Source organism: Chitinophaga oryzae, assembly GCF_012516375.2.
GTDB classification, from domain to species: Bacteria; Bacteroidota; Bacteroidia; order Chitinophagales; family Chitinophagaceae; genus Chitinophaga; species Chitinophaga oryzae.
The window spans coordinates 4,093,696-4,151,366 of record NZ_CP051204.2 but is presented as its reverse complement, the minus strand read 5'-3'; the positions used below and the strand labels follow the sequence as shown (position 1 = coordinate 4,151,366).

Annotated in this window: 55 protein-coding genes (2 of these 55 only partly in view); 20 read left to right on the top strand and 35 right to left on the bottom strand. The window is 51.1% G+C overall.

Annotation, left to right across the window (positions count from 1 at the left end):
• Positions 1-578: the 5' portion of a glucokinase gene (gene glk / locus HF324_RS17275; RefSeq protein WP_168860342.1), read on the bottom strand. It extends 475 nt beyond the left edge of the window; the window shows 578 of its 1,053 coding nt (coding positions 1-578); the start codon lies at positions 576-578; its stop codon lies off the left edge, out of view.
• A 103-nt stretch (positions 579-681) separates the two neighbouring features.
• Here glk and HF324_RS17270 point away from each other — a divergent pair, with 103 nt between their 5' ends.
• Positions 682-2,463 carry a glycoside hydrolase family 15 protein gene (locus HF324_RS17270; RefSeq protein ID WP_168803657.1) on the top strand — a complete coding sequence of 594 codons (1,782 nt, stop codon included), beginning with the start codon at positions 682-684 and terminating at the stop codon, positions 2,461-2,463.
• A 127-nt stretch (positions 2,464-2,590) separates the two neighbouring features.
• Here HF324_RS17270 and HF324_RS17265 read toward each other — a convergent pair whose 3' ends face one another.
• The 12 genes from HF324_RS17265 to HF324_RS17210 all read right to left on the bottom strand — a co-directional run bounded on the left by HF324_RS17265 (position 2,591) and on the right by HF324_RS17210 (position 16,950).
• Positions 2,591-4,774, bottom strand: a complete 2,184-nt coding sequence (locus HF324_RS17265; RefSeq protein ID WP_168803656.1) for a bifunctional alpha,alpha-trehalose-phosphate synthase (UDP-forming)/trehalose-phosphatase — start codon at positions 4,772-4,774, stop codon at positions 2,591-2,593.
• A gap of 283 nt (positions 4,775-5,057) precedes the next feature.
• Complete coding sequence (locus HF324_RS17260; RefSeq protein WP_168860341.1) at positions 5,058-6,017, bottom strand: Gfo/Idh/MocA family protein; 960 nt, start codon at positions 6,015-6,017, stop codon at positions 5,058-5,060.
• Positions 6,018-6,050: 33 nt separating this feature from the next.
• Complete coding sequence (locus tag HF324_RS17255) at positions 6,051-6,956, bottom strand: EamA family transporter (RefSeq protein WP_168860340.1); 906 nt, start codon at positions 6,954-6,956, stop codon at positions 6,051-6,053.
• Positions 6,953-7,573 carry a CGNR zinc finger domain-containing protein gene (locus tag HF324_RS17250; RefSeq protein WP_168803653.1) on the bottom strand — a complete coding sequence of 207 codons (621 nt, stop codon included), beginning with the start codon at positions 7,571-7,573 and terminating at the stop codon, positions 6,953-6,955. The genes HF324_RS17255 and HF324_RS17250 overlap by 4 nt, the downstream gene beginning before the upstream one ends.
• Positions 7,574-8,187: 614 nt before the next feature.
• On the bottom strand, positions 8,188-8,790 hold the full coding sequence (locus HF324_RS17245) for a short chain dehydrogenase (protein WP_168803652.1): 603 nt from the start codon (positions 8,788-8,790) through the stop codon (positions 8,188-8,190).
• Positions 8,791-8,944: 154 nt separating this feature from the next.
• Positions 8,945-10,636 (bottom strand): hypothetical protein, encoded by a 1,692-nt coding sequence (locus HF324_RS17240; RefSeq protein ID WP_168860339.1) that lies wholly within the window; start codon positions 10,634-10,636, stop codon positions 8,945-8,947.
• Positions 10,637-10,659: 23 nt separating this feature from the next.
• On the bottom strand, positions 10,660-11,259 hold the full coding sequence (locus HF324_RS17235) for an HAD-IB family hydrolase (protein WP_168803650.1): 600 nt from the start codon (positions 11,257-11,259) through the stop codon (positions 10,660-10,662).
• The gene (locus tag HF324_RS17230) at positions 11,256-11,987 is read right to left on the bottom strand and encodes an SDR family oxidoreductase (protein ID WP_168860338.1); all 732 of its coding nucleotides are present in this window, start codon (positions 11,985-11,987) and stop codon (positions 11,256-11,258) included. The genes HF324_RS17235 and HF324_RS17230 overlap by 4 nt, the downstream gene beginning before the upstream one ends.
• A gap of 98 nt (positions 11,988-12,085) precedes the next feature.
• Complete coding sequence (locus HF324_RS17225) at positions 12,086-13,414, bottom strand: FAD-binding oxidoreductase (RefSeq protein WP_168860337.1); 1,329 nt, start codon at positions 13,412-13,414, stop codon at positions 12,086-12,088.
• Entirely contained in the window at positions 13,414-14,301 is an 888-nt protein-coding gene (locus HF324_RS17220; protein ID WP_192023254.1) for a decaprenyl-phosphate phosphoribosyltransferase, read from the bottom strand. The genes HF324_RS17225 and HF324_RS17220 overlap by 1 nt, the downstream gene beginning before the upstream one ends.
• Before the next feature lie 129 nt (positions 14,302-14,430).
• Positions 14,431-15,204, bottom strand: a complete 774-nt coding sequence (locus HF324_RS17215) for an acyl-CoA desaturase (RefSeq protein WP_168803647.1) — start codon at positions 15,202-15,204, stop codon at positions 14,431-14,433.
• A 102-nt stretch (positions 15,205-15,306) separates the two neighbouring features.
• Complete coding sequence (locus HF324_RS17210) at positions 15,307-16,950, bottom strand: ABC transporter substrate-binding protein (protein WP_168860336.1); 1,644 nt, start codon at positions 16,948-16,950, stop codon at positions 15,307-15,309.
• 45 nt (positions 16,951-16,995) lie between these two features.
• Here HF324_RS17210 and HF324_RS17205 point away from each other — a divergent pair, with 45 nt between their 5' ends.
• Positions 16,996-18,645 (top strand): M1 family metallopeptidase, encoded by a 1,650-nt coding sequence (locus HF324_RS17205; protein ID WP_168860335.1) that lies wholly within the window; start codon positions 16,996-16,998, stop codon positions 18,643-18,645.
• Positions 18,646-18,727: 82 nt separating this feature from the next.
• Here the strand turns inward: HF324_RS17205 and HF324_RS17200 are convergent, their stop codons facing one another.
• Both HF324_RS17200 and HF324_RS17195 read right to left on the bottom strand, forming a co-directional pair.
• Entirely contained in the window at positions 18,728-19,387 is a 660-nt protein-coding gene (locus HF324_RS17200; protein ID WP_168803644.1) for an NADPH-dependent F420 reductase, read from the bottom strand.
• Between the two features lie 126 nt (positions 19,388-19,513).
• A complete protein-coding gene (locus tag HF324_RS17195; protein WP_246269645.1) occupies positions 19,514-20,227 on the bottom strand; it encodes a menaquinone biosynthetic enzyme MqnA/MqnD family protein in 714 nt (237 codons plus the stop codon).
• Positions 20,228-20,404: 177 nt separating this feature from the next.
• On the opposite strand from HF324_RS17195, the gene purB reads away from it, so the two are divergent.
• The gene (gene purB, locus HF324_RS17190; RefSeq protein ID WP_168860334.1) at positions 20,405-21,745 is read left to right on the top strand and encodes an adenylosuccinate lyase; all 1,341 of its coding nucleotides are present in this window, start codon (positions 20,405-20,407) and stop codon (positions 21,743-21,745) included.
• Between the two features lie 132 nt (positions 21,746-21,877).
• Here the strand turns inward: purB and HF324_RS17185 are convergent, their stop codons facing one another.
• On the bottom strand, positions 21,878-22,201 hold the full coding sequence (locus HF324_RS17185; RefSeq protein ID WP_168803641.1) for a hypothetical protein: 324 nt from the start codon (positions 22,199-22,201) through the stop codon (positions 21,878-21,880).
• Between the two features lie 382 nt (positions 22,202-22,583).
• Entirely contained in the window at positions 22,584-22,931 is a 348-nt protein-coding gene (locus HF324_RS17180) for a YraN family protein (RefSeq protein ID WP_168803640.1), read from the bottom strand.
• 214 nt (positions 22,932-23,145) lie between these two features.
• Between HF324_RS17180 and manA the strand changes: the two genes are divergently transcribed.
• Entirely contained in the window at positions 23,146-24,351 is a 1,206-nt protein-coding gene (gene manA, locus HF324_RS17175) for a mannose-6-phosphate isomerase, class I (protein WP_246269579.1), read from the top strand.
• A 75-nt stretch (positions 24,352-24,426) separates the two neighbouring features.
• On the opposite strand, the gene HF324_RS17170 is transcribed toward manA, so the two are convergent.
• From HF324_RS17170 to HF324_RS17155, 4 genes are read right to left on the bottom strand one after another with little or no spacing between them, the layout of a single operon-like run.
• A complete protein-coding gene (locus tag HF324_RS17170) occupies positions 24,427-25,377 on the bottom strand; it encodes an NADP-dependent oxidoreductase (RefSeq protein ID WP_168803639.1) in 951 nt (316 codons plus the stop codon).
• 31 nt (positions 25,378-25,408) lie between these two features.
• A complete protein-coding gene (locus tag HF324_RS17165) occupies positions 25,409-28,009 on the bottom strand; it encodes a polynucleotide kinase-phosphatase (protein ID WP_168803638.1) in 2,601 nt (866 codons plus the stop codon).
• Positions 27,993-29,072 carry a DNA polymerase beta superfamily protein gene (locus tag HF324_RS17160; protein WP_246269577.1) on the bottom strand — a complete coding sequence of 360 codons (1,080 nt, stop codon included), beginning with the start codon at positions 29,070-29,072 and terminating at the stop codon, positions 27,993-27,995. Before HF324_RS17160 ends, HF324_RS17165 begins: the two co-directional genes overlap by 17 nt.
• On the bottom strand, positions 29,069-30,457 hold the full coding sequence (locus HF324_RS17155) for a 3' terminal RNA ribose 2'-O-methyltransferase Hen1 (protein WP_168860333.1): 1,389 nt from the start codon (positions 30,455-30,457) through the stop codon (positions 29,069-29,071). The genes HF324_RS17160 and HF324_RS17155 overlap by 4 nt, the downstream gene beginning before the upstream one ends.
• A gap of 151 nt (positions 30,458-30,608) precedes the next feature.
• On the opposite strand from HF324_RS17155, the gene HF324_RS17150 reads away from it, so the two are divergent.
• The gene (locus HF324_RS17150) at positions 30,609-31,904 is read left to right on the top strand and encodes an O-acetylhomoserine aminocarboxypropyltransferase/cysteine synthase family protein (RefSeq protein WP_168803636.1); all 1,296 of its coding nucleotides are present in this window, start codon (positions 30,609-30,611) and stop codon (positions 31,902-31,904) included.
• On the opposite strand, the gene HF324_RS17145 is transcribed toward HF324_RS17150, so the two are convergent.
• Positions 31,901-34,324 (bottom strand): AsmA family protein, encoded by a 2,424-nt coding sequence (locus HF324_RS17145; protein ID WP_168803635.1) that lies wholly within the window; start codon positions 34,322-34,324, stop codon positions 31,901-31,903. The two genes, HF324_RS17150 and HF324_RS17145, sit on opposite strands and share 4 nt — an antisense overlap.
• 145 nt (positions 34,325-34,469) lie before the next feature.
• Complete coding sequence (gene lepA, locus HF324_RS17140; RefSeq protein WP_168860332.1) at positions 34,470-36,263, bottom strand: translation elongation factor 4; 1,794 nt, start codon at positions 36,261-36,263, stop codon at positions 34,470-34,472.
• Between the two features lie 198 nt (positions 36,264-36,461).
• Here lepA and HF324_RS17135 point away from each other — a divergent pair, with 198 nt between their 5' ends.
• Positions 36,462-36,719: an acyl-CoA-binding protein gene (locus tag HF324_RS17135; protein WP_168803634.1), complete on the top strand. Its 258-nt coding sequence runs from the start codon at positions 36,462-36,464 to the stop codon at positions 36,717-36,719.
• Between the two features lie 54 nt (positions 36,720-36,773).
• Here the strand turns inward: HF324_RS17135 and HF324_RS17130 are convergent, their stop codons facing one another.
• The gene (locus tag HF324_RS17130) at positions 36,774-38,618 is read right to left on the bottom strand and encodes a M1 family metallopeptidase (protein WP_246269576.1); all 1,845 of its coding nucleotides are present in this window, start codon (positions 38,616-38,618) and stop codon (positions 36,774-36,776) included.
• A gap of 149 nt (positions 38,619-38,767) precedes the next feature.
• Positions 38,768-39,148 carry a hypothetical protein gene (locus tag HF324_RS17125; protein WP_168803632.1) on the bottom strand — a complete coding sequence of 127 codons (381 nt, stop codon included), beginning with the start codon at positions 39,146-39,148 and terminating at the stop codon, positions 38,768-38,770.
• Between the two features lie 242 nt (positions 39,149-39,390).
• Between HF324_RS17125 and HF324_RS17120 the strand changes: the two genes are divergently transcribed.
• Together HF324_RS17120 and HF324_RS17115 are read left to right on the top strand one after the other, a co-directional pair.
• A complete protein-coding gene (locus HF324_RS17120; protein WP_078672611.1) occupies positions 39,391-40,455 on the top strand; it encodes a ParM/StbA family protein in 1,065 nt (354 codons plus the stop codon).
• A gap of 18 nt (positions 40,456-40,473) precedes the next feature.
• On the top strand, positions 40,474-40,950 hold the full coding sequence (locus tag HF324_RS17115) for a bactofilin family protein (protein ID WP_168860331.1): 477 nt from the start codon (positions 40,474-40,476) through the stop codon (positions 40,948-40,950).
• 105 nt (positions 40,951-41,055) lie between these two features.
• Here HF324_RS17115 and HF324_RS17110 read toward each other — a convergent pair whose 3' ends face one another.
• Positions 41,056-41,280, bottom strand: coding sequence for a DUF3820 family protein (locus HF324_RS17110; protein ID WP_220101327.1), 225 nt, complete (start codon positions 41,278-41,280; stop codon positions 41,056-41,058).
• A gap of 81 nt (positions 41,281-41,361) precedes the next feature.
• Between HF324_RS17110 and HF324_RS17105 the strand changes: the two genes are divergently transcribed.
• Entirely contained in the window at positions 41,362-41,802 is a 441-nt protein-coding gene (locus tag HF324_RS17105; protein ID WP_168860330.1) for a nuclear transport factor 2 family protein, read from the top strand.
• Here HF324_RS17105 and HF324_RS17100 read toward each other — a convergent pair.
• On the bottom strand, positions 41,799-42,470 hold the full coding sequence (locus HF324_RS17100) for a DUF4136 domain-containing protein (protein WP_168803629.1): 672 nt from the start codon (positions 42,468-42,470) through the stop codon (positions 41,799-41,801). The genes HF324_RS17105 and HF324_RS17100 overlap by 4 nt on opposite strands.
• Before the next feature lie 182 nt (positions 42,471-42,652).
• Here HF324_RS17100 and HF324_RS17095 point away from each other — a divergent pair, with 182 nt between their 5' ends.
• A complete protein-coding gene (locus tag HF324_RS17095) occupies positions 42,653-43,072 on the top strand; it encodes a response regulator (protein WP_168803628.1) in 420 nt (139 codons plus the stop codon).
• On the opposite strand, the gene HF324_RS17090 is transcribed toward HF324_RS17095, so the two are convergent.
• Entirely contained in the window at positions 43,069-43,908 is an 840-nt protein-coding gene (locus tag HF324_RS17090; protein ID WP_258539544.1) for a class I SAM-dependent methyltransferase, read from the bottom strand. The two genes, HF324_RS17095 and HF324_RS17090, sit on opposite strands and share 4 nt — an antisense overlap.
• 318 nt (positions 43,909-44,226) lie before the next feature.
• Here HF324_RS17090 and HF324_RS17085 point away from each other — a divergent pair, with 318 nt between their 5' ends.
• Positions 44,227-44,700 (top strand): Lrp/AsnC ligand binding domain-containing protein, encoded by a 474-nt coding sequence (locus tag HF324_RS17085; RefSeq protein WP_168803626.1) that lies wholly within the window; start codon positions 44,227-44,229, stop codon positions 44,698-44,700.
• 199 nt (positions 44,701-44,899) lie between these two features.
• Here HF324_RS17085 and HF324_RS17080 read toward each other — a convergent pair whose 3' ends face one another.
• The 6 genes from HF324_RS17080 to HF324_RS17055 form a co-directional block, all read right to left on the bottom strand.
• The gene (locus HF324_RS17080) at positions 44,900-46,084 is read right to left on the bottom strand and encodes a THUMP domain-containing class I SAM-dependent RNA methyltransferase (RefSeq protein WP_246269573.1); all 1,185 of its coding nucleotides are present in this window, start codon (positions 46,082-46,084) and stop codon (positions 44,900-44,902) included.
• A 90-nt stretch (positions 46,085-46,174) separates the two neighbouring features.
• On the bottom strand, positions 46,175-46,933 hold the full coding sequence (gene map / locus HF324_RS17075; RefSeq protein WP_168803625.1) for a type I methionyl aminopeptidase: 759 nt from the start codon (positions 46,931-46,933) through the stop codon (positions 46,175-46,177).
• Between the two features lie 77 nt (positions 46,934-47,010).
• On the bottom strand, positions 47,011-47,553 hold the full coding sequence (locus HF324_RS17070; RefSeq protein WP_168803624.1) for an RNA 2'-phosphotransferase: 543 nt from the start codon (positions 47,551-47,553) through the stop codon (positions 47,011-47,013).
• A gap of 5 nt (positions 47,554-47,558) precedes the next feature.
• Positions 47,559-48,101 (bottom strand): riboflavin biosynthesis intermediates N-glycosidase, encoded by a 543-nt coding sequence (gene ybiA / locus HF324_RS17065; RefSeq protein WP_168860328.1) that lies wholly within the window; start codon positions 48,099-48,101, stop codon positions 47,559-47,561.
• The gene (locus HF324_RS17060; protein ID WP_168860327.1) at positions 48,091-48,942 is read right to left on the bottom strand and encodes a TIGR02452 family protein; all 852 of its coding nucleotides are present in this window, start codon (positions 48,940-48,942) and stop codon (positions 48,091-48,093) included. Before HF324_RS17060 ends, ybiA begins: the two co-directional genes overlap by 11 nt.
• A gap of 270 nt (positions 48,943-49,212) precedes the next feature.
• Positions 49,213-50,634, bottom strand: a complete 1,422-nt coding sequence (locus tag HF324_RS17055; RefSeq protein ID WP_168860326.1) for a c-type cytochrome — start codon at positions 50,632-50,634, stop codon at positions 49,213-49,215.
• A gap of 108 nt (positions 50,635-50,742) precedes the next feature.
• Here HF324_RS17055 and HF324_RS17050 point away from each other — a divergent pair, with 108 nt between their 5' ends.
• From HF324_RS17050 to HF324_RS17010, 9 genes are all read left to right on the top strand, one after another.
• Entirely contained in the window at positions 50,743-51,168 is a 426-nt protein-coding gene (locus HF324_RS17050; RefSeq protein WP_168803620.1) for an organic hydroperoxide resistance protein, read from the top strand.
• Between the two features lie 11 nt (positions 51,169-51,179).
• Positions 51,180-51,857: a type 1 glutamine amidotransferase domain-containing protein gene (locus tag HF324_RS17045; RefSeq protein WP_168860325.1), complete on the top strand. Its 678-nt coding sequence runs from the start codon at positions 51,180-51,182 to the stop codon at positions 51,855-51,857.
• A 24-nt stretch (positions 51,858-51,881) separates the two neighbouring features.
• Positions 51,882-52,319, top strand: coding sequence for a MarR family winged helix-turn-helix transcriptional regulator (locus HF324_RS17040; protein ID WP_246269572.1), 438 nt, complete (start codon positions 51,882-51,884; stop codon positions 52,317-52,319).
• A gap of 168 nt (positions 52,320-52,487) precedes the next feature.
• Positions 52,488-53,261 carry a hypothetical protein gene (locus HF324_RS17035; RefSeq protein ID WP_168803617.1) on the top strand — a complete coding sequence of 258 codons (774 nt, stop codon included), beginning with the start codon at positions 52,488-52,490 and terminating at the stop codon, positions 53,259-53,261.
• 23 nt (positions 53,262-53,284) lie between these two features.
• On the top strand, positions 53,285-53,776 hold the full coding sequence (locus HF324_RS17030) for a MarR family winged helix-turn-helix transcriptional regulator (RefSeq protein ID WP_246269570.1): 492 nt from the start codon (positions 53,285-53,287) through the stop codon (positions 53,774-53,776).
• 92 nt (positions 53,777-53,868) lie between these two features.
• Positions 53,869-54,354 (top strand): GNAT family N-acetyltransferase, encoded by a 486-nt coding sequence (locus HF324_RS17025; protein ID WP_168803616.1) that lies wholly within the window; start codon positions 53,869-53,871, stop codon positions 54,352-54,354.
• Positions 54,355-54,609: 255 nt separating this feature from the next.
• Complete coding sequence (locus HF324_RS17020; protein ID WP_168803615.1) at positions 54,610-55,404, top strand: MlaE family ABC transporter permease; 795 nt, start codon at positions 54,610-54,612, stop codon at positions 55,402-55,404.
• A gap of 1 nt (position 55,405) precedes the next feature.
• Positions 55,406-56,179, top strand: a complete 774-nt coding sequence (locus HF324_RS17015) for an ABC transporter ATP-binding protein (protein WP_168803614.1) — start codon at positions 55,406-55,408, stop codon at positions 56,177-56,179.
• Positions 56,180-56,182: 3 nt separating this feature from the next.
• Positions 56,183-57,211, top strand: a complete 1,029-nt coding sequence (locus HF324_RS17010) for an MlaD family protein (protein ID WP_168803613.1) — start codon at positions 56,183-56,185, stop codon at positions 57,209-57,211.
• A 14-nt stretch (positions 57,212-57,225) separates the two neighbouring features.
• Here HF324_RS17010 and HF324_RS17005 read toward each other — a convergent pair whose 3' ends face one another.
• Positions 57,226-57,671 carry the 3' portion of a YiiX family permuted papain-like enzyme gene (locus HF324_RS17005; RefSeq protein WP_168860324.1) on the bottom strand. 214 nt of this gene lie beyond the right edge of the window, so only the last 446 of its 660 coding nucleotides appear in the window; the start codon falls outside the window, past its right edge; it ends in the stop codon at positions 57,226-57,228.

Here is a 57,671-nt window from a genome sequence, read left to right as displayed (position 1 = left end):
TCCAGCTCTGTACGGGGCGCAAAGTCGCCATGCCCCCCCTCTGTAGGAAACGGATGATGATACTGCCCGTCCCAGTATAGCCCCGCCATGCCCAAACCCGTACCTGGCGCAATAATCGCCATATTACCACTATTGTCGGCGGCACCGCGGTGCAACGTAGTCAGTTGCCCGGGAGATAAAGTAGCAAGACCGTAAGCAGTAGCTTCGAGATCATTGATCAGCGCTACCGCACGAATACCCGTAGCCTGACGGATCTCCTCTTCACTCAGCTCGCGCGCCAAATTGGTCAGTTCCACTTTTCCCTTCACCACCGGTCCGGCTACGCCAATGCATATACGTTGCGGCTGCCGGTCGCCCTGACTGATAAAATGCTGAATAATCTCCGAGAAACTGGCATAGTCACGGGAAGCATATTTATCTTCACGCACCACATCCAGATCGCCATCGGCCAGCCGGAACAACGCCAGGTTGGTTTTGGTGCCTCCCAGATCACCTGCCAGCAGATACAGGTCTACCCCCTCCTCATATACAGGTGCTACAAACTTCGGCAAATAGTGCTGCTTTTTGATCGTCTGCATAACATCGTAAACTTATCTCCTAAAAATAGTCAAATTGGAACAGCATTTGCCCCTCGTTGAACAATTTTCTGAAAAAAATGTAAAACCAATAAATTGATTTTTAATGGAAAGACATACCTATCAGACTGGACTTATTGGTAACTGCGCCTTCCTGGCGCATATCAACAAAGACACGAATGTAGACTGGCTCTGCTGGCCGCGGATGGACAGCTCCTTCATTTTTGGCGGGCTGCTCGACCGTAAAAAAGGAGGTACGTTTTCCATCCTTCCCAACGGTGATTTCGACTCCCATCAATATTATATGGAGAACACCAACGTGCTCTGTACCGAAATCACCACACATGAGGGCAGCTACCGGGTGACGGACTTCGCCCCCCGCTTCCTGCAATACGAACGCTTTTTTAAGCCGCTGATGCTGATCCGGAAGGTAGAACCCCTCGAAGGCTCTCCCCGCGTCAGGGTGAAATGCACGCCCACCTGCGACTATGGCGCAGCTCAGCTGCACCCGGTACGAGGCAGCAACCACATTGAGTTTGCCGGATGTGAAGATAAAATCAGACTGACTACCAATATCGCTGTCAGTTATGTTTTTGAAGAAGAATATTTTGTGCTGAACGAAACCAAGTACCTGATACTCACCTACGGGCAACCGCTGGAAGCGGCGCTGACCAGCACAGCCGAACGGTTCCTCCGGGAAACCATCACCTATTGGCACACCTGGATCAAACACTCTTCCATCGCCAATTACCATCAGCCATATGTGATCAGGGCCGCGCTGGCACTTAAAATCCACCAGAACGAAGACACCGGCGCCATCATTGCCGCCAGTACCACCAGTCTCCCCGAATTTCCGGACAGCGGCCGCAACTGGGATTACCGCTACTGCTGGATGCGTGACACCTATTATGTTATTACCGCGCTGAACCATATCGGGCACTTCGAGGAAATGGAAAAGTACTTCAGCTACATTACTGATATCTCCTTCTCCGGCGACTTCCGCTATCAGCCCCTGTATGGCATTACGGGCAAAAAGGAACTGGTGGAAACCATTCTCCCCCACCTCGACGGCTATATGGGCAACCAGCCCGTCAGGGTCGGCAACCAGGCCTACGAACATATCCAGAATGATATATATGGACAGGTGCTGATTTCTATGCTGCCCCTGTATACAGACCACCGCTTCATCTTCTCTGAGCGAAAAGACTCTGACCGCTGGATCAATCTCCTGCTGAAGAAAATAGAGCGTACCATCGATGAAAAAGACGCAGGTATCTGGGAGTTCCGCAACATGGCTAACGTACACTGTTATACGAACCTGTTTCAGTGGGCCGGCTGCAACGCCGCAGAGAAAATGGCGCGCACCATCGGCAATGAAGAACTGATTGAAAGGGCAATTGCATTGAAAAACCGCGCCGCCGCCCACATCGAAAGCTGCTACGACCCTGTCCGGAAAGTATACACCAACGCCGCCGGCAGCCAGCATCTCGATGCCAGCACCCTGCAGCTGATCATGATGAACTACCTCGATCCCGCCTCCGAAAAAGCGCGGGACCACCTGGCAGGCCTGGAAAAAGAACTGAAAACACCGGAAGGACTGTTTTACCGCTACCGTCACTCAGACGATTTCGGACTCCCCAGGACTACCTTCCTCGTGTGTGCATTCTGGTATGTAGAGGCGCTCGCCTGTGTAGGACGTGTGGATGATGCGCAACGCGAATTCAGTAAGCTGCTGCAGTACTCCAATCACCTCCTGCTCTTTAGTGAAGACGTGGAATCCGCTACCGGCAGCCAATGGGGTAATTTCCCACAAGCATACAGCCATGTAGGCCTGATGAACGCCGCCTATCGTATCGCCATGAAACTGGACAAACCAATATTCCTTTAAACATTTAGAGATTTAGGGATTTAGATATTTAGATATTTTATTGGTGTTTTGCTGTATTTTATATAAAAATATTTATTTATATAACAGGACACCAATAAAATATCTAAATATCTAAATCCCTAAATCTCTAAATCTCTAAATGTTTGAGTGTGCGTAAGAGATGTCGCACCTCGTGATGGCTGCGCAGGTAATATTGCGCCGCGGATACCTGGCTTCCTACCTTGATGGTAATTGCCTTTGGAGGCAGGGCTTTGAAAATATCCTCGTCCGTCACATCATCGCCCATGGCCATAATGAAATCGTATTTCTTATGGTTCAGCCAGCTCAGCGCGGCCTTCCCTTTATTGATCTCTATATTTTTCACCTCGATGACCTTGTCGCCGGGCAACACCTGCAGTCCTTTCTCCTGTGTGTAATAACGAAGGGTATTCATCAGTTCATTGGCGCGCAGTTCACCCAAACCGGATTCTACTTTACGGTAGTGCCATACCAGCGAGTAACTTTTTTCTTCCACGAAAGAACCGGGCGTGCGATCGGTGGCTTGTTCCAGCATGGGCAGTATTTCCTGCTTCCATTTGTCGGTCAGCCCCGGAAGCTGGTACCACTCCCCTTCTTTTGTCTTCTGCCAGGCTCCGTGTTCCGCGATCAGGTCGAGCGGCAGATGGCCGAACCACTCTCCCAGCGTTTCATGTTTTCTGCCGCTGATCATGACAATATCATTGCCCGGATAAGCGGCCAGTTCCCGCAGCAGCTGGTACAGGTCGGGGTCCGGCGCGGCCATATCGACATTGGTCTGAAAGCCTACCAGCGTGCCGTCATAGTCCAGGAAGATGATGCGCCTTTTGGTTTTCCTGTATTGCTGGCGGATCATTACGGCGGTCTCCTGGTTCACCCTGCGGGCCAGCATATTCTGCTGCATTTCATTCACCTCTTCCAGACGGGTCATAAATAACTTCACCCAATGATTAATGTTGAACTTGGACACCAGCTGCCGCATCTGTTTCATGCGTCGCTGCTGTTCCGGTAGAGGCATATTCAGCGCGTCCACGATGGCCCGGGTGATAGCCCCGATGTTATTGGGATTGACGATAATAGCGTCAATCAGTTCTTTAGACGCCCCGGCCATTTCACTGAGAATCAGCACGCCATCATTATTATTACGGCTGGCCACGTACTCTTTGCTGACAAGGTTCATCCCGTCGCGCATAGGCGTCACCAGGCAGATATCGGCATAATTATATAATGCTGCCAGCACCTCTACCGGGAAAGAACGGTAAAAGTACTGCACCGGATGCCAGGCAAGGGTCCGGAAACGGGCGTTGATATTACCCACCAGTTTATCGATTTCATCACGCAGCTCCTTGTATTGCGGAACAGTGTCCCGGGAAGGTACTACGATCATGTACAGGACAACTTTGCCCACATACTCCGGATGCAGTTGCAGCAACAACTCAAAGGCCTGCAGGCGTTGCAGGATACCCTTGCTGTAATCCAGGCGGTCGATGGAAAGCACCATCCGCTCCTGCTGGAAATTTTCCCGCAGGTTTTGCAACTGGTGTTTTACCTCCGTGTCATTTCCAAGGGCGGAAAATTTATTGAAATCGATGCCCATCGGGAAAGTCTCTACCACTACGGCGCGGTCGTTATAGGAAACAACGTTGGCACTGGTATTGACCGGCAGGATACGGCTGGCGGCATTGAGAAAGTGACGGGTATCGTCGAATGTATGAAAGCCCATCAGGTCGGCCCCCAGCATTCCTTCTATCAGTTCCGCACGCCACGGAATAAGTCTGAATAACTCGTAGGACGGGAAAGGAATATGGTTAAAAAAGCCGATGGATATCTCCGGCATCTCCGCCCGCAGCATGCCGGGCAACAGTAACAGCTGATAATCGTGTATCCAGATAATATCGCCCTGTTCGGCGACCTGCATCACGATGTCACGGAACTTTTTGTTCACCTGGTAATAAGCATCCCAATAGCCCTGGTCGTAACGGGCATACACGGCCATGTAATGGAATACCGGCCATAAGGTTTCGTTGGAAAATCCTTCATAGAAGTTGTTGATTTCTTCCTGTGTGAGAAAAACGGGCATCAGGTTCATCTGCCTGAGCTGTTTGGTAATTTTCTCCTGTTGTTTCGGATCGCTGATTTCCTGTCCCGGCCATCCCAGCCAGATGTTATTGCCTTCTCTGTAAATAGATCCTAAACCGGTTGCCAATCCTCCTTCGCTGGCCTGCAGTGAAAATTCACCGTCTTTCTCTGTAATTTTTACCGGTAGCCTGTTCGAAACAATAATAGTCTTTCTCATAGTCAGTTTATATCTCTAATTATCAATTACGTGATCTGTGCGCAGTAACAAAACAAATAGCACACCCAAAAGAGCGGAACCGATACATATAAATAAATATAATGCTGCTAAAGCGGCTGTGGTTCATCAACAGGGACTGTCCGGAGTTGGACAGTGGGTTTTCCTGCAAAGTGTGATTCTCGCAATATAGTGATTTTCAAGAGGAAAAGAAAGGGAAATATCTCCCCTTCCTGCGAAATACTTGCTACGCAGGGGTTTCAACACCTATAAAAATAATGGGTATCTATTGGCCGAGCAACTGTTCTATCATCTGCATTCCTTTAACGGCATCTTCCACAGAAGAGGGGTTGACTCCCCGGCCGCGGAAATACTGCGCCACTTCGGCAATGAGGGGCGCCTGCACGTTAGCGGGCATATCAAAACTGAAATGCTCTGTTCCGGCGGCTGTCTCCAGCTCCGCCAGATGGAAATCGCTGAAGAAATGAAACCGGATGGTACCCGCATCTCCGGTGAGTACGCAGATGTCCTCTTCTTTTCCGGCGGGCGCGGTAAAGTTCCAGCTGCCATTAAAGAGTACCCCGCCAGGAAACAGTATCTCTCCCCTCACCTGGTCGGCTATACGCGGGTCCCTCCCGGTACTGGTACCGGTCACCCTGACAGGCTCGCCGAAATAATACAGGAGGATGTCCAGCTGGTGTGGCGCCAGGTCATGGAAGTGGCCGCCGCCTGACAAGGCGGGATCGAGGCGCCAACCGGCGTTCTCTTTGGGGGCGTCTTTCCAGAGGCGCAGTTCGGCATGACGCACCCGGCCAATACGGCCTTCGGTCAACCATTGTTTTACGGCTACAAAAGCGGGCAGACGACGCCGGTAGTGCGCCACGCATGCACGAACACCGGCTGCACTCACAGCGGCGGCTATACGACGGGCGGCTGCCAGATCGATGCCTACCGGTTTTTCTATATATACCGGCAAGCCCCGCGCGATGGCAGCAAGCGCGTATTCTTCGTGACTTCCGGGCGGCGTGGCAATATAAACAGCGTTCACATGGGGGTCCTGCAACAGATCGTAAGCATCATCGTAATAACGGTCCACCTGGTGGCGCTTCGCGTAATCCTGCGCCAGTGCCCTGTTCCGGCGCATGACAGCTACCACATCGCTGTTGGTCGCCAGCCGGAAGCCTGGCCCGCTTTTTACTTCTGTCACATTACCGCATCCGATGATGCCCCAGTTAATCCTGTCCATAATAACAATACGATTGTCCAGACAAAATACAAATTACTTCTTTAACGTCATCAGCACTACGCCGGCGATCACGATGGCGGCCGACACGCCTACCATGCTGTCGATGACTTCATGACCGATGGCCCATCCCAGGAACATGGCCACCACCGGGTTTACATAAGCATAGGTGGAGGTGAGCCGTGGCGGCGCGTTCCTGGTAAGCCAGCTGTAAGAGGTATAGCCTACCAGTGAGCCGATCATGACAAGATAAACATAAGCCAGCCAACTACGTTGAGACATGCCCGGTAGTGTACCCCATGCGCCGGGTTCCAGCAAAGCACTGGCCAGCAAGGAGAAAGCGCCACCTGCCAGCATCTGTATCGCCGTGCTGGTCATCTGGGCTGGCATGGATAACCGCTGCACGAACAACGAACCGGTAGCCCAGCAAATATTCCCTGCTACCACTACCAGGATAGGCCATAACGGAAAGCTCCGCGTGGTATGGGCGGCCGAGAACGGATTAAACAGTAAAAACAACCCTACAAATCCCAGCACAATTCCCAGGGCCGTGAGCAACGACGGACGTTTCCTGCTGAAAAAGGCCCAGTCCAGCCCCATAAACCAGGCCGGCATGGCGGCCACCAGCAGGGCCACCAAACCCGACGGCATATAATGCACCGCCAGCGCCACGGTGGTATTACCGATGCCTATCAGTAACACACCTACGAAAATGGCTGACCATAGCTGCCGTTGGGTAGGAATACTCCGCTCCCTGGAGTACCCGATCACCAAGAGGATACCGCCGGCCGCAAAAAAGCGGAGCGCGGACAACAAAAAGGGAGGCACCGTTTCTGTGGCGATCTTCATTCCCAGGTAGGTAGATCCCCATATAATATATACTGCCAGCAGATACAGGAATGTCTTTGAACTATAGCTGGCAGGTGTGGATGACGCGGTCATTTTGTTTTCTTTTTGTTACGCTGATGGAATTGCTGTACTTTATTAATGTCCCCACAGCTGCTCATACTGCACCATTTACGGGAGCCGTTACGGCTTTTGTCGAGAAACAACCATCCGCAGGCCGGGCATTGACGGACCTGCTGCAAACTTTTTCCGGTGTACAATTCAAGGGCCGATTTTACCAGCCACCAGGTCAACTGTTCCAGCGCCGGAGCGTTGAACAAAAGTTCCCCCTGCCGTTGCGCCGGCTTCCAGGCAACTTCGATGTTGGCGTAGGCATCAGCCACATAACTGTTGAATAAAACGATGTCTGAAGGGTCAGGTGCTTTCCGATGGATAGCAGCGGTAAAGAGCCTTAATAATAACTCACGGAGCGCGATGCTTCTGTCAAAAACAACCGCCGCTTTCTGCGGGTAACCCCTGGCCAGCCGTTCCAAAGTTTGGGACACTTTGGCAGTAATTACGCCCGTACGGCCATACCACGCTAATAACTCCCTGAAACCGGAAAGGTAATCAAAGGGAGCAGACTTGTTGCGGTTACTGATCGTGTTCACAAAATCGAGGCATAGTATTCCGCCGTCAAACCGTAAAGTGGCAATGCTTTTTTCTGTAGACATAACCCGTTGTTTGAAATGGTCTTCTGCACAAATGTAAGGCATTATATTAACCAGTAAAATTAATTTTAGTGGTTAATAAAACCCAGCTGTTTTTGAGCGATTTCCAAGACTTAAACTTCCACTTCACAGTTTTTATAACAAACAATTTAAAATCAATTAATTATAAAGTTAAAAACAACCACACGGAGTGGTTGTTTTCAGGCAGCAATGATAGTATTTTAAGGCAGATTTCGTTTAAGGGAAAGCATGTTTTGTGTGGTGCCTGTCACCTCACATACGGAATAGCGGGCGGCAGCAATATTACATCAAAAAATGGAAGTATTTGTAGAAATTTATAAATACAAAATATAATTATATTATTAAATATACAAATATTTCTTTAAAATAATTAGATGGTGAAAAATATCGTAGTACACGTTTGAGGGCAGCCAAATTTAATCTGTCAGAATGACCGATTACTCTTTGTAATCGAGCAGACATTTGTCGCCATTCTTTCAGAAAATTGACAACAGCGGAAATAAAAAAAGGACGACAGATGTCGTCCGGTAGTTACCAATACGTAACTCCTGAATATAATGAAGTCGGTAATTTTGAGGGTGGATATCTTCGGTTTGTCACCCATGCACCCTGACCACCTGCCCTGTAATCACCCCTTCGATGCACCTCCGATATGCTGTGACCAGCCTGCTCATGGGCACCGGGTGAAAGCCGGGGAACAGGTGGCCGATGGCATCGGCAGAATCTGCCGCCAATCCCGGGCTTACGGCATTGATACGGATGCCCCGCCGTAACTCAGTCGCCGCAGCCATTACGAAACTATTGACCGCCCCGCTGACAATGGCGCCTGCGACTGTATCGCGGGCGGGTTCATCAGCCAATATACCGGAGGTCAGCGTAAAAGACCCATTGTCATTCAGGTGATGCTGCCCTTTCAGGACGACATTCACCTGCCCCATCAGCTTGGATTGGACCGCCGTCATCACATCTGCCGCCTGCAGCCGCTGGAAACTTTCCATTCCGGAAGAACCGGCGGTCACCACCACAGCATCTATGTTGCCTACGGTTTTATACAGCTGTTCAATCGAAGCCTCATCGGTAATGTCTACACGAACATCACCGCTGTTACGGCCGGCAGCAATCACTTCATGCCGTTCCGTAAGCGCTTGCCGCACCCTGGCGCCAATGGCGCCGGTAGTGCCTATCATCAGGATTTTCATATGTACAGTTGATTTGTTTTTCTTCCGCCGAAGGCATCATGATAAGATATCTTCCTGGTATAGCTGCTACCGGGAACACAACAAGATAAAACAAAAAGCGGCACCTTCCCCGGCGCCGCTTTTATAATATTTCAATACAAGGAAAATATAGTCATTATCTTAATGTATCTGCCCTCTGCGGCAGCACGTTCAGCTCAGGGGGCTGAACGCCGTCTGCCACATACACTTCAATCATGGCATTGGTCGGCCGGCGCGGCGCCAGGAAGGAATCCACCAGCTGATAGTGCTGCTTCAGTTCCCCTCTCAGGGCAAACGGGAAAAAGTTGTTTAACGTTGGCGCATACTCGTAAAGCACGATATCATAATGATGACCGCGTACTTTCTCCTTAAACGCCGCCAGCTGACGGTTGAACATCCCCACTCCCAGGTGATACCACAGCGGATAGTCCTGCCCTGTTTCCAGTCTGAAAGGCATTGCCGCTGCCAGCGGCGTCAGCTCAGTCATGTTCAGTACCCGGATACTGTCTTTTTTCTGCTGCACTACCGGTAACGCCAGTACGCGGTCTATGCCCGCCACCGTTTGTGCCGGCATATAGATCTTATGGAACACCGGCAGCCTGGAAAACGTCCACTGCGACACCGGTACGTCCGTCGTATCGGTATTCACCATATAGTTACGGCGCGACACCACATTTTCATGCGTGGAATCACCAGGCGCATAGGCAGCTTCCTTTACGGGGAACAACCGGTCGGTATACCGGCCGATGTACTTCCACCAGGTGCCGGACCACCAGAATAAAATCAGCGCCGTAGCCACTGCTAAAGAGCTGCCCGTGCTGAGCGGAACTGACAATAACCGGCACAACCAACTGGCAATGAATGCAAAAGCGAAACTATGGAAGAATATATTATTATCCGGCGGCGTGTAGCTGGTCACCTGGAAGATGGCCGCCTCTCCTAAAATCCCCAGCGTCAGCAGCGCGAACAGCACTTCCCTGCGCTCATGTATAAAGGCGCCCCATTGTTTGACACCGGCAAACAGGCAAAGCGCCGCCAGCAATACATAGATCTTGATCCAGTTGGACCCGCCCATGATCTCATCGGTAAAATCGTTCAGCGCCAGCCGGGAGCTGTGAGGCGCCTGCCCATGATTAAACCAGTAGGCAAATCCCGACATCAGCGGAACGATAAACAACAAGGCGATCACCACGAAAAAACCGAGAAACACCGGGATATCCAACCAGCGGCGGGTTTCCAGCGAGTTATAAGCCAGCAACGCAAGGCATAGCATGAGCGCCATACCACCGCCATCCTGTTTGGTGAAAAGCGATAAAAAGACAAACAAGGCCGCCAGCGCCAGCAACAGGTAACGGCCGCCCTTACCTTCTGCAAAAAAGGAGCGCAGCAAAAAGCTGATAGCCACCAGCTCATACACGATCACCGTATGATTGTACCAGGGCCAGAAGTTAAAGAACGAATAAGACATCACAAATACCAGCACCGACAGCAGCCGTACTCCCGGCGTCACGTTCAGCGTTTTCAGTATAGAGCGGAATGACAGGCCCGCGATAATATTAATGAACACCTGCGCTTTCACCAGGGTGATCATTTGCGGCCCGAACAATTTGAAAAAGAAGGCGGGAATGATCCAGAAACCATATCCCAGCGGTGAGCCGTAGTCTTTAAAAGGTACCTGTCCCTGAGACAGCCGGTAGGCGCCCTCCCATGACAGAAAGATATTAACGCGATAGGGAAAGGTGGTAAACAATGGCACCAGCGCCAGCAACACAATGATCAGGATTTCTAAAACCGCCCATTTGCGGGCATTGGGAAACGAATTGGACATACTGTATCTGTTATAAGGAGATGTTATCCTTTATTTCTGAAAGGTTTATATACGGGGTATTGCGCCAGCGCCAGCATTGGCCGGTCGCCGTTGGTGTCGCCATAGGCATAGATGTCCGTATAGTCGTAAAGGTTAAACTGCTGCCGGATGCGGACCACCTTCTCCTGGCCGTTGCAGTTAACACCGGAGATCCTGCCGGTGATACGGCCATCGGCTATTTCCAGCTGGCTGGCTATACAGCCGATCCCCAACGTGTCGCACCAGGGCGCCACCCAGTCACGGGCGGAAGCCGTCACCACCACCACCTGCCGGCCCTGCTGCTGATGTTTCCGGATGGCCGTCAATGCCGCTTCCCTTACCAACGCGGGTAACCGCTCGCGGCAGAAGCGCTGACAGTTCTCCGTAAACTGCTCCTCCGGCATGCCGCCAAAGAAATACCGCAGCACCTGTTCCTTGCTCTCCTGCGCCGTCTGTCTCCCTAACTTAAAACGGACCAGTCCCGGCAGCAGGCTGGCCATACCGGTATACAATGCGGCGCTCCCCTTTTGAAAACGGATGATCTCCCATAGGGTATCCCTGTAGGTGATCGTACCGTCAAAATCGAAGAATGCAATGCCCGTCACAGTCTTAATTTTTTAAAGATAAACTCAGGTATCAGCTTAATAATCAGCATAATATATTTCCAGGGCCATTTTACGAACAGCACATTTTTTTTCCGCTGCACTGCTTTAAACACCGCGTTGGCTACCAGCTCCGGCTGCGCGGTCAGCAGTGGCGGCAAAGTCAGATGCTGTGTCATAGCGGTGTTTACAAACCCCGGCAGCACGCTCATTACGTGCACGCCGCTACGAAAAAGACGGTTGCGCAACCCGCTGAGGTAAGCCGTGAAACCCGCCTTGGCGCTGCCGTATATATAATTGCTTTGCCGCCCTCTTTCACCGGCCACGGAACTAATGCCCACAATTGTACCCGCTTTTCCCGCTTCATACGCATTGGCCACCACATTTAATATAGACACCGCGCCCGTGAAGTTGGCATCCAGGATACGGGCCGTTTCTGCCCAGTTCTCCTGCGCCTGTTCCTGGTCTCCCAGGTAACCGAAAGCACAAACAGTAATATCCGGTTGCACCGGAAGCGCGGCATAAAAAGCGGCATGGGTATCGTAGGCAGTAGCGTCGAAGGCATGAACGGTGGCGGTTATCCCGTACCGTACCTGGAGGTCCTGCTGCAACGGTTGCAGGGCAGCAGGCTGACGGCCAGCCAGTTGTACGTTATATTGAGTAGCGGCAAACCGGCGTGCAATGGCTACTGCCATGTCCGAACCTGCGCCTAAAAGAAGAACCGTAGGCATTTATTTATTTGGATATTTTGTTATTTAGATATTTTGTCACTGCGCTATTTAATTGTGGGGGAACGTTAAAATGACCAAATAACTAAATAACTAAATGACTAAATGATATGCAGTCTTTCTGATTGCAGCGACTCAAACCGCTTACCGGGATTGTAGGTGTTTACGATCTCCGCAAATCGCCTGGCGTTGGGGTAACTCTTCCAGAAAACTTCCTGCTTCATGCGGGCGTCTTTTGAAAGATACAGGCGGCCACCGTACTGCAACACGATCTCGTCCAACTCGTCCAGGAATGCAAACAGCCCTTTCCGTACCGGGAAATCCAACGCCAGCGTATACCCCTCCATCGGGAAAGAAATCAGGGAGTCCTGCTGCCCGAAGACTTTTAACACCGCCAGGAAAGATCCCCATCCTTTTTCGCTGATACGCCGGAGAATAGCCACCAGCCCTTCTTTTTGCTCCAACGGCAACACAAACTGGTATTGTATGAAACCAGCCTTCCCGTAGCCGCGGTTCCAGTGCAGAATAGCATCCAGCGGGTAGAAGAACGGTTCATAAGGCACCACATTGTTGATCTCCTTTTTGAAGTTCTTACCGTAGTACAACCAGTTGAAAGCCTTTACTGTAAAAGTATTCAGTATAAAAGAAGGCAGATTGAACGGTACCGTCAGCCGGGGTTTGGCCGGCAGCTGCAGCGGGGCCTGGCCTTGTTTGGGATTCAGCTCCGCTTTGGTGGCGTGCTCTCCCACGATCAGGATACTGCGGCCAAAGGAGTCTCCTTTCTGCAGGCAGTCGATCCACGCCATGGAATAGGTGTAGTGTTTATATTCGTCAAACAGCCGTATCACCTCTTCGAGGTTCCGGGCCTTGATCTGTTTCTGTTTGATGTAAGCCGTCTCTATCTTTTTGAGCCCGAACTTCACACGGGTGATCACCCCGGTAAGTCCCATCCCTCCGCAGGTAGCCCAGTACAGGTCAGTATGCAGTGAGGGGGAACAGGTGATGGTGGCGCCATCACCGGTGATCACGTCCATCTCGGTAATGTGGCCCGAGAATGCGCCTTCCATGTGATGGTTCTTCCCATGCACGTCGGAGGCTACCGCTCCGCCGACGGTAATAAACTTGGTACCTGGTGTTACCGGCAGGAACCATCCTTTGGGAACGATAATGTCCAGTATCTGGTCCAGTGTAACGCCGGCCTGGGTTTCCAGTACGCCGGCAACGGTATCGAAAGAGAGGATCTTGTCGTATTTGAGCATCGAAAGGCTGTGCTTTCCCAGGGAAGCATCTCCGTAACAACGGCCATTGCCGCGGGCTATAAACCCATGATGCGCCACTACGAACGACCGTAGCTGCTCTTCCTGCGTATACGCACTTTCTTCTGATATGATGGCGGGGTAATTACCCCAGTTAGCTAACCGCTTTTGCATTATTCAAAAAAAACTTTATTAGTGGGCCAATAAATCAGCACATAAAAACTCAGTACCCACAGGAGTATGGTTAATTGAATAAAACGGTCTTTATATAGGATCTTGGTGGGAGAACCAGTGTTGTTCTCCACGTAGGTTATTTGCAAATATCGTAATAATCCGCCAATTACAAAAAGGGTTGTGTAATACAGACGGTAAGTATGAAAACGGACCTGCGTTTCCGGGGCCATCGTATACATCAGGTAGCACACGATAATTACGGCCGACACAAGCGACAGCATCACGTTCAGGAAATCCGGATTATAGCCCCTGGCGGCCTTGCGCATCTCCTGCCCTGACTGCAGGCGGATCAGCACGTCGTCGCGCCGTTTGGCGATCGCCATGAACAGTGCCAGCAGGAAGATCATCACCATCAGCCATTCAGAGATGGCGATGCCGCCGGCAATACCGCCGGCCTTTACCCTCAATACAAAACCGATGGCCAGGATAATGATGTCCAGGATGGAGATATTCTTCAGCCCGAAGCTGTAAAACAGGTTCATGAGGAAATAGATGCCCAGCACAAAGGCAAACTTGGCGCCCACCATCCATGCCAGCGCTCCGCCTACGGCAAGGCAGCCTATAAATATTATCAGTCCCGCCGGCCGGGATATTTCTCCGGATGCCAGGGGTCGCTTACATTTCACCGGATGTTGCCGGTCAGCCTCAATGTCCTGGTAGTCATTGATAACATAGATACTGCTGGCAGTGATGCTAAACGCCATAAAAGCCAGCAGCAGTTCCAGTACTTTGGCGACATTGAAGATCTCTCCGGCAAAAAACAGCGGAATAAACAGGAAGGTGTTCTTTGCCCAGTGTGCGGGCCGGAGTAATTTGATGTACTTCATGATGGGGACCAGGGTATGTCGACGTGCCAAATTACAATTTTATTCTTTTATACCCTGCCTGTAAAAAAAATGTCCCACCCTTGCGGTGAGACATTTTTCTATTGTAACAGATTGATTGTACGCTGTTGATCAGGCGGCTTTTTTCATGGCAGCCGGTGTAACCATCGCAGGTTTCAGTTTGATGATGCCCAATACGTTGAACAGTTTCATCACCTGGTAGCTAGGGTCCAGCTCATACCATTTTTTGGCGAAGTTAGGACTGTCTTTGAATTTGTGGTGGTTGTTCTGGAACAGTTCGCCCAGCAGGATGATACCCCAGGGAGACGTGTTTTTGGATTTATCACCGTTATCAAAGTTGCTGTAGCCATATTTATGACCGCACCAGTTTACGATAGCACCCTGTACAGGGCCCATCAGAAAGTGGATCGGGAGCAGCAGGTACAGATACCACATGCCGGCAGGCACGAACGCAACGTAAAATGCTACGTAGATGGCCATCCATGCAAAGCGGGTGATGTTGCTGTCGCCAAATCTATCCATCGCTTCCCATTCAGGCAGCGGCTCTTCGAGAAATACAGCGTCCACAGTGCTGGTACGTGTCACGAAGCCATTATAGATCTTACGGGTCTGTACCATCATGGTCCATACGTCCTTAAAGAAATGCGGAGAGTGCGGATCTTTCTCTGTATCGCTGTACTCGTGGTGCATCCGGTGCATCACCCCGTAAGCACGTGGGATGAGATAGGAAGACCCCTGGAAAAACCAGGTACAGAAATAAAAGAAACGTTCCCAGAATTTATTGGTGGTATACATCTGATGAGATGCATAACGGTGCAGATAAAACGTGTGGAAGAACAGTGAAAAGAACCAGTGCACACAGAAGAATATCAGGATCGCCGTCATTAGAATGCTTTAAAAATTGACAAATAATCTCCAAAGGTATACTTAAATACCGGGCTTTCATGCAGTTTTACAAATTCGTATAGTGAATGAAATGTTAAAAAACTATTTCTTGCGTACGAACCGCAGCTCCAGCAGGTTCATACCGTTATTATATAAACCGGACACATGAGGCTGTACCAGCCGCATGGCCTGATCATAGAACAACGGTACCACCGGCGCGTCCGCGATGATCCGGCGGTCCATCTCCTGGTAAAGCAGATATCGCAGGCTGTCATTGTTTTCCTCCAGCGCCTGTTCATACAGCTTGTCAAAAGCCGGGTTGGCGTAGCGGGTATAGTTCGGCGGCGCAGGATTACGGCTGTAGAACATCGCCAGGTAGCTTTCCGCGTCGGGATAGTCGGCGATCCAGCTGCCGCGGAAAAAGAGCGCCTGCGATTTGGCCGTCTGCTCCAGCAGCAGGCTTTTCTGTACTACCTCCACCTGTAAACGGATGCCGATCTCCTGCAACTGGTTGGCTACATAATCGGCCATGTCCGCATAGATGGGAATCGATAATAATTTAATGACGGGCAGTCCCTTGCCACCGGGGAAACCGGCTTCGGCGAGCAGCTGCCGGGCTTTGCCCGGATCGTAGGTATACCCCTTCACTTTGGCGGTATCGAATGACGGCAACCCGGCCGGCACAAAACCGGCCGATGCCGGCGTTCCTTTTCCGTTACGCAGGTAGGTGATCATTTTCGTACGGTCGAAACCGTAGTTGATGGCCTGTCGTATCTTCCTTATCCTTACCGGCGCATTTTTCACCAGCGCATTGTTGCTGTCTACCAGGAAGCCCAGGTATTCCGTATTCAGGAAGGGCTTTTTGTCGAGCACCATCTTATCGCTCCACTCCTGCTTCAGTGTTCCCTGCTTGGTGAGTATTTCATCTTTAAAGGACGCGTCGATATCATTGATAAAATCCAGCTGCCCCTGGCGGAACAGCAGGAATTCGGACGCTTTGCTGTCGAGGAAACTGATCTGCACCGCATCGAGATAAGGCAGGCGGTGCCCCTTTGCATCGCGCTCAAAATATTTCGGGTTACGGTGGAAGACCAGCCCCTGCCCTTCATCCCAGAAAAAGAACTTAAACGGCCCGGTACCGCAGGGATGGCTCCGGAAGTCTTTCCCGTATTTTTCCACCGCCTCATGTGGCACTACCGAACAATACTGCATGCTCAGGATACCCAGTATCGGATGGAAAGGTCTTACCAGCGTCAGTTGAAAAGTGGAGTCGTTCAGCGCGCGGAAGCCGCTGTCTGCCGCAATACGCCCATTGAAGATCCAGGCGCCCGGGGAGGCCGTGGCCGGATCGGTGATGCGTTGCAGGCTGTATACCACGTCCCGCGCGGTCATCCGCCGCCCTTTGCCGCCGGGGAAAATATCGCTGTCATGAAAATAAACGTCCGTCCGCAGATCGAAGGTATAAGTGCGGTGATCGTCCGATACCTGCCACCCTTTGGCCAGGGAAGGACGGATGGCCAGGTTCGTATCCGGCGCTACCAATGTATTATATAACTGGCTTACCGCCCAGATAACCGCCTGGCTTTTCGCAAAGGCAGGGTCCAGGCTGCTGATCCCCTCTGTCTGATTATACCGGAATACCTGCTGATGGTGGCTTTCCGCCTGTCCGCAGGAACCGAGCAGCAGGCTGCACAGCCCCAACAGGCAAAGAACAGATATAACCACCTGACAATAACAACTTTTCATTTGGCAGTAAATTAATATCTTTCCGCATAAAATAGCTCATTAATTATGCGCGGCATTACCATGTTTTGTATGGCGCTGCTGACAGCCGGTACTGTCAGCGCCCAGCAACAATTCACCCAAGCAGACACGTTAAGGGGTTCTATCACAAAAGAGAGAGCCTGGTGGGACGTGACCTCCTATGACCTTCATGTACAGGTCCACCTGGAAGACAGCACCTTCAGCGGATTCAATACCATTGCCTATAAAGTACTGAAACCCGATACGGTAATGCAGATAGACCTGCAGGTGCCGATGGTGATCGACAGTATCTTACAGGACAGGCAGTCGCTGGCCTTTACCCGCAACGGCAACGCCTGGCTGGTAAGAATGAAATCGCCCCAGGTAAAGGACAAAACCAAACATCTCACTGTATTCTATAGCGGCAAACCGCATAAGGCTAAAAACGCCCCCTGGGATGGCGGCGTGGTGTGGGCGCGGGATGAACAGCAACGCCCCTGGGTGGCTACCGCCGTTCAGCACTTCGGAGCCAGCGCGTGGTGGCCCAATAAAGACCATCAGAGCGACGAGCCGGAAAACATGAGTATCCATGTGACCGTGCCGGCTGAAATGACCGACGTGTCCAACGGGCGGCTGAAGAAAAAAACGGATAACCCCGATGGTACCGTCACCTATACCTGGTATGTCAGCAACCCCATTAACAACTACGATGTGGCTATCAACGTAGGGCACTACAGCGAGATAAAAGACACCTATTCCGGCGAAGGCGGTAAACTGGACCTGAGCTACTGGGTGCTGGATTACAACGTGGACAAAGCGAAAGAACATTTCAAAGTGGTGAAGCCCATGCTCAAATGTTTTGAATACTGGTTCGGCAAGTATCCCTTCTATAAAGACTCCTACAAGCTCGTGGAAACGCCGTTCCTCGGCATGGAACACCAGAGCGCTGTAGCTTATGGCAACAAATTCAAGATGGGCTACATGGGCAGGGACCTCTCCGGCACCGGATGGGGCCTTAAATGGGACTTCCTCATAATCCATGAAAGCGGCCATGAATGGTTTGGCAACAGCATCACCAGCAAAGACATCGCCGACATGTGGATACATGAGTCTTTCACCAACTACTCCGAAACACTGTTCACCCAATGCCAGTACGGTATTAAAGCTGGTGAAGAATATGTGGCCGGCATCCGCCAGATCATTAAAAATGATGTGCCGATCATCGGGCCTTATGGTGTTAATACAGAAGGCAGTAGCGACATGTACCCCAAAGGCGCCAATATGATCCACAACATCCGGCTCATCATGAACAACGATGAAGCTTTCCGCCAGATGCTGAGAGGCCTGAACAAAACATTCTATCACAAAACAGTGACTACGCAGGAAGTGGAGCGGTTTATGAGCAACGCTGCCGGCTTCGACCTGGGCCGCGTTTTCGACCAGTACCTGCGGGATACCGTTATCCCTACGCTGGAGTACCGGATCATCGGTCAACAGGTACAGTATCGCTGGACCAACTGCGTGAAGGATTTTAATATGCCCGTGCGCGTTAAGCTGAGCGAGAACGGATATAAACTGATCTATCCAGCTACCAGCTGGCGCACCGCCAGCATCACCCTGCCCGACCCGAATCAGTTTGAGGTGGACAAAGGGTTTTATATCCATGTAAAGAAAAGAGAGGCGACAGATAATAAATAGGGGGAGAAATACGCTGTCTGTAATATAAAGCAAAGCGGGTAACATAGTATGTTACCCGCTTTGCTTTAGGTAGATGTATACCTTACTTCTTTAATAATTTAAACGCGTGTCCGCTGCTGTTATGCAGATACCCGTAGGCGGTCCACAACACGGCCAGTGGTTCTATGCTGCGGCTCATTTCTATATGCCCCATGTCGGCCACATCTTTCCAGCCGAATTCGTTAAGCAGGTCTACCACTGTTTGTTTCGCTTCGGCGTTGTTGCCGGCGATAAACATGGTGGGAGAACCTTCGGCAAAATCAGGGGAAAGCATGTGCTGGTATCCGATACAGCTGAGGGCTTTAACTACTTTGGCATCCGGGGGAAGCCAGGCCTGGATCTGTTCACCGGCGGAGTTGGTATGCCCGATCAGGAGGTTAAGGCGGCCATGTTCATCAGGGCCTTTACCATCTACGGGGTTGGTCACATCTACTACGGTTTTGCCTTTGAAGTTCCATATACCGGCGGCTTCGATGGCCTTTTTGGTGCCGGGCCAGCTGGTGCAGATGATGATCAGCTCTCCGAATTCGGCAGCCTGGCGGAAAGTACCGGCGGCAGCTTGTTGCCCCTGTTGCCGGATCCATTGCTGCACGCCCTCCCTGGCCGGGTTGCGGGTACCAATGGTTATCTGGTGGCCCGTCTGGATAAGGCCCTTTCCAAGTGTCAGTCCAACAGGACCACTGCCGAGAATACCGATTCTCATGACCGCGGGAGAATTTGTTGAACTATGAATTTAGCTATTTTTTCATTTGGTTATTTGATTATTTAAATCCAGCGAAGTCTTACCTCTGCCGCATTTAAATACCCCAATACCCCAATAACCAAATAATCAAATGCCCAAATCTCTGATATAGGACAGGAATTTCTGCATGCCCTGGCGCTTGGCCGGGGTGATCGGATAGCTCAGGTTATGTACGTAGTAAGTGGTGAGGTCGTACAGGTCGTACGGATTTTCCGCTACTACGGCAGGAATATTTTTGATGCCGATGCTGGTGGCGTCGTTGAACTGCTGAATGAAGGCCTCCGGCAGCTGTTTATTGCTGATCCATGCCGCAAAGAGAAAAGGCAGGCTGGTAAAGCGCATCCAGTGCTCGGCGAGGTCAAAGATGAAGGGAGACACTTTCCGTTGTGCCAGGGCGCGGTCGCCGATAACGAGCCCGGCGTCGGTACCTTTGATTTTGTCCTCATAGTCGCCGGTGGTGGGTACCAATTCTACCTCCAGCTTCCAGTGTTCTTTTACCAGTATTTTCAGCAGGGCCACAGACGTACGGCTCTGGTAGTCCAGGTAGATTCTTTTAATTTCGTTCAGGGGCACGTCGCTGTAGAGGCATACGGAGGCTACCGGGCCTTCTGCGCCAATGCCATAATCCGCTATAATATGGTGTTCTTTCAGTTTAGGGATAATAGCCACCGGCACAAGGGCCACATCTACCTCACCATCTATCAGCTGCTGGGCGATCTTAGCAGGATAATCCACTGACAATTCCATCTGTTCCATGACCGGATGATTCCTGAATCCGTATAATAAAGGCTTCGTATTCAAATAACTTACAGCCGCAACTTTTACTTTCCGTTCCAATTTCAGTAATTTTGAAGCTGCAAAAGTAACTAAATCCCGGATAACAAGTTCCAAATCCCGAAGTCCCCCTGAAAACAGGTGGTAAAGGCGGACTTGTTTTTCCCGCAGGCTTTTTTGTAAAAACTGGAATACATATATATTATGCAACTACAACCATTAACTGCCATTTCCCCGCTGGATGGGCGCTATCGCAAGCAACTGGACGAGCTTGCGGGCTATTTTTCCGAATTTGCGTTGATCCGTTACCGTGTGATGGTAGAGGTGGAATATTTTATTGCGCTGTCTGAACAGAAGCTGTTTACCTTACCCAAGGCCAAATTCGCTTCCCTGCGCAAAATCTACCAGGAGTTTACCATTGAGCATGCGCAGCTGATCAAAGACACCGAGAAAATCACCAACCACGACGTGAAGGCAGTGGAGTACTTCCTGAAAAATGAGCTGAAGAACCTCGGCCTGGAAGACAAGCTGGAGTGGGTACACTTTGGTCTGACCTCTCAGGACGTGAACAACACCGCTACCCCGCTGTTGTGGAAAGATGCTGTTGAACATGTGTACATGCCTGCACTGGCCAACCTGGTACTGGCCCTCAGAAAGCTGGGCGAATCCTGGATGAAAGTGCCCATGCTGGCCCGCACCCACGGTCAACCCGCATCTCCCACCATCCTGGGAAAGGAAATACTGGTGTTTGTAGAACGCCTCGAAGGACAAATCAAACTGCTGGGCGAAATTCCGTTCGCTGCCAAATTCGGCGGCGCTACCGGTAACTTCAACGCTCACACTGTAGCTTTCCCTAAAATCAACTGGGAAAAATTCGGGGAGAAATTTGTAAACAATACCCTCGGCCTGCAAAGGATGAAGTATACCACCCAGATTGAACATTACGATAACATCGCCGCCCAGTTTGATGCCCTCAAACGGGTGAACAATATCCTGATCGACTTCTGCCGCGACGTGTGGACTTACATCTCCATGGATTACTTCAAACAGAAAATAAAAAAGAATGAAGTAGGGTCCTCCGCGATGCCCCACAAAGTAAACCCGATCGATTTTGAGAACGCTGAAGGTAACCTCGGTATCGCCAACGCTGTGTTTGAGCACCTGAGCGCTAAACTGCCGATTTCCCGCCTACAGCGCGATCTCACCGACTCCACCGTGCTCCGTAACGTGGGCGTGCCTTTCGGCCATACGCTGCTGGCCACGAAGTCCATTCAGAAAGGACTGGATAAACTGATCCTCAATGAAGCGAAGCTGAAAGAAGACCTGGAAAACAACTGGGCCGTGGTAGCAGAAGCTATTCAGACCGTATTGCGCCGCGAGAACTACCCGCAGCCATATGAAGCGCTGAAAGAGCTGACCCGTGGCGGTGAACACATCACCCAGAAGAGCATGCATAAATTCATTGATGGCCTGAAAATCAGCGCAGCGCTGAAAAAGGAACTGAAAGCCATTACGCCGCATAACTACACCGGCCTGTGGCAGTAAAATAATTTAGGGATTTTTTGATTTACGGATTTTTTGATTTCGGGTAAGAAAAATTAAACTCCCCAAAATCAAAAAATCCGTAAATCAAAAAATCCCTAAATCCATATGACTCCCGAAAGCATTAAGACAGCTTTACTGTCTTATTTCGATTTTTTTCTCTGCGACCCTTCCGGCCACGGTTACACGGGCAATATATTCTCCGGCTGATAATCCGGTCAGACATACCAGTTGCCCCGCTGGCAGACTGTTTGGCGCAATAGGGATCATGCGCACAGGTGAGTGATGATTGTCTGAAATTGTCAGTAACAGGTTCTCTTCTCCTTCCACTGCTTCCATCTGCACAAAGAGGCGCCTGCTATACGGCTGTTCCTGAATGATCCTGCATGGTAAGCTGCTGTTGATCGCTACCGCTCCTACTGTCTGTTGAATAAATACTATCAGGCTCCATAAGTTCATAATAATAATTTTTTATGATGAACAATACCATCAAAGGTGTTGTACGGAGTTTTTCCAGGGAGATGATTATGATAGCTGACCCGGTTTTAAACGGGTTTGTGATTACATCACAGGGGTCATTTTTTTTGCACGGCAAAGATATAAAATATCTTTTTATTAAACATAGATTATAAGTGTTTATTTTGTTAAGTATTAGTTAACGCAATACGTTGCTAAAACACGCCCAATGGGGTTGCACAGCCGGTCAGCCATCCGGAACTCAGGTCCGTATTTTCATGCAATCGATGTAAACCAACCGATCCATCCAACGGAATCCGGGATTGTAACATCATGCAATCGATGTAAACCGAACCCTGCATCAACATATCCCTCCATCTGTATATCAGAACACATCCCGCAGATGCAACAGCTCATGCCCTGCTGCAGTAAACGTAACAGCAATAATATCAAAGCGGACCGCCTCCGGGTAAAGATGGAAATGCTCGAGGTAGGCCGCGGCCACCAGCTGTATATGCGCCTGCTTCCTGCGGTCTACCGCCTCCTCCGGCCAACCGAAACGGTCACCGTTCCTGGCTTTGACTTCAATAAAAAAGACGGTACCGCCGTTTTCGGCAATAATATCAATCTCTTTTCGGCCGCATTTCCAATTGGTATGGCGGATGGTACAAAAGCGGCGCACATATTCCTGCGCAATCCTTTCACCTTCCCGCCCTGTTTCCTGTGGGTGCATCGGGGAAATGATTTAACAAACAACTTCCTCCAAGATACTTAATTTCCTGTGTCAGTCGTTTGTTTTTCAACTATTTAGCGATGCAGGACTTAAAAATCTGGAGAATTTGACAGTAATTTGCACTTGGTTGCCACCGCCCGCTGTCGTAATATCCATACTACGCATGCGAACGGCGCATACCACCGTCAAAACCATAAACCCGTAAATCGTCTTTATGAAATTATTCAGACTGGATGGAAAGATTCAGCATTATGCCTGGGGCGGATCTACCTACATCCCTGCTTTGCTGGGAATAGCCCCATCAGAAAAACCCAGTGCAGAATACTGGATGGGCGCACATCCAAGCGCACCTTCCGCTATTACCACCAGCAATGGCCCGGTGCCCATGAATGAACTGATACAGCAGGACCCGGCAGGCATCGTAGGACCGCAGGTATGGCAACAGTTCCGGGAACTACCCTACCTCTTTAAAATACTGGACGTAAAAGATATGCTGTCTATCCAGGTGCACCCTACCAAGGAAGAGGCAGAAAAAGGATTCGCCCGCGAAAACGCTGCCGGCATTCCGCTCAACGCACCTCACCGTAATTATAAAGACGCCAACCACAAACCGGAAATCATGGTGGCCCTCAGCGAATTCTGGCTGCTGCACGGTTTCCTGCCGGAAGACAAACTGCAACAGGTACTGCTGGACACTCCCGAGTTTACCTCACTGGTAGGCATATACGAAAAAGAAGGCTACTATGGTCTGTATAAAAGCGTAATGGAAATGCCGCAGGCGCTGGCCAACATTATCCTGCGCCCGCTGACAGACCGCCTCATACCGGACTATAGAGCCGGCAAACTATCTAAATCGGATCCCGCGTTCTGGGCAGCCCGCGCGGTGCTCAACGATCCGAATGGCGCCGATAACCTCGACAGGGGCATCTTCTCCATTTACTTCTTCAACATCATGCATGTGCAACCCGGACAAGCCGTGTTCCAGGACGCAGGCATCCCGCACGCGTACCTCGAAGGTCAGAACGTGGAACTGATGGCCAATTCAGACAACGTACTGCGCGGCGGCCTCACCCCCAAACACATTGATGTGCCGGAACTGCTGAAGCATACCCGCTTTGAAGCGGTACATCCGAAAGTGCTCACCGGTGACAGCATTTCCGGCGGACTGGAAAAAATCTATCCTACGCCCGCTCCCGACTTCGTCGTAAGCAAAATCAATATCAGCGCAGGACAAGTGTACACGTACACCACCAAAGCTGCCGAAATCATGATCGTCATGAGCGGCGCGGCCACCATCAAAGGCTCCGACACGCTGGACCTTCACAAAGGCCAGTGCGTAATGGCCGCCTACGGCGAAAGTTATGAGATCACTACCTCCGGCAACGTGGAAATATTTAAAGCGACAGTGCCGGTGAAATAACCATCACCCTGGTATACAAAAAAAGCAGTGTAGCATCCCTACACTGCTTTTTCTTTTATGGTAACCAGTCAGTCATTACATAATGATCACAGTCTTGCCGCTGGCCCTTCCTTCCCGGCTGGCAGCAATAGCGGCTGGCACATCTTCCAGTCTGATCCTGTTCTCCACCGGCACTTTGATCTGGCCCTGGTCTATCAGGCGGGACAGCTGGTCCAGTGCTGCCGGGCCTCCTTCTGTTTCAAAATTGCCGCCATGCAGGTTCCGCGCTTTCAGCGCTTCGTCGTCCGCCACAAACAATGTGGTAAACGCCCCGCCCCCTTCTTTTACCAGCTGCAGGTTGTTTTCAAACCCGGCTTTATCACTCACCATATCAATCAGCCCATCGATGCCCTGCGGGAACTTCGCCTTCACCTGGTCGGCCAGCGGCGCCTTTTTATAGTTGACGGTAACGGCCGCTCCCAGCTGATGCATCCTTTTGGCGTCCGCTTCATCCCCTACGGTGGCGATCACCTTCAGGCCCTTTGCAGCGGCTATCTGCGTGGCAAAGGAACCCACGCCGCCGGTAGCGCCGTTGATCAGCACCACATCGCCTTTCTGCAGTTTCAGTTTGTCTATCAACTGCAGGGCTGTCATACCGGAGGTAGGCACTGCCGCCGCTTCCTCAGGACTGATTCTCATCGGCGCCATGGTAAGCCCGGCTTTCTCCGGGACAATGGCGTATTCCGCATAAGAGCCTTCGCCTATCGGCATATGTATGAACTGCCCATATACAAGGTCTCCTTTCTTAAAATGCGTCACCCCTTCTCCTACTTCTTCTATCACGCCGGCGCCGTCTACTCCCATGATCAGCGGAAACTGATGCGGTGTTTTTCCATTATTCATGATCCCGTCAATCATTTTCCAGTCGAAGGGATTGATACCCGCTGCCTGTACCTTCACAAGTACTGTACCGGGCCTTACGGCGGGTTTGGGCAAATCCATCAAAGTTGGGATACCTTTAAATTCAGATACGGCTATGGCTTTCATATACTTCTTTGTTTAATGTAATAGTAACGGATTACAACCGGGGGTCTACCGGTTCACTTTCGAGCGCTAAGATACCGAAAACGCACTGATGCACCATTTGCAGTGGCTCCTTGCCTACAAATCTTTCCAGCCCTTCCAGGCCCAGTGCAAATTCTCTCAGCGCCAGCGAACGTTTGGCCCCCAGCCCGCGGGAACGCAGTCTTGCCAGGTTCTCCGGCGCATCGTATTCCGGACCATAAATAATACGGAGATAATTTTTGCCGCGCACCTTTACAGCCGGCTGTACCAATCCCCGCGCATCTTTGGTCAGGAAGCTATAAGGCTTCATCACCATTCCCTCGCCTCCGGCGGCGGTGAGTTGCTCCCACCACTGTACCGCGGCCAGCTCACTTTCCGGATCTCCGATCTGCACCACCCGGTAAGCGGTGGCCAGCAACAGTTCCGGCTCCGCCTCACAGATTTTGCGGATATGCGTCATATGCCACTCGTGGTCTTTGTCGAAAAAGGTCTTCCCCTCTGTGGCCATAATATGGAACGGCGCCAGCTTATAGTCTTCCAGCCGGTGAACCGGCCAGCAATACTGACGGTAGGCGGCCACATAATCCGATACCTGCTGCTGGCGGCTGCGGTACTTCTCCAATAACAGCTGAGCAGGAACATTGTTGCGGACGGCCTGTTCCAGGGCGGCTGTCACGGCCGGCAACGCGTGACCGGCAGCCGCTCCCACGGCGGCGTACTGTTGCTGCAGCAACGCCTGTGCTTTGGCGCTCCAGGGCATCAGCTCACAGTCCAGGCATACCCAGTCGGACTGGAAATCGTTGTAGAAACCTGAACTTTCCAGCGCTGTATTTACCCGCGCAAGGAAAGCCTGCTCCAGCCCTTTGTCCGCAAAGAAACTGCGGCCGGTACGGGTATACACTACCCCGATGCCTTCCCCGTCTACCCCAAAACGGTCACGGGCCACGTCCTCATTACGGCATACCACCACGATGGCACGCGATCCCATGTGTTTCTCTTCACACACCACTTTGTCCACGCCCGTATCCCGGAAATACTGCAGCCCTCCTTCGGGATGTTCCAGCAAACCGGGTAAAGTGGAAGTCTCCACCGGCGACATGGTCGGCGGCAGGTAAATCATCCAGCGGGGATTGATCGCAAAGCGGCTCATCACCTCCAGCGCCGCGATACTGTTTTCCTCGCGGATAGTGATACTATGGCTGTAACGGGTGTTGACTATTTTTTTACCGATGAAGTCCGCAATGTCCAGCACGCCATCGTACTGCTGCTGTACACTCAGGCTGCTGTCGGCGTTATAGCCGATGGGACGCGCCGGTACAGCGTACTGCTGCAGCGCCGGCACTGATACCAGTTCTTTCTCCGGGTAACGCAACGCGGTAAGGCTGCCGCCGAAAACGCAGCCGGTGTCTATATCTATGGTACGGTTCAGCCACTGCGCCTGCGGCACCGGCGTATGCCCGTATACTACCATAGCTTTGCCTTTATATTCCAGTGCCCAGTTATAGCGTACCGGCAGGCCGAACTCGTCGATCTCTCCCGTTGTTTCGCCATACATACAGAACTCCCGTACAGCGCCGGAACCGCGGCCCTGCATACTTTCTTTCAGGCCGGCATGGGCCACCACCAGCTTACCGTCGTCCAGTACATAGTGACTGATTAATCCGTCGATAAACGTTTTGATGCTTTCCAGGAACTCCGGCGGCTCTGCGCCCAGTTGCTCCACAGTCTTTTCCAGTCCGTGTTTCAGCTGCACCTGTTTGCCGTTGAGCCATTTAAGCAGCTTGGCATCATGGTTACCAGGCACACACAATGCCGCGCCGTTGTTCACCATATTCATCACCAGGCGCAATACCTGCGGCGAGGCCGGACCTCTGTCTACCAGGTCGCCCACAAACACCGGTTTGCGTGTACGCGTGTAACCGTCTTCGTTAGTCGTCTGCGGAGCGCTTATCAGTTCGGCATGTTCACGGTCGATGCCATAGCCCAGTTGCTCCAGCAGCATGCACAGTTCATCGTAGCAACCGTGTACGTCGCCGATGATATCAAACGGTCCGTGCTCTTCTCTTTTATTGTTATATAAAGGTGTACGGGAGATGGTTTCCAGCATGGTCACGTCTTCTTCTGAGCGCAGCTCATATACCTGGCGGAAGCCTTCTTCCTTCAGATGACGCAGGTTGCGCTTCAGCTGACTGATCTGCTGCGGGATCACATGTCCGCCGAAGTTGCGGTCCGGGCGGTCCCTGTTTCTTTTACTGCACACTTCTTCCGGCAGGTTCAGTACGATGGCCACCGGCAGCACATGATATTCCCGGGCCAGCCTGATCCAGTCCCTACGGCTTTCGGATTGTACGTTGGTAGCGTCAATAACGGTGAGCAGTCCGTGTTTGAGGCGTTTGGCCGCTATAAAACGGGCCAGCTCAAATGCGTCTGCCGATACCGCCTGGTTGTTTTCATCATCACTGATCAAACCACGGCATACATCAGAAGAGATGATCTCCGTAGGTTTGAAGTATTTCCGGGCAAAGGTGGACTTGCCGGCGCCTGACGGCCCTACCAGCAGTACCAGTGACAATTCCGGAATGGATATATGGGAGAGGTTATTTCTTCTTGCCATAAAATTCTTCTCTTATCTTGATGAGCAGTCGCTGTGTCAATGCCGGATCGGGCCGCTCCGGCAGGTCTGACTGAGCATACAGCTCCTGTATATTGGTTAATTTTTCCGCTGCCATCTGCAGCAGGGTGTCGTAAGTAAATTCCCCGGTACGGATACGCAGCAGGAAATCGCGGTCTTTCCGGAACACCCGCACTTCGCGGTAACGGGCTATCTCTTCTGCCATGGTAAGCAGGCGGAAAGTGTGCATCATGTGTTTGCTGTCGTAGTCGGCCCCCAGTGCCTGGTTATGCTGATACCGCGCTTCATTGCGATGCTCCACCCAGTCCCAGTAAGCGGCAAACTCCTTACAATACACCGTATAGCCGTCCTTGTTAAAATGCATGATCGCCGCCGGCACCACGCCTTGGGGGATGGCGCTCAACTGCACGTCGTTGGCGTCTGCACCGGAGAACAGGCCTTTCAGTTTAACAGGGCGGGGAAACTGGTAGCGGTGAAAAAGCGCATAAGCATCCCGGAAATGATCGATCCGGGAAATACCGCAATCTTCCTGCTGCAACTGATGCGCTTCCAGCCATTGTTTCAGCGGAACGCTCTGGCTGCCCTGTACCACATAACAAAACTCGAGGATGTCTTTTCGTGTTTCCGGGAAGGATTGGTTAATCTTTTTATTGAGGCCACGCGCTCTTTTGATCTGGGTTTGAGCGTATCCCGCAAAAGTGTCCATGCAGAGGCGCGACAGGAAATCTTCCGGTTTGACCAGGTCCATCAGCGGATGACGGAACAGACAGTTCTCCTGCTGCGTACTCAGCAACTCCAGGATATTCGGGTTGTTTTTCTCCAGCAGTTCCAGGAAACGTTTAATCTCAAAGTACACCTCATCGTTGCTTTCATTGGCCACCTGGTCTGTAAAGCTCATGCCGTACACTTCCCGCTGCGGCAGTATGAAAACGCCTTTCAGGTCCGTGTCTGACGAAGGCACCTGCAGGTTATAGGCTTTGCTGCCGCTGATACACTCCAGCAGCAGGTATTCCCGTTGTTCTTTTAAAGTAGTATACGTCATCATGCGGCAGCGATTGTAAACAGTGCCAGTTGGCTGGGAGCGCCCACAGCGTCGTCCCATTCGCCCAATGGCCTGAAGGTAACGGTATACCCGAAGCGTTCGGCCACTGTTGCGGCCCATGCTTCAAATTCGGGTCTGGTCCACTCAAAACGGTGGTCGTTATGCCGGAAAGTTCCCGCGGCGAGCGATTCATATTTAATGTTATACTCCGCATTTACCGTCGTGATAATCACGAGCGACGGGCGGGCGTATTCAAATACTACTTTCTCCAGCGCCGCCAGCCGCGGCAGGTCCAGGTGTTCTATCACCTCCACCAGGGTGGCGGCATCGAAACCGGATAGCCTTTTATCTTTATACAACAGGGAGCCCTGTATCAATTCCAGCCGTTTCCGTTGTTTGTCGGACATGCGGTCCAGCTTTAGTTTTTCGCCCGCAATTTCCAGTGAGCGGTAACTGACGTCCATTCCGAGAATACGGGTAAAAGCGGACTTCTCTGTCAGCAGCCGGAGCAGCTTGCCCTCACCACAACCCAGGTCCGCCACGGAACTTGCCTGGTGTTCCAGCAGCAGGTCGCGCACCGTTTGCAGGCGAAGGTCATGCAGGCGTACCTTCTCTACTGGTTCAGGCATATCTTCCACCTCCTCTGGCGCAGCTTCGTCTTTCATGATAAGATTGAGCGCCTGCCGGGTAAGTGGTCCCAGGTGTTTCATGTAACGGCGAACGATCAGTTCTTTGGCCGGATGGTCTTCCAGCCAGCCGCGGCCTTTTTCCATGAGTTTTTCTATCTCATGGCTGCCCACGAAATAATGTTTATCGTTATCGCATACCGGGATCAGCACATATAACTGGGACAGCAACATCCATACAGGCAGCGTGTTCTTCAGGGTTACCTGGTAGTACCGGCTTTGTCCCCATTCAGGGTGCCGGGAATCTAACGGGAAAGACTGTACGTTCACTTCGTAGCCGAGCGGTTCAAAGAGGCTGCGCAGCAGCGGTTCGCCACCGTTGACAGGCAGCACCGATAAGCCCACCTCCAGCGGGAAGGCGACGTCTACCAGTTCAGGCTTGTCTTTGCACCGGCCGTTCATGGCCGACGAATACGCCTGTGAAATAGCGGCACTCATAAAGGAAGAGGCCACATAGGGCCGGTCGTTGACATACGCCTCCAGCGCAAAGTCATTACCGCCGGGGCCGGATTTACGGGTAAGCCGCACCGGGTCCAGGTCCAGCAACAGCGCTGCTGTACATTTCTCTGCGGTGGCTTCCGGATAAAAAACATGTACATCACCGGCTGTCAGCGGAAAAGTCTGCACCTTAGCCGGATGTTTGTGCAACAGATAACCGAGGTCTGTAGCGGGGTTACGTGTAGTGGTAATCGTTAATAACATAGGTTCACTAAAACAATCGTCAAATGATCCCCCGAAGATAACTGATTATTTTATATCCGCTTTTTATATCCCCCAGGCATTTGGAAATCAAAATTAGTCTACTATATTTGTAGACTATAATATCTACCTTCATTATTAAACGCCAAAAATTATGTCCAGGAAGTTACATTTTGAGACCCTGCAGGTACATGCCGGGTATAACCCCGACCCTACCACCAAATCGGCTGCAGTTCCCATTTACCAGACAACGTCTTATACGTTCGACAGTGCGGAACACGCCTCCGATTTATTTGAGCTGAAGCAATTCGGGAACATTTACACCCGTATCATGAACCCCACCACCGACGTATTTGAAAAGAGAGTGGCAGCGCTGGAAGGCGGCGTGGGCGCACTGGCGGTGGCATCCGGACAGGCGGCGCAATTCATCGCGCTGCACAACATCCTGCTGCCGGGTGATAACTTTGTGACTTCTTCCTATCTCTATGGCGGTACCTATAACCAGTTTAAAGTAAGCTTTAAAAGAATCGGTGTGGAAGCCCGTTTTGCAGACCTGGATAACCCTGAGAGCTTCGAAAAACAGATCGATGAAAACACAAAAGCGATTTATGTGGAGACCATCGGTAACCCGGGCTTCGCCATTCCCGACTTTGAAAAGCTCAGCGCCATTGCCCGTAAACACGACCTGCCGCTGGTGGTAGACAATACTTTCGGCGCAGCCGGTTATCTCTGCCGCCCCCTGGAGCATGGCGCCAACGTAGTGGTGGAAGCGGCTACCAAATGGATCGGCGGGCATGGCACCAGCATCGGCGGTATCATCGTGGATGGCGGCAACTACAACTGGGGCAACGGTAAATTCAAACAATTCAGCGAGCCGGATGATGCTTACCATGGCATGAAGTTCTGGGAAGTATTTGGCTCCCATAGCCCGTTTGGCAACATTGCGTATATCATCCGCGCGCGGGTAACCGGCTTACGCAGCTGGGGGCCTGCGCTGGCGCCACAGAACTCATTCCTGTTCCTGCAGGGGCTGGAAAGCCTGTCGCTTCGCGTGCAACGTACGGTAGACAATGCACTGCAACTGGCACAATGGTTACAGCAACAACCACAGGTGGAGTATGTCAACTATCCCGGCCTGCCGGGCAACAAATACCACGGGCTGGCGCAGAAATACCTGCAGAACGGCTTCGGCGGAGTACTGAGCTTTAAAATCAAAGGCGGCAAGGAAGCAGCGGACAAATTCGTACAGTCATTACAGTTAATATACCATCTGGCGAACGTCGGCGACAGCAAAACGCTGATCATTCACCCGGCCACTACTACCCACTCGCAGCTAAGCGAAGAGGAACAACGGGCTGCCGGCGTAGAGCCGGGACTGCTGCGTATATCCCTTGGCGTAGAACATATCGATGATATTAAGGAAGATATCCAACAGGCCTTTGGCGCTTAATCGCCTTTGCCCAGTTTGATCTTTACTTTTCCGTCACTACCTGAAACGGCGTGGAGATGCAGGATAATCCCTTTCCTGCTCCTGCGCCGTTTTTCTGCTTTATCGGTGATTGCCGAATCTTTGGCGGGATTACGCAACGGCACGTCCAGGTTGATATTGGTGCCGCCGGCAAGGCCATACACCCCGTTCACATCGATGTTCACTGCACTGGAGGCGATCCGCATAGGGGGTATCATAATCTTGCTTCCCTGTATCTGCAGGGTATTGCTGAGGTTTTCGATGGTGATACTGTCCAGCCGGCGACGCCGGAACAAAAACGCCCCGATGTCTTCCAGCGGGCCGAAATTGACCAGTGCGCCGTTGCGCAGGTTAAAGTTGACCGTGCCGAACAACGAGTGTTTCGCCAGCGCCCCGTTGTCCAGCACATTGCCTTTAATATCCGCTTTGGCAGACACGATGCCCCGCAGGTTATCGGACTTCAGCGACTCCATGCCGAAGTTGCTGAATGCGTAGAACAGTTGCGCAATATGCACGTTGGATATATTGGCGTTAATTTTAAAGGTGTTGTTGGCGCCCTGCTGATGCACGCTGCCCGAAGCCTGGGCCGTGCCGCCCGCGTGCTGGAACCCTATCTTGTTAAGCTGGATGTCCGACTCCGTCATCGCAATGAGCGCTTTTACGTTCTGCGCGGTGAAATGTTCAAACACGATCTTGTCCAGCGCCACGTCCATTTTCACATTGCTGGCTGCCAGCACTTTGTCGAGCTGCTGCCCTACCCTGCTTTCCGTTCTGGCCTTCTTTTTATGCGCCGCCTTTTTCCCTTTGCGGCGGGCGGTGAGGAAACTCCTGAATTCATTGAGATCTACCAGCGCGCTCCTGATCTTCCAGTCCAGCTCTATTTTCTCCGGCGCCGTAAAATACAGGTTCAGCATGTTACGGATAGTTCCTTCCATCTGTAAGGCGCTTTTCTGCGACTGGATACGCACATTACGCACGAGCAGGTCCTGCCCGGTAAACTGAAGCGTGGCGCTGCAGTCATGAAATGTCAGGTCGCGCGGCAGGTAGGTAAAGCCACCACGCTGCACCTGCACCGTCCCTTCCAGGGCCGATGGCGTGTTATCATCCTTCAATACCGGCCCGGTGTAATACAGATCGGCCGCCGCGGTCCCCTCGCTGAACAGTATCGGTACCTCGCTGGCAGCCGTATTGAGGTGCGCCAATGGGAACTGCGACCGGAAATGCCCGCGCAGCAACGGATGTTTGAGGTTCACCACCCGGATGGTATCTGCCTCGAGGGGCACTTCCCCCAGGGAGGCCCTGAGGCCGAAAATATTCACAGCGGAGTTCTCGTCATTATGGCCCGCACCAGGCAGCACTTCATTGTTGAACCGCCCGGTGAAGCTACAGTCGTTCCATTCTCCGGCGGCAGTCACCAGCGTGTTCTTTGTCGTCTTCCAGGTCACCACCACCCGGGGAGTATCCCTGAATTTCATACGTCCTTCAAGGTTAGCTTCCGCGTCCAGCGGCGCGGTGAGGTGGATGGTGGCGAGTTTGCCGGAGATATTCGGTGACAGCCATGAGGCCGCGTCCTGCAACAGCACCTGGTTAGCATTGATCTTCAGCCGGAACGGCGGCGGCTTCTGCGAAAAGTCAAAGACACCCGCTATCCGTACGGGCGTCTGGTCTATTTTTATCTGCTGCTCAGGGATGATCAGCTGTTTGGTGATCTTATTAAAAAACAGGGAAAGGTCGAGGCCCAGCGTCTTGTTTTTCAGGTAACTGCCTTTGTTGGTATTGAAAGCAAAGCTGCGGGCGAGAATGCTTGACCGCATGTCGAGGTGCATACCGGAGTCGCTACTCCTCAGCTTGCCATCCATCTGTTGTATATCCAGCTCGAAAAGTTTAAACTTCTGCCGGTTGTCGATGGTAAACGTGATTTGGGACAGGCCGATGTTGCGGATATCGGCATCGCGGGACGCTTTCTTTTTCTTGCCAGGCTTACTGGCGGTGAGCGCCGAGGTATTGGTATAGCCTGTACTGTCGGTAAACAGGTAGATGTTCCCTTTCTCCAGGGACACTTCTTTCACATCTACGTGTTTGCGTAACAGTGATAACGTGTTTACCCGTACGAAAACATAGTCGAGATCCAACAGGGCGTGATGGTGTTGCTGCCACAGGCTGTCGCGCAGCACTACTTTCTTCAGGGCAATGGACACGTTGGGGAAGCTCCTGAAAAGAGATGGTTCCATATCTTCCACAGACAGCTCGCCATTGATATTATCGTTCAACTGGTCGGTAATCTGCTTCAGAAAAGCGGCCTTATTTCCTTTAATGTACAGGGCCAGTCCAACAGACAACAGAATAATCAGGGCTACGAGGCTTCCTCCTGCAATCAGCACAACTTTGAGCCATTTACGCATGTAATGGATGTTTTAAAGGGTATAACATTCGAACACGTAAACAGTTTACGAAAAATTTCGCTTTTCCGGAAAATAAAAACAGCGAAGGTTCCGTAGACTCTTCGCTGTTATAATCTGAAAATTCTTAAATTTTAAAATTTGTCTATTAGTCGTCCAGCTTGAGTACGGCCAGGAACGCTTCCTGCGGCACTTCCACGTTACCGATCTGGCGCATACGTTTTTTACCTTCCTTCTGTTTCTCCAGCAGTTTACGTTTACGGGAGATATCACCGCCATAACATTTCGCGGTAACGTCTTTACGCATGGCGCTGATGTTTTCGCGGGCGAGGATTTTAGCGCCTACCGCTGCCTGGATGGCGATCAGGAATTGCTGGCGGGGCAGCAGGTCTTTCAGCTTTTCGCAAAGCTTGCGGCCGAAGTCCTGCGCTCTGCTGCGGTGGATCAGCGCACTGAGGGCGTCCACTTTATCGCCGTTGAGCAGGATATCCATTTTCACGATATCGCTGTCGCGGAAACCGATCGGCGTATAGTCGAAAGAGGCATAACCGCGGGTCTGGCTCTTCAGCTTATCGTAGAAGTCGAACACGATCTCGGTAAGCGGTAATTCAAACATGAGTTCCACACGGGTGGTGGTCAGGTAGCTCTGGTTGAGCAGGATACCACGTTTGCCGAGGCAAAGCGTCATGATGTTACCGATATATTCAGGCTTGGTAATGATCTGAGCCCGGATGAAAGGTTCTTCGATTCTTTCCAGTTTGGTGGGGTCCGGCATTTCGCTCGGGTTATTCACGATCACCACGCCTTCCCTGGTGGTATGCGCGATGAAGCCCACGTTCGGTACGGTGGTGATCACCGTTTGGTTAAACTCTCTTTCGAGGCGTTCCTGGATAATTTCCATGTGGAGCATACCGAGGAAACCGCAACGGAAACCGAAGCCCAGCGCCTGTGATGTTTCCAGTTCGTAAGTCAGGGAGGCGTCGTTGAGCTGGAGTTTGTCCATGCATTCGCGCAGCTCTTCGAAGTCTTCGGTCACTACCGGGAAGATACCGGCAAATACCATGGGTTTCACTTCCTGGAAGCCTTTGATGCCTTCTTCACAAGGCCTGCTGGCCAGGGTAATGGTGTCCCCTACTTTTACTTCCTTGGCGCTCTTGATACCGGTGATGATATAGCCCACGTCGCCGGCAAATACCTCTTTACGGGGCTCCAGTCCCAGTTTCAGGATACCTACTTCATCGGCTTCGTATTCTTCTCCGGTATTAACGAATTTGATTTTATCTCCTTTTTTGATGGAACCGTTGTACACGCGGAAATATGCGATGATACCGCGGAAAGAGTTGAACACGCTGTCAAAGATCAGCGCCTGCAGCGGCGCATCCAGGCTGCCTTTCGGCCCGGGAATGCGGGTCACGATCGCCTCCAGTATGTCTTCGATGCCGATACCGGTTTTACCGGATGCCAGCAGGATGTCCTCATCTTTTACGCCAATCAGTTCAATGATCTGGTCTTTCACCTCTTCGATCATGGCGCCCGGCATATCAATTTTATTGATCACCGGGATGATCTCCAGGTCATTTTCCAGTGCCAGGTACAGGTTAGAGATGGTCTGCGCCTGGATACCCTGAGCGGCGTCTACCAGCAGCAGCGCGCCTTCACAGGCGGCCAGCGCGCGGGACACCTCGTAGGAAAAGTCTACGTGGCCGGGGGTATCGATCAGGTTAAACGTATATTTTTCGCCATTTTTGGCGGTGTAGTTCATTTGGATAGCATGGCTCTTGATGGTGATGCCTTTCTCCCTTTCCAGGTCCATGTCGTCCAGCACCTGCGCCTGCATATCACGATCGGAGATCGTTTTGGTAAATTCCAATAATCGGTCGGCCAGGGTACTCTTACCGTGGTCAATATGGGCAATGATACAAAAATTGCGAATATTCTTCATATGTTGATTTACTGGCCTGTGGCGGTTAAAATGCCCGGTTAAGCCTTTTCAGGCCGCAAAGGTATTAAAAATTGTTTATTAGTCAGCGGTTTAGGGCGATTATGTTTTGATAAACATGCTACATGCGGATTGTCAATTTTTCATATATTAGAGATAAATCCCCCTCGGGGGTATTATTTGATCTAAAACCTGAATGATATGGACCTGACCGCACAATTTGAACAAGCTGCTGCCGAAAGCAAAACCCTCTCCGAGAAGCCGTCCAACGAGATACTGCTGCAATTATACAGCCTTTATAAACAGGGTTCCACCGGTGACGTGGACACTGATCCCCCGGCCAATCCGTTCGACTTTGTGGCGAAAGCCAAGCATGAAGCCTGGGCTGCACTGAAAGGTAAGTCCAAAGAAGCTGCCATGCAGGAGTACATCGACCTGGTAAAACGCCTGAAAGGCTGATGCCCGCAAGGTTAAGATACAGCGGCTGGCCCCGGGGGACCAGCCGCTTTTATTTTACAATACCTTCACGTTGTCAGCCGGGTTTACGTCCGCCGACCAGGTACCTCCCAGGGTTACTTTGCTGATTTTTTTGGATGTGGAGAAAGGAATGGTCACGGTTTTATTTCCCTTCTCCCAGCACGCGATGCTTTTATGCAGCTGCAGCGTGGTCTGGTCGTCAAACGTTACCGTCAGGTCTACCGGTACCGGCTTGTTGCCTTTAGACAGTACGGTAATTTCACAGCGCTGCCCGTTGCGGTCAACTTTCTCTATGGCCAGGTCGGGATATCCGTCATCGAAGAACCAGCTTTTCCAGAACCAGTTCATGTCTTTACCCGCGCCTGCGTTCATGCAGTTGAAGAAATCGTAAGGCTGCGGATGTTTCCCGTTCCACGTGCGGATATAATGATGCAGCGCTTTTAGAAAAAGGCTGTCGCCCAGCATGTCTTTTACATACAAATAGCCCAGCGCCGGCTTGGGGTACGCGTTGGTCATATACGCGTCGGTCTGCTGATTGGAGGGCGTCATGATGGGCAGGTCCTGCGCTTTGCCTGCAATAGCATTGTAATTGGCCATCCCGTAATTATCCACGATCGTGGAGTCGATCATCGGTGAGATCAGCCACTCCCCTATGGTAGCCCAGCCTTCATCCATCCATGCGTAAATCGTTTCATTGGTGCCCATGTAAAAAGGAAACATGGTATGGAAGATCTCGTGGTCCGTCAGTTCAATGGCGCCCGCCTTGTCAGGAACGGGATTGTCATTCACCATCATGGGGTATTCCATCTGGTCCAGTCCGTCGAATACAGAAATATGCGGATATGGGAAAGGCCATTTGGGGAAATGATGGCTCATCCTGTCGACCGTTGCGCGGGCGTAATCGATCACCCCGAAATAATCCGCGTGTGCTGTATTAAAGGCCACATCCACCCGGGTACGGCGTTTGGTAGCGCGGTCCACTTCCACGCTGGTGGCCTTCCAGCAATAGTGGTTACTGATGGCGAAAGCAAAATCCACTACGTTGGATGCTTCAAACCGCCAGGTATTAAAGGGGTTCCGGGGAGAGATATTCCCTTTCCGGATATCCGTGCTGTCAATGATATCGACGATGCCATCGCTCTTTTCCGCCCGGGCAATCCGTTGCAGGTAAGTATCGGAAAATACTTCCGGCCCGTTTTTCAGGTCGCCGGTAGCCCACACCTGGTAGTTGCCGGGAACGGTAACGGCGACTTTAAAATCACTGAAGTCGTTGTAAAATTCTGTCACGCCGCTGTAGGGGACCATGTCCCATCCGTTGATGTCGTCATATACCGCCACCCGCGGGAAGAAATAAGCCAGGAAGTAGGCGCCGGTGTCTACGGTACCGGTACGGATATGCGTGTTTTCGTTCAGCGTGTAGGAAAAGTCGAGCGAAATCTCCGTCTGCTTACCCGGCGCCAGGTCGTCTATGGCGACGGGCATATTGGTACCGGTAACGGCTGATACCTTGCGGTCTGCGCCGTTGATTTTAACGTTTTTAATGGCCACGCCTTTATGCAGGTCTTCTGCTGTCACTACCATATTACGAACGGCGCCGTGCTGGAAGAGGTTGGCAAACAACTTAAAGTTCAGGTAGCGTAATGTGTCGGGGCTGTTGTTGGTATACACAATAGTCTCGGAACCGGATACCAGGTTGGTGGCGGGTTCAAACTTCACCCGGATATCATAGCTGGCTTTGTTCTGCCAGTACCGCGGCCCGGGGGCGCCGCTTTCGCTCCTTGTTTGTTTCTCGTATGCCTGCCGGATGTTCCGCGGCATGAACAGGGATTGGGCCGAAGCCTGTTGCCAGCCTGCCAGCAACAGTAAAAATAGAAGTCGCATTTTCATCATACATCAGTCATAAAGTCCCTTCGCATCCGAAGGGCTTGTTTTTCAAAAATAGGGATTTTGCCGGGGTCCCCGCTAGTTAAGAAAGGATTGACGGCATACAAATTATGCAGACAGGCTGAAGTATTCCGTCGATGGTGTTGTTATTTGTTGAGCGCTGCCGGTAACCGGTGCGTGCTGTCCGGCGGTGTGCGTACGCTGTCTGCCGGTTGAGGCAAGGGAGCGCCGGTGCTGTCTGCAGGGTGTGCGGTGGAGTCTGCGGGGACGGATTCACTGCCGGCCTTTTTTACCGGGGCCGTGGGGGCGGTGTTTCGTCTTTTACTATGGTAGTTGGATACAGCGCCCTGCCGTTCCATGTCTTTCATCGTCTTTTTGTCGAACAGGTATTTGGGATGTTTTTCAGGACGCAGTCCTTTATCGAACTGTGCTTCCGCGCCGATGGCCGGGGCGGTATAAATTCTCTGGGAGGAGTTACAAGCCCACAGCAGCCCTGAAAGCAGCCAGGCATATCGCATGGATCTCATGAAAAACCAGATAAGAAGTGAGCAGGCCGGGACAAGGGGACGTATAGAAAACGGGAATCAGCATTTTTTAGTATGGAGGGGATTTTGAAATTCAGGGAAGCTGTATTAAATTTAACTTACATTCAGCGATTGTCATCCCCTTGTTTACTAATATTTTATATATTTAAGCCCTGTTTAGTATCATGATGAAACCCTCATCCCGGCTAAATTGAGAAAACAACCGTTATTATCAATACAACACTATGAAAGTAACTACAACCAGTTTCCCCAGCGTTTTTGAGACGGCCTTTGGGAACACCGAAAACTCGAGCAAAGATTTACTCAATGGCTTGAAGATCAAAAAAGATGAAACCTGGTATCTGGTAGGCAACCTGGCCAAACGGGGCGGCATTAATCCGGGCAGGATTACCAATGCAGCTCCAACTGAAGAAGACTATGAAATCCTGTTCAAAGCAGCGCTGCTTAATACGGCCGACAAAGTACAGCAGCCCATTGCGCTGACCATGGGTTTTCCCTTTTCCACTTACAACGTCTACAAAACCGCAGCGGAGCAGTTCCTGAGCAAGCGGCATTTCCTGATCGACTACGATACGCAGACTTACAACACGAAGGGGTCTTACAAAAAAGCGATGTTCGACATCGAAAAATATGAGATCATCCCGGAGATCGTTGGCGGTATCATCGGCCTGAAAAAGACGATCAACGAACCGCAGCTGGACAATTTCATTGCCATCAGCTTTGGTTTTGGTACCATAGAAGGCGGCATGGCCACCGGCGACGGGCTGGTACACCGTACCTGCTTCAGCTCCCATGGCATCCGCTACGCCATCAACAACCTGACCCGTGAACTGAACCAGAAGCATTACCTGGAAATGAAAAACGAACACCAGGTGGACGATGCCTTCATGAAAGGTTCTATTTTCACCAACCGCAAGCGCATTGACCTGCGGGAAATGCGTAAAGGCGTGCTGACGCAGTATTACAAAGAGGTGGTATCTCCGCTGATGCGCAGCTACTTCACCGACCTGGACTTTGAAAGCTGTGAAAAAATATACCTGATGGGCGGCGGCGCTTACTACAAAGAACTGACCGATGCTTTCCAGGAAGAATTCCGTGATTTTATTCCGGTTGAGGTGGCGCCTGACCCTGAAAAACTCATGAGTATTGGTTATCTTTATAACAGTCTTCGGATTTCGGACAATAAACCACAGAGGAGCGTCGGCCTTGATCTCGGCAACTCCAGTTCTATTATCTCTACGTTCGATGACGAGCATCAACCGGTCGTAAATAATCCCATAACCCTCTAATTCGTTTGTGTGATAAGTGTGAGACATTTTTTCCGAAACATCATTGTACCGGGAGCATTTCGTATCCCTAAAGAAGTAACCGTAAACGGCAGCATCGACGCTACCATTTCAGGACGGATTGACGGGAACGTGAAGGGCAACGTAAAAACGACCGGTAAACTGGTGGTCAGTGAAACCGCCAGCATCAAAGGGCATATTTATGCGGCCGATCTTGTTGTACACGGGAAAGTGTATGGAGACGTTTATATCAGCAACAAAGCCCATATCAGTAATAAAGCCTTCGTCAAGGGAGATGTGAATGCCATCGTTCTTGAACTCGAAGAGGGCGCCGTAGTGGAAGGCGCCATCCGGAAAAATGTGCTGCCCGCACCTAAAGCGGAAACACCGTCTGTTACAGAACAACACCACCCGGGAGAAGCTATCCCCGTAGCCGCTGCTGCAGCTCCTGCCGCACCGGCCGCCAACGAAGAAGAACAAACCACCAGCTGGTTTTAACAAGTCCTGACTATAACAACGTATATACTTAAACGTTATTTGGAGAGGCTGCCCGTTAACGAGGCAGCCTCCTTTATTTGGTTATTGGGTTATTTGGTTATTGGGTTATTTTTTCAGGGGGGTCAGCAGATGGGTGAGACCATTCATTTTGATGACCAGCATGGTCTCCAGCATCATGCCCAGTTTGCCTTTCGGGAAACCATTGCGCTGAAACCATTCCAGGTAACTAACCGGCAGATCGCACAAAATCACGTCCTTGTATTTCCCGAAGGGCATTTTCATGGTTACCAGCTGTTGCAGTATCTCCGGGTTCGGTTGAGTCATCTCCATAAAAATCAACGATTAAAGGGGCAAGTTAGGCTTTTATCATACTTCTTCGTAATTTGATTTTCTCAGCATTAATTTCCTGCTATGAAAACGTACTGTACGATTTTATCTCTTTTCCTGGTGACAGCCTGTGTGCAGCCGGGAGGAAAAATCAGCCTGTCCAACCCTCATGTTCAGGTAGTAAAAGATATGTTTGCCGCATTTAATGAGCATAACTGGCAGGAGATGGCGGCCTGTTACGCAGATACCGCGCAGTTCCTGGACCCTGAACACGGTCCGGAGATGGTGTCTCTCTCGCGCGCGCAGCTGGTAAAAAAATACCAGGAGTTGCACCGGCAGTTCCCGGATGTGCAGGACGAAATAAAAGACATCTACGGCGACAAAAACCACATTATCGTTGAATTTATCTCCAGTGCTACCGGCCAGGACGGCAAAAAGTGGCAGCTTCCCATTTGCGTGGTTTTTACCGTGAAAGACGGTAAAATCATCCGGGACAGGACCTATTATGACGAACCGGCAAATTAGCGCCGTAACAACCCGTTGTTTTGTAAAGCGTCCGTCACAACTTTAGCGTAGGCGGTAGCGAACGATTCCAGGCTGTTGGGGTTATAGGTTTCCGACTGGCCGGACCATACCAGTTTTCCGTCCTGGGCCAGGTCATACAGGTTGCTCTCCAGGAAATACACCTTATCGGTCGTATAATATCCCGGGGAGTACACCGAATTGTACATATAGCCATAGTAGCCCCAGAAGCGGCCATACCAGCCATAAGCAGGATAAGGCGCATACATTACGGTGCCCGGTACATACCGGGTTTCAGACTCTTTATTGACCAGTGTCACCGTCAGCACCGCATGGTAACCTGCCGCTGTAATTTTAGCGGAGGCGGTTTTTACCGATTCTTCCTTTTTGGGGTCGAAGTTGGGCGGAAACAAATCGATGCTTTTTCCCGCCACGATACCATGTTGTTGCAGCTGGGCGGCCAGCCTGCTTTCCACCGTTCCTCTTGCCGTTTGATTGGAGCTGACGCCCGCCACCAGGATATTATGATAGCCGCCTGTTTCGGCGCCGGGATCTTTCCAGGTACCTGTCATATGGACAGAAGTGCCGCAGGCAGCCATAAACAGCGCTATCGCCAGCAGGGCGGCAGCTCCCCGGAAGCGGCGGCTAAGAGATACAGATGGAGTACGCATAAATTTTTTTTTAATAAACCGCTGTAAAGCGGCTTTCGGTCCTATATGGATAACATCCACAAAGTCAAAAAGTTCAGGAGAAGAATATTGCATATAGGCGTGAGCGTGAATGAATTATAACCTGCTTTGCGCACCTTTTATTCAGATAATTAAGCGTACATTTATAATCTGGAGACCGCTATATGCAACACAAGGACTATGGGGAGTTGAAAACACTGCTGTTAGTGGATGACGATACAGACGACCAGGAGCTTTTTAAACTGGCGCTGGCGGAACTGAATCATCCCGTAAAGTGCCTTACGGCCGGCAACGGCCAGGAGGCGCTGGATAATCTTTGTACCCGTGCCTACCAGCCCGACCTTATTTTTCTGGACCTGAACATGCCGTTGATGAACGGGATTGTGTTCCTCAAGCGGATCAAAGACATTGACCATCTGAAAAACATCCCGGTGATCATTTACAGCACCAGCGACGAACCACGGGAGATTTCCACCGCCCGCTCCATGGGTGCGGTAGACTATATTACGAAACCGGCCCGGTTTGACGAGCTTTGCAGATTGTTACAGGTAGTATTGGCAGGCGGCACCTCTTCTTTACATTAGTCTGACAGGCGGCGGGCGAACGCCACCCGGTAAAATTCATACCCTTCCTCCTTTTCTCTTCCGCCCAGGTAAAGCGACCGGTATTCATCCGCTCCCAGGTCTTTGAGGAGGGAGAACCCGTAACGCTGCAGGAAGCCGGGCAGTGAAGACGGCACAAAGCCAAAGGTCCATTTTTCCTCCAGGCCGGCAACCTCTTTCAATAACTTCTCTCCGCCGGTGAAGGCGGCCGGATTATCCAGCACTTCCTGGTGAACATAGGTGAAGATAACGTGTGAACCGGGCGCAAAACGCTGCAGGAAACCGAAGGTATTATCGATCGCTTCCGCCGTGAGGTAGTTGGTCACCCCTTCCCATACGAACGCTGTGGGAACGGAAAAATCGAAGTGATGCTGCGCTCCCAGCTGATCGAGGCTCTGTTTGTTGAAGTCGATCTGGTAGTAACGGATATGCCTGGGAATATGGAGGCCGCTGAGCCGGGATAATTTGTACCTGGCCGTGTTGGGATGGTCAATTTCTATGACGGGCATGCCGTGCAGGAACGGCAGCCGCAGGCCGCGGGTGTCGAAGCCGGCGCCCAGGATCATCACCTGGCGGGCGCCTTTACGGACAGCCTCTTCCAGCAGCTCGTCTATCAGCCGGGTTCTGGCGATACCGGAAGTGTAAGCGCCGGGAATCTTTTTATGGATAATGTTTTCAGCTACCTTACGGAAAGCGCGCAGATGGCTCAGGCGTGCCGCTACCTTTAAGCCGGGTGGCAAAAAGAGATGGGCGTATTTATCGGTAAACAGTCTTTTTGTTTTTGAGCGGGTGGTTTCCATTGCACGGAATAGTGCCATATACTGCGCGGTTTTACTCGAGGCAGATTCCTTCATAGTGTGTCTTTTTGGAGATAGACAATATACATCATCAGGACGACATTATCAATTTTTCGCTGTCGGGTAATTGTAAGGAATATCCGTTTGCAGACTGCAGCGTATATACGTTGGCGGTAGTCTTCCGCGGTAATAAGGGAATACCGGAAATGATAGCTTTCCCGCCGGCATACAACCGCTTCCCGGAAAAAACAAGTCAAAGAAGCTTGGAATTCATATTTTTTTGCGATTATTGCAATAAAATGCATATTTTTAGAAAATAATCTAAATCGCCCTGCGAAAATGAGCCACTCTTTAAATATTGACAAATTAGATTTACAGATCATTTCAGAAATGTCAACAGATGCCGGTATCTCTTACGCCGAACTGGGAAAAAAGCTGTTTGTATCAGGCGGCACTATCCACGTGCGTATCAAGAAACTGCATGAAATGGGCGTGATCAAAGGCACAAGGCTGCAGGTCAATCTGCGTGCGATTGGCTATGATGTCCTGGCTTTTATCGGCATTTACCTGGAAAAGAGTTCCCTGTATGAAAACGTGGCCAAACAGTTGCTGAAGATTCCGCAGATTGTACGGTTGAACTACACGACCGGCGCCTACAGCATGTTTGCGGAGATCATCTGCCGCGACAGTGCCGAACTGCGTAAAATCCTGCAGGACGACCTGCAGCATATCAAAGGGATAGAGCGTACGGAAACAATTATCTCGCTTGAAGAGAGTTTCTCTCGCCCTGTCAATGTCAGCGAAATCAGTTAACGGATATAACAGTGAATGAAGGCCTTACCGCCTTCATTCTTTTTTTCGACCTCCTTCTTCTCCCCTGATAACCCATCGTTCCGAAAAGGGAAATTTAATGCAGGATTACGGCGGCCCTGCCGGATTCCGGATCCTTTCTGAAAAGGAGTATCCCGGAGAAAGGACGGGCCGGCAAAGGTACTTTACCGGCCCTGTCATGCTACTCGTGCGCCAGTTTCCGCGCATCGCGGGTACCGGCATACAATTCGTATTCAAGCAAACGGCAGTCGAGCGTACTGTTGTAAAACTCGATCCTGCGTTTGGCTTTGAGACCTATCTTCTTGGCCAGGTCCAGGTTACCGGTGAAGATGTAGCCGGTGTAGCCGCCGCAGCGTTGTTTCATGAAATCGCCGATACGGCCATAGGTTTCTTCCAAAGCGGTGATCTCCCCGAGACGCAGTCCATATTCGGGGTTCATGTACACCACTCCCCCGCCATCCGGCGGCACGGGCGTAGCGGCAAAGTCGCAGACGGAGAAGGTGATCAGGTCCGCCACACCGGCAGCCCTGGCGTTTTTGCGGGCATTTTCCACGGCCTGCGGGCTCAGGTCCGTCGCAATAATTTTCAGTCCCGGCACATCCACGATCTGGCTTTCCAGGCGGCCCCGCTCTTCGAGGTATACCGCTTCATCATACCCCAGCAGATGCATAAAAGCATAGTTGCTCCGGAAAAGTCCCGGCCGGCTGTTGGTGGCTATCAGCGCTGCCTCTATGGCTACGGTGCCGGAGCCGCACATGGGATTGACAAAAGGAGAACGGCGGTCCCAGCGGGTAGCCAGAATGGTGGCTGCCGCCAGCCCTTCCAGCATCGGCGCTTTTCCGGGTATCTTGCGGTACCCGTGACGGCCCAGCGAATCGCCGGAAGTGTCGATAAATACTTCCGCATGTTCATTCTTCCAGAACAGGTGAATGACGCCGCCACTCAGTTCCGCACCGGTAGATGGACGTTTACCTGTCTTTTCCCGCATACGGTCTATTACCGCATCTTTCACCCGCAGGTTAGCGAACATGCTGTTATTGATGGTTTCGTTCTGCACATTGCTGGTAATGGAAAAATACCCGTCGGCCGGCAGAATAGTTTCCCAGGGGAAGGATTTCAATTCGCTGTAGATATCATCGGCGTTATGCGCTTCAAACTGACGGAGGCTGTATAATACCTGGCTGGCGCAGCGCAGGTGGAGATTCAGGCGGATACATTCGTTGACAGAAGCCTGCAGGCGCACGCCTGTGACAAAAGTTTCCTCAACGGTAAAACCCAGTTCTTTTATTTCCTGTTCGAGGTAAGGTGTCAACCGCTTATGGCAGGTAACCGTTACCGGAGCTTTCTCTGTGTATAAAGACATCATCCGGCAAATGTAGCCATTTTGGTTATTTAGATATTTGGTTATTTGGACATTTGGATATTGAAATAACCAAATATCCAAATAACCAAATGTCTAAATTTCATTATCGGCGGTGAGGATAATGGGCTCGCCATCGGTGATGACGATCGTATGTTCGTGCTGGGCTACAAATCCGCCTTTGTTGCCGATCAGCGTCCAGCCGTCATTTGCCTGGTTGGCGTAATTGGAGCGGGTTGAGATAAAAGTCTCCACGGCTACGACGCTGTTTTTACGGAAACGTTCCTTGTTGCGCCGTTCGTAGCAATTGAGAATATCCTCCGGCGGTTCGTGAAGCCCTCTGCCCACGCCATGTCCGGCGAGGTTGCGGATCACGGTGAAACCGGCTTTGGCCGCTTCTTTTTCAATCAGTTTGCCGATGTCGGCTATTTTCACGCCGCCACGGATATTGCGGAGCGCCTTATACAGGATGTTGCGGGAGGCATTGACCAGCGGCAGGTGCAGGTGCACATCGTTGCCCAGTACAAAAGAACCTCCGTTATCCGCCCAGTAGCCATCCAGTTCCGCTGATACATCGATATTAACCAGGTCTCCTTCCCGCAGAATTTTTGTGGCGTGAGGAATCCCGTGCGCTATCTCATTGTTAATGCTGATGCAGGTCCATCCCGGAAAGCCATAGGTAAGCTTCGGAGCAGATTTGGCACCATACTTCCGCAGTATCTCGCCGCCGTATTCATCCACCTCTTTTGCAGACATGCCTGGTTTGGTATAGTTGCGCATCTCTTTCAGTGTGATGGCCACCACTTCACTGATCCTCTTCATTCCTTGTAATTCCGCTTCTGATGTAATTGACATAGCTTCTTTTTTTAGTCGTAATAAAGGTAGCGAAAGCAGGGCAAACTGTCAAAAGTGGTGACACAGGCCACCACTTGCTAAAACGCGATATACTTTACCGGCACATGGTCTGTCAGCCATACATTGTTGGCCGACCGGAAAAAGAGAATGCCGTCGCGGAACATGCGGCCGCTGTGGACGGTGAGTATCACCGGCTGGCCTCTGCGGGCGCCGACAGCTATGGCGGTTTCGCGTTGTTCAGACAGATGAACGTGGTGACGGCTCATTTTAAGCAGCCCTTCCTCCCGGATGGCCTGCATGAATTTCCCGACGGTGCCATGGTACAGGTATTCGGGCGGCGTGGCCGCCTCCAGCTCCAGTTCCACTTTAACAGAGTGTCCCTGGTTGGCACGGATACGGGTATGGTCTTCACTGAGCGCAAACCGTTGTTTTTCACATTCGGCCACTACTACCAGGAGTTCTTCCATGGTGAAGCGCTGACCCCTGCGGGCAGCTTTACCCATGAGTTCCGGGATATCGGCCCAACCTTGTTCATCCAGTTGCAGGCCGATGGTTTCCGGGCTATGCCGGAGTATAAGACTGAGAAATTTGCTGATATTTTTTCTTCTTTTCTGGTCCATGATTATCATAGTTTGTCCCTGACCGCCATGAGCGCATAACCCAACAGGTTCTGGCCTCTCCAGCGCAAGGGATTCTCCACATGTTCGTGATCGGATTTCATGCCGATCCCCCATATGGTATCTACCGGACTGGCTTCTACCAGTACGCGGTCTTTAGTGTTAATTAAAAATTCTTTCAGATCGGGATGCTGGGAAAACTTCAACAGATTTCCTGCTATCACGATGTTGGATTTGTGTTCGTCCCAAACGGCGGGATCAAACAGGCGTACCTGGCGGCCCAGTTTTTTTGCTTCCGCGGGCGTTCTGGCTTTCAGTATCCGCTGCAGCACCGCCTCGTCGTTGAACAGGCGGGCTTTTCCGGCCATCATCCAGTGTTCCGCCGTGGGATAGGTAATACCGTTTTCCCTGAAAGGCGCTACCCACCACTGGCTTAAACAGCTCTGGGTGACAACCCCGCTGGTTGATTCCCCGTGTCCCCAGAAAAACAGGTACTTGATTTTATCTTTACGCTGATATTTTTCCATCAGCCACTGGTTATTATAGTTCATGATTTGTCAGTTTGTTTTTAAATGTACGGATCGTGTCCTGTTTCTCTGTATTGTCATACACGGCAAACACCACTTTGGAAAACCGGTGACGGAAAGCATCGCTGCGTAACAGTTCAGCGAACCATCCGGCCACATCTGCCGTGTCATTACGGAATACGCCACACCCCCAGGCGCCGAGTATCAATGTGGTTTGCTGCTGCGCTACCGCCACCGACAGCAGCTTCTCCATTCTCCCCAGCATGACCGGCTTAATGCGGCTTACGTTCTCCGGTTCATTGTCTTTCACGGCGCCGGCATTGACGGCCGGTGCGGTGATCACCGAAACCGTATAATAATCCTCCAGCAGTTGATCTGCATCATTACGGAATACCGGTACCAGCGGCGAATAAATCATATGGTCCGTATAGAGGCAGCTGCCGCAACTCCTGTTGACCTGATACATGCCGCTTTGCTGCTGCAGACAGGTATACAGCCCACTGGCGCGGGCCAACGCTTCTTCCTGTGCGTGCGCTCCTTTGAGAAAGCCGCCACCGGGATTTTTAGCGGAGGCAAAATTCAGGCAACATACGTCTTTTTGTTTTTCTGTTACCACCAGGCGGTAAGCGGCGGCATATGTACTTTCTCCTGTCACATCTATAAGCCCTTCCTGTTGGGCAGGCGCCTTATCCCGTTGCCGGTACACCGTTTCAAAATCTTCCGGCCGGTACAATACCGTGTTGACGGTGGCATATTGCAGCGCGGGCTGAATGTTGACTGTTTTTCCATGGGGATTAACATAACGGCCATTGGTCAGGATATCCAATGTTTCCCAGGCGGTTTTCGCCCTTGTTTGTTTTTTCATCTTATCATCATTTATACACCAGGTAATTGAAAGTCTGTCCGTGGGGTTTTACTTCCTATGCTGATGTTTTTGTTAACGTCATTATGACGCATAAGTAACGATATTTTATTTTATCAGACAATATTTTTTTCTTTTGGGTGGATGAGGGAATTGTTTTTGAGTTAACAGGGAGGCATAACCAGGCAGACGGAAATATATTTTTGCATTGACAGGAAGACGTAAAAAGCCCTGCCTTGTATGGCAGGGCGTAAAAAAATATCCATGCAGTCTTCACCGCTGTGCAGGAGCAGGAGCGGCGGGCAACTGCGGACCGCAGCCACAGTCCACGCTTACCTGTCTCAGGACCTCCGACTGGGCCGGCAGGGAGTCTGCATTTTTTGAAGCAACAATATTTTTCACCGGAATGGTCTGCTGTTTTTCAGACCATTCTTTAAAGGCAGCGGGGCTGCTGATTTCCGGGGAAATACTCAGCTGTTGGGACTGTTGTATCCGGAAGCCGGTTTTTGCAAAGAACGTAATACCCGCCTTTTCGCCCAATGCCACAATCCACGCCTGCCGGCCAATGGGCATTAAAGGCGCTTCATCATCACCAAAACAATAGCGATCCGCGATTCCGTCTACCGGTTCTCCTTTTACGGACACCCGCAGCGCAGGAATTGTCAGGAACAATTGTACGTCATTCTTATGCGGACCATTTACAGTAACAGTTAAACGTACTTTCTCCACACCTGGCATGTCTCTCAACAGCATATCCAGATTATGCCAGCCAAATGCGGCAATGACCATGTTATAATAAACATCTCCGTAACCACCGCTCGTGTTTGTCGGATCAGGCGACATCTGTTTTTGAGGCGCCAACAAGGCCCATTGAGCTGTCACATACCGGCGGCAGGAATCTTTAGCTGCCAGCATGTGCTGATAACCTTCCGGGTCCTTTTGTTTACTTACCTGATCTATATAAAGACAGATACTCTCCAGATCAGCATCTGTTAGGGCCGGAAATGCCGTCATGACCGTCTTGTTATAATCATTAAACAGGCAATTAGCTTCCGGATCCCTACTACCGATGACCGCCGCGCTGTTGCCAATAAAAGCGTAGAGCCACTGCCGGTCGCGACGCGCAGTAACATGCATTAAAGCCGGACCTGTCAGTTTTTTTTCTATCGTGTGGCAGCTCTCACAATGCTGTCGCATAATCGTTTTGCCATTATCCAGCTGATCTTGCAGTGGCTGTCGCGGAAGTGGCTGGGGATTGGTCCAGTTGATATTCCCCGCTTCATCCTCTATGCCGGCATAATGCATCATGCCTTCCTGTAAGAAAGCAGTGGGAACTTCTACCCGTAATGGTTTCACCAATTGCGCACTGTTGTTATCTGCCGGATGGATATTGATCATGCCGCCGCTACTCAGCAATTGACCGTTGCTTACCGTTTGAATGTTCGCCGCCAGCATCTCTCCCACTTCATATATTTCTGTTACTTCCAGCTGGACAGTATTACCTTCTGACCGGATAGCGTTTGCCGGAATATGAATCCGGGCGCCCCTACCGGTTACCAATACCGTATCCCTGACAGTGTTGACTAAAAAGCGCCCGGCCGCGCGGGCCGGTAATGGAAAATGAGGTTTGTCTGAGGAATTGCAGGCATAACAGCTCCATAACACGAGCATCGAAAAGCATAACTGTCGGATCATAGGCATCAGGATAAATGATGGTAAAAATAACTCATTCATCTCCCTCAAAAAATATATTTGGATTTAAATTGTACACAATTTAATTTTACACCACTAAAATATAATAAAATGACAATCACAGAAACCATTTATACAGCGCAAGCTACTGCCACCGGCGGCAGAAACGGACATGTAGCCACCAATGACGGCGTACTGGACCTCGAAGTAAGGATACCAACAGCCATGGGCGGCCAGGGTGGCGCTTATACCAACCCTGAGCAGCTATTTGCCGCTGGTTATGCCGCCTGCTTTGACAGTGCACTGAACCTCGTCATACGGACACAGCGGGTACAGACCGGTACCACCAGCGTTACGGCAGAAGTTAGCCTTGGCAAGAACAATGCGGGCGGTTATGGGTTATCTGTTAAGCTGCGGGTACAAATTCCGGGAACAGACCGGCAGGTGGCACAGGAGCTGGTGGAAAAAGCGCACCAGGTATGTCCTTATTCACTGGCTACCCGTGGTAATATTACCGTTGACCTTGAAGTGATTTAAACTGTTTTTTTATGAAAGTATTAATTGTGCTTACCTCCCATGATACGCTGGGCAACACCGGGGAGAAGACCGGCTTCTGGATAGAAGAATTTGCTGCCCCTTACTATGCGCTGGCAGATGCCGGCGCTGAGGTGACCATCGCCTCGCCGAAGGGCGGACAGCCGCCCATTGATCCGAAAAGTGCGCTGCCGGATTTTCAGACGCCGGCTACGCAGCGGTTCAACGAAGACAAAGCGTTGCAAAACAAACTGGCGCATACCGCCAAACTCAATGAGGTGACTGCAGATGACTACGACGCGGTCTTTTATCCCGGCGGCCACGGACCGCTGTGGGACCTCGCCAGCGACCCGGTATCCATTACACTGATTGAAACGTTTTACAAACAGAACAAACCTGTGGCCTTCGTGTGCCATGCACCGGGCGTATTAAACAAAGTGAAAGCTCCCAACGGCGAGCCACTGGTAAAAGGCAAAGAAGTTACAGGGTTCAGCAACACCGAAGAAGAGGCCGTACAGCTGACGAAGGTGGTACCTTTCCTCGTGGAAGACGAACTGAAAAAGAACGGCGGTATTTACAGCAAAGAGAAGGACTGGCATTCCTATGCCATCCGGGACGGATTGCTGATTACCGGGCAGAACCCGGCATCCTCCGAAGAAGTAGCCCGTATTTTACTGGAAACATTGGCGTAGTTTTGTGTCGTTAAATTGCGAACATTGAAACAGCTCAAATTTTCCCATCAACTTTGTTTTCCGATATACGCCTTATCGCGACTGATCACCTCCCACTATCAGCCATTGCTGGGTGAGCTGGACCTCACCTATCCGCAATACCTGGTGATGTTGCTGCTGTGGGAGCATCAGTCCATGAACGTGAAAAATCTCGGAGAAACGCTGATGCTGGATTCCGGCACTTTAACACCGCTGCTGAAGCGATTGGAGACCAAAAAGCTGGTCAAACGGGTACGCAGTAAAGAAGATGAACGGATTGTCAACATCCAGCTGACACCGCAGGGCGCAGCATTGGAGCAGCAGGCAGCAGAGATCCCACTTCGCCTGGCAGACAGCCTGGGCGTTACCCCCGATGAAATACAGGAATTAAAAGATGCTGTCACGCCCTTGTTATACCGGCTCAAACCAGCGCTGAAGTGCTGATCCAAAAGCGTACAGCCAGCAGCGTTATACCGATAAAATGCTCCAACTGTCCTTGTCATAAAAATAACCAGTCAGGCAGGTCTGTATTTCATAATATTTTTCCGTATTTTGTTGTTATTACAAAAGCGTAGAAATCCTATTTGTCCACCTAACGCTTCCAATGAACAGATGCAACAGAAACAAGTTCCGTTGTCTGCTGCCGACGCTCAACTGCTGAAAAAACTGGAGATTATCCCGGGCACGTATGAAAAAACTGTCTGCAGCGGGCATCTGGTGAGATTGGAACTCACCGAAAACCATACCCTCCGTTATTATTTTGAAGATGGCCAGTTCGTACAGGCCTTTCCGTTGTTGCTCATCGACGGCACTGCCGTATGGCCGCAGCTGACGCGGGTAACAGGACTGGTACATCAGCCGGTCCGGCTGGAAACCGTCCGCAGCGGGGAACAGAACTGGCTGTTGCCCCATGTGTGGTATGAAGCCCACCCTGCTGTTTTGCAGGAACAACCGATACTCACAGCCGCACGATCCTCCCTGCTGAAGGATACCGGGCTGGTGGCGCTGGTCTTTGCGCTCATTCTTTTCGTATTATTTTATGTGATCGGTATGCCCGAGCGCTTCAGTACCCCTGCCATGCTGCTGGGCTGGACCCCGCCCGCCATCGTAGTCGGCGCCGGTTTGTGTTTTATGGTCAGAAGATACCAGCACTACCTCAAAAGCATCACCCACCGGGCTTTCATCAGGGGCGTTATCACCGAGCAGCTGCAGGGTGTTATAAACAACCGCACCTGTACATGGTACCGCGTGGGGGCACATGCCTTTTACAGCGCCGAGGCGTTGCCCGCCGGGCCGGGACAGTCCCTGCAACTGACGATCCTCACCGCCCGCGACGGTTCCCAGGCTTTCCGTTTTCACCTGCAACAGGAATCTGCGGCCATTTAAAAGTGTCTGCTTATTTTCGCTGTATGATTAATGCGATCGATCAATCCGGCATATTGGCTATTTCCACGCGCCTGCAGCGCCTGGGCGAGTTGCTGCGCAAAGACGGCCAGCAGATTTACAAAGCCCACGGTATCGACTTTGAACCCAAATGGTTTCCTGTCGTGTACAGCCTCGCGGCCAACGAAACGCTGAGCGTGGTGGAAATCGCACATGAGATCGGCTATACCCATCCGTCTACCATCAGTCTGCTCAAAGAACTGGAAGCCAAAAAGCTGGTGCGTTCCCGGAAAGACCAAACGGATACCCGCAAACGAATGATCAGTCTCACTGAAAAAGGCCAGCAGCTGGTGACTGAAATGAAACCCGTGTGGGAACTGATCACCGCCGCCCTCACCGATCTGACCAATTCCACCAACAATATCATGAACGCTATCAATGAAGTGGAAGCCCGGTTCCGGGAAAAGAGCTTTTTTGAAAGAGCGGAAGAGATTCATCGGCAAAAGTCCCGGGGTTAAAGGCCCCGGCGAATTTTATTGCCACGTGACTAAAAAATTTTTCCATTTATGTAGTCAACTACATATCTTTGCAAAAAACAAATAATAATCACATGGCAATTACCTATAAACCGATTGGCAATGATTATTCGCAGGAAGTGATCAATCTGATCCTGCCGATACAGCAACAGGAGTTCAACGTGCCGACAAACCTGTCGCAGCAGCAGGACCTGCTGGACATTGAGCAGTACTACCATCAGACCGGCGGCGGTTTCTGGGGTGCTTTTGACGGCGACCGCCTGGTAGGCACCATTGCGCTCATCGCCTATGCGGCCGACGGAGGCGCGCTCCGGAAGATGTTTGTCCGCAAGGAATACAGGGGCAAAGAGCATGGTATCGCTACGGCATTGCTGGACACGTTGCTGGAATACGCCGCTACGCGGGGCATTCACGACATTTACCTGGGCACGGTGAATTTTCTCCATGCCGCCCGCCGCTTTTATGAGAAAAAAGGATTTGATGAAGTTTCCGCCGACCAGCTGCCGGCAACTTTCCCGAGGATGAAAGTAGACGATGTGTTTTACCATTACCATCATTGATGACGGCACGGCGGTCAACCCGGGCCATTGTGGTTGACCGCTGCTGCTTCTTTCCGGCAAATAGCGGAAAAAAATCCCCAAACGTATAACGTTGCCCGTTACCCCCTCTGCCCTTCTCCACTGCCGTTTCCGCCCGCTTAAGACGCTATGGGCCTGAAAATATGTGTATTAAGTTGTGTTTCGAATAACAAAAAAGACCGTTTTTTGTAATATTATTGGGCTCTGATTTAGTTTCATGTAGTTAAAAATCGGCAAATGGATTCCAGCAACGGACAACCAGAAAAACCAGTCATATCACCCGGAGTTGATCGCTTTTTCATCAGCGTACATACCACCTTTCTTTTCGTAGCCCGGTTTTTCCGGGAACTTTTCAGGTTCCCTTTTGAAACCCGGGAGTTTATACGGCAATGTTATATGGTTGGTTATAAGTCACTGGCGCTCATTAGTTTAACAGGATTCATCACCGGATTGGTGTTCACCAAACAGTCAAGGCCATCCTTGTCCGAGTTTGGCGCCACCTCCTGGCTTCCGTCGCTGATAGCAATTGCCGTCGTGAGGGCGCTGGCCCCCCTGGTAACCGCATTGATCTGCGCCGGTAAAGTAGGCTCCAGTATTGGTGCGGAACTTGGATCTATGCGGGTAACAGAACAGATAGACGCCATGGAAGTATCTGCCATCAATCCGTTCAAATACCTGGTGGTAACCCGCGTGCTGGCCACCACCGTTTGTTTGCCGATACTGATGGCATATACGGCCCTCGTGGGCCTGATGGGTTCTTATCTTGATGTACACATGAACGAACAGACCAGTATGACCTTCTTTTTCCTGAAGGCATTCAGCGATATTACTTTCCTGGACCTGTTCGCTTCCACCTTTAAAGCCATGGCATATGGCTTTACGATCGGCATTGTGAGCTGTTACCAGGGATACAACGCTTCCCAGGGTACACAGGGCGTGGGCAAAGCCGCCAACACCTCCGTGGTGATCTCCATGTTCCTGATTTTTATAGAAGAAGTAATCATTGTTCAGGTAGTAAACTCAATCAGGTAGGATGAAACAACGTAACCCGGAAATAGACATGAACGACGTCGTGATTTCGATCAGGGACCTTTATAAGTCCTTCGGTTCAAATCACGTATTACGGGGTATTAACCTGGACGTTCATAAAGGCGAAAACGTAGTGGTACTGGGACGCTCCGGTACCGGTAAGTCCGTGCTGATCAAAATCATCGTCGGACTGCTGTACCCTGACTCCGGCACGGTGAACGTGCTGGGAAAAAACATCAGTTCCCTTACCGAGGCTGACCTTCGTGAATTGCGGATGCAGGTGGGCTTCTCTTTTCAGAGTGCTGCGCTGTACGACAGTATGACCGTCGGCGAAAACCTCGCTTTTCCCCTGCGCCGTAACAATAAACATATCAGCAACGACCAGGTGCGCCGCATGGTGGACATCGTGCTGGACGCTGTGGGGCTCTCACAGGCTATCAATCAATTGCCCGCAGAACTGTCGGGCGGCCAGCGCAAACGTATCGGTATCGCCCGTACGCTGATCCTGAAACCGCAGATCATGCTGTATGATGAACCGACGGCCGGACTGGACCCTATCACCTGCATTGAGATCAATAACCTCATCAACGAAGTACAACGGCGGTTCAATACCAGTTCCATCATCATTACCCATGACCTGACGTGCGCCAAGGAAACCGGCGACAGCATTGCGGTAATGCAGGAAGGGCAATTTGTGGCACAGGGCTCCTTCGATGAAGTGTTTCAGAAAGAAAATGAACTCATCCAAAGTTTTTATCAATACAATTTCATACAGTAAGCTATGATTAAAGAAAGCAACAAACGAACAGTAATAGTTGGTGTCTTCATTTTTGTTGGACTGATCATTTTTACTGTAGGGATACTGTTCCTCGGCGGACAACGCAAAGCTTTTGTTTCCTCCATCCGTGTTAAAGCCATGTTTCACGACATCAATGGCCTGGCTGCCGGCAACAACGTCTGGTATTCCGGCGTGAAAGTAGGCACCGTTAAAAAGATCACGTTTGTGCAACACAACGTGATTGAAGTGATCATGAACATCGAAAAAAGCTCAAGACAGTTTATCCATAAAGATGTAAAAGCCAAAGTAGGCTCCGACGGACTGGTGGGCAACAAGATCGTGGTCCTTTTCGGCGGCACCGAAACCACGCCTGCCGTGGAAAACGGCGATGTGATCGTAGCTGAAGCCGCGCTAAGCCCCGACAATATTATGGCTACGCTGCAGGTCAACAACGAAAACCTGGTGGAGATCACCGGTAACCTGAAAACCATCACCAAAAACATTGCAGATGGCCAGGGCACTATCGGTAAACTGCTGAAAGACGACTCCGCCTATACCAATATACAGGCTACGCTGAACAACCTGAAGACTACCGCCGCCAATACACAACGACTGACAGACCGCCTGGCGGATTATGCCTCCAAGCTGCAGTCCAAAGGCTCGCTGACCAATAACCTGATTACCGACACCGTGGTATTCAGCCGGCTGCGTTCTACCGTTACCGAGATGGAAGAAGCCGCACAGAAAGCCAACGGCATGGTAGCCGACCTGAAAAAAGCCAGCGCTTCAGTGAGCGAAAACCTCACCAGCGACCAATCCCCTGCCGGCGTGCTGCTGCACGACCAGGAGTCTGCCGCAGCCCTGAAGAAAATTATCACCAACCTGGAATCCAGTTCCTCCAAACTCGATCAGAATATGGAAGCCTTAAAACATAACTTCCTATTGAGAGGATATTTCAGAAAGCAGGCCAAACGCGAGAAGAAAGAGCAGGCCGCCAAAGAGAAAGCATTAAATGAGGTGCAGGGCCAATAAGCCCCGCACCTTTTTTATTTTTCTTCCACTGTGGTAAGCAGCGGAGAATTGAACATACTTACCGGTGAGATGATCTGTTCCGACAACGGGATATTGTTACCGTAGATCTGTTTCATCTGCTCCTTCACAGCCGGGCTGCTCAGGTCAAAATCCTTCAGCTGCTCCAGCTTACCCAGTTCCAGCCCTGTCGTTTCCCTGTATATTTTCCAGACCAGTTCAGAACAGTAGATCCGTTCATCAGACCACCCAAAGTAAAAGTCATAGTTTTTGCCGTTGTATTTTTTTCCGGCGTCTATCATTTTTCGTACAGTCGCCGCCGTTACTACGCTGTCTGCATTCTTCAGCCGTTTGATCACATAATGTCCTTTCCGGCCGCGGTTAATCCATTGCTGCAAAGGGGTGTAACGTACCGGCTGCAGGGCCTCATACACATATAACTGCCCGTCTTTCGGCAGGATGA

What these genes read in the sequence shown, in the direction of transcription:
- HF324_RS17270 (WP_168803657.1), top strand. Translation starts at nt 682, where the DNA reads ATGGAAAGACATACCTATCAGACTGGACTTATTGGTAACTGCGCCTTC.
- HF324_RS17265 (WP_168803656.1), bottom strand. Translation starts at nt 4,774, where the DNA reads ATGAGAAAGACTATTATTGTTTCGAACAGGCTACCGGTAAAAATTACA.
- HF324_RS17260 (WP_168860341.1), bottom strand. Translation starts at nt 6,017, where the DNA reads ATGGACAGGATTAACTGGGGCATCATCGGATGCGGTAATGTGACAGAA.
- HF324_RS17255 (WP_168860340.1), bottom strand. Translation starts at nt 6,956, where the DNA reads ATGACCGCGTCATCCACACCTGCCAGCTATAGTTCAAAGACATTCCTG.
- HF324_RS17250 (WP_168803653.1), bottom strand. Translation starts at nt 7,573, where the DNA reads ATGTCTACAGAAAAAAGCATTGCCACTTTACGGTTTGACGGCGGAATA.
- HF324_RS17245 (WP_168803652.1), bottom strand. Translation starts at nt 8,790, where the DNA reads ATGAAAATCCTGATGATAGGCACTACCGGCGCCATTGGCGCCAGGGTG.
- HF324_RS17240 (WP_168860339.1), bottom strand. Translation starts at nt 10,636, where the DNA reads ATGTCCAATTCGTTTCCCAATGCCCGCAAATGGGCGGTTTTAGAAATC.
- HF324_RS17230 (WP_168860338.1), bottom strand. Translation starts at nt 11,987, where the DNA reads ATGCCTACGGTTCTTCTTTTAGGCGCAGGTTCGGACATGGCAGTAGCC.
- HF324_RS17225 (WP_168860337.1), bottom strand. Translation starts at nt 13,414, where the DNA reads ATGCAAAAGCGGTTAGCTAACTGGGGTAATTACCCCGCCATCATATCA.
- HF324_RS17220 (WP_192023254.1), bottom strand. Translation starts at nt 14,301, where the DNA reads ATGAAGTACATCAAATTACTCCGGCCCGCACACTGGGCAAAGAACACC.
- HF324_RS17215 (WP_168803647.1), bottom strand. Translation starts at nt 15,204, where the DNA reads ATGACGGCGATCCTGATATTCTTCTGTGTGCACTGGTTCTTTTCACTG.
- HF324_RS17210 (WP_168860336.1), bottom strand. Translation starts at nt 16,950, where the DNA reads ATGAAAAGTTGTTATTGTCAGGTGGTTATATCTGTTCTTTGCCTGTTG.
- HF324_RS17205 (WP_168860335.1), top strand. Translation starts at nt 16,996, where the DNA reads ATGCGCGGCATTACCATGTTTTGTATGGCGCTGCTGACAGCCGGTACT.
- HF324_RS17200 (WP_168803644.1), bottom strand. Translation starts at nt 19,387, where the DNA reads ATGAGAATCGGTATTCTCGGCAGTGGTCCTGTTGGACTGACACTTGGA.
- purB (WP_168860334.1), top strand. Translation starts at nt 20,405, where the DNA reads ATGCAACTACAACCATTAACTGCCATTTCCCCGCTGGATGGGCGCTAT.
- HF324_RS17185 (WP_168803641.1), bottom strand. Translation starts at nt 22,201, where the DNA reads ATGAACTTATGGAGCCTGATAGTATTTATTCAACAGACAGTAGGAGCG.
- HF324_RS17180 (WP_168803640.1), bottom strand. Translation starts at nt 22,931, where the DNA reads ATGCACCCACAGGAAACAGGGCGGGAAGGTGAAAGGATTGCGCAGGAA.
- manA (WP_246269579.1), top strand. Translation starts at nt 23,146, where the DNA reads ATGAAATTATTCAGACTGGATGGAAAGATTCAGCATTATGCCTGGGGC.
- HF324_RS17170 (WP_168803639.1), bottom strand. Translation starts at nt 25,377, where the DNA reads ATGAAAGCCATAGCCGTATCTGAATTTAAAGGTATCCCAACTTTGATG.
- HF324_RS17165 (WP_168803638.1), bottom strand. Translation starts at nt 28,009, where the DNA reads ATGGCAAGAAGAAATAACCTCTCCCATATATCCATTCCGGAATTGTCA.
- HF324_RS17160 (WP_246269577.1), bottom strand. Translation starts at nt 29,072, where the DNA reads ATGATGACGTATACTACTTTAAAAGAACAACGGGAATACCTGCTGCTG.
- HF324_RS17155 (WP_168860333.1), bottom strand. Translation starts at nt 30,457, where the DNA reads ATGTTATTAACGATTACCACTACACGTAACCCCGCTACAGACCTCGGT.
- HF324_RS17150 (WP_168803636.1), top strand. Translation starts at nt 30,609, where the DNA reads ATGTCCAGGAAGTTACATTTTGAGACCCTGCAGGTACATGCCGGGTAT.
- HF324_RS17145 (WP_168803635.1), bottom strand. Translation starts at nt 34,324, where the DNA reads ATGCGTAAATGGCTCAAAGTTGTGCTGATTGCAGGAGGAAGCCTCGTA.
- lepA (WP_168860332.1), bottom strand. Translation starts at nt 36,263, where the DNA reads ATGAAGAATATTCGCAATTTTTGTATCATTGCCCATATTGACCACGGT.
- HF324_RS17135 (WP_168803634.1), top strand. Translation starts at nt 36,462, where the DNA reads ATGGACCTGACCGCACAATTTGAACAAGCTGCTGCCGAAAGCAAAACC.
- HF324_RS17130 (WP_246269576.1), bottom strand. Translation starts at nt 38,618, where the DNA reads ATGCGACTTCTATTTTTACTGTTGCTGGCAGGCTGGCAACAGGCTTCG.
- HF324_RS17125 (WP_168803632.1), bottom strand. Translation starts at nt 39,148, where the DNA reads ATGAGATCCATGCGATATGCCTGGCTGCTTTCAGGGCTGCTGTGGGCT.
- HF324_RS17120 (WP_078672611.1), top strand. Translation starts at nt 39,391, where the DNA reads ATGAAAGTAACTACAACCAGTTTCCCCAGCGTTTTTGAGACGGCCTTT.
- HF324_RS17110 (WP_220101327.1), bottom strand. Translation starts at nt 41,280, where the DNA reads ATGGAGATGACTCAACCGAACCCGGAGATACTGCAACAGCTGGTAACC.
- HF324_RS17105 (WP_168860330.1), top strand. Translation starts at nt 41,362, where the DNA reads ATGAAAACGTACTGTACGATTTTATCTCTTTTCCTGGTGACAGCCTGT.
- HF324_RS17100 (WP_168803629.1), bottom strand. Translation starts at nt 42,470, where the DNA reads ATGCGTACTCCATCTGTATCTCTTAGCCGCCGCTTCCGGGGAGCTGCC.
- HF324_RS17095 (WP_168803628.1), top strand. Translation starts at nt 42,653, where the DNA reads ATGCAACACAAGGACTATGGGGAGTTGAAAACACTGCTGTTAGTGGAT.
- HF324_RS17090 (WP_258539544.1), bottom strand. Translation starts at nt 43,908, where the DNA reads ATGGCACTATTCCGTGCAATGGAAACCACCCGCTCAAAAACAAAAAGA.
- HF324_RS17085 (WP_168803626.1), top strand. Translation starts at nt 44,227, where the DNA reads ATGAGCCACTCTTTAAATATTGACAAATTAGATTTACAGATCATTTCA.
- HF324_RS17080 (WP_246269573.1), bottom strand. Translation starts at nt 46,084, where the DNA reads ATGATGTCTTTATACACAGAGAAAGCTCCGGTAACGGTTACCTGCCAT.
- map (WP_168803625.1), bottom strand. Translation starts at nt 46,933, where the DNA reads ATGTCAATTACATCAGAAGCGGAATTACAAGGAATGAAGAGGATCAGT.
- HF324_RS17070 (WP_168803624.1), bottom strand. Translation starts at nt 47,553, where the DNA reads ATGGACCAGAAAAGAAGAAAAAATATCAGCAAATTTCTCAGTCTTATA.
- ybiA (WP_168860328.1), bottom strand. Translation starts at nt 48,101, where the DNA reads ATGAACTATAATAACCAGTGGCTGATGGAAAAATATCAGCGTAAAGAT.
- HF324_RS17060 (WP_168860327.1), bottom strand. Translation starts at nt 48,942, where the DNA reads ATGAAAAAACAAACAAGGGCGAAAACCGCCTGGGAAACATTGGATATC.
- HF324_RS17055 (WP_168860326.1), bottom strand. Translation starts at nt 50,634, where the DNA reads ATGATCCGACAGTTATGCTTTTCGATGCTCGTGTTATGGAGCTGTTAT.
- HF324_RS17050 (WP_168803620.1), top strand. Translation starts at nt 50,743, where the DNA reads ATGACAATCACAGAAACCATTTATACAGCGCAAGCTACTGCCACCGGC.
- HF324_RS17045 (WP_168860325.1), top strand. Translation starts at nt 51,180, where the DNA reads ATGAAAGTATTAATTGTGCTTACCTCCCATGATACGCTGGGCAACACC.
- HF324_RS17035 (WP_168803617.1), top strand. Translation starts at nt 52,488, where the DNA reads ATGCAACAGAAACAAGTTCCGTTGTCTGCTGCCGACGCTCAACTGCTG.
- HF324_RS17030 (WP_246269570.1), top strand. Translation starts at nt 53,285, where the DNA reads ATGATTAATGCGATCGATCAATCCGGCATATTGGCTATTTCCACGCGC.
- HF324_RS17025 (WP_168803616.1), top strand. Translation starts at nt 53,869, where the DNA reads ATGGCAATTACCTATAAACCGATTGGCAATGATTATTCGCAGGAAGTG.
- HF324_RS17020 (WP_168803615.1), top strand. Translation starts at nt 54,610, where the DNA reads ATGGATTCCAGCAACGGACAACCAGAAAAACCAGTCATATCACCCGGA.
- HF324_RS17015 (WP_168803614.1), top strand. Translation starts at nt 55,406, where the DNA reads ATGAAACAACGTAACCCGGAAATAGACATGAACGACGTCGTGATTTCG.
- HF324_RS17010 (WP_168803613.1), top strand. Translation starts at nt 56,183, where the DNA reads ATGATTAAAGAAAGCAACAAACGAACAGTAATAGTTGGTGTCTTCATT.